At 40.3% G+C, this 44,308-nt stretch carries 43 protein-coding genes, 1 pseudogene and 1 riboswitch (1 of these 45 running past the window's edge); of the genes and pseudogenes, 15 read left to right on the plus strand and 29 right to left on the minus strand.

What is annotated here, in order from left to right:
* Positions 1–61, plus strand: partial view of a metalloregulator ArsR/SmtB family transcription factor gene (locus Q8G36_RS18815; protein WP_305161028.1) — the 3' end only. 527 nt of this gene lie to the left of the window's left edge; only the last 61 of its 588 coding nucleotides appear in the window; the start codon falls outside the window, past its left edge; the stop codon is at positions 59–61.
* A gap of 63 nt (positions 62–124) precedes the next feature.
* On the opposite strand, the gene Q8G36_RS18820 is transcribed toward Q8G36_RS18815, so the two are convergent.
* The 3 genes from Q8G36_RS18820 to Q8G36_RS18830 all read right to left on the minus strand — a co-directional run bounded on the left by Q8G36_RS18820 (position 125) and on the right by Q8G36_RS18830 (position 1,849).
* Complete coding sequence (locus tag Q8G36_RS18820) at positions 125–724, minus strand: cell wall hydrolase (protein WP_305161029.1); 600 nt, start codon at positions 722–724, stop codon at positions 125–127.
* 105 nt (positions 725–829) lie between these two features.
* Positions 830–1,405 (minus strand): GNAT family N-acetyltransferase, encoded by a 576-nt coding sequence (locus Q8G36_RS18825; protein ID WP_305161030.1) that lies wholly within the window; start codon positions 1,403–1,405, stop codon positions 830–832.
* 39 nt (positions 1,406–1,444) lie between these two features.
* Positions 1,445–1,849 (minus strand): secondary thiamine-phosphate synthase enzyme YjbQ, encoded by a 405-nt coding sequence (locus tag Q8G36_RS18830; protein WP_305161031.1) that lies wholly within the window; start codon positions 1,847–1,849, stop codon positions 1,445–1,447.
* A 185-nt stretch (positions 1,850–2,034) separates the two neighbouring features.
* Here Q8G36_RS18830 and Q8G36_RS18835 point away from each other — a divergent pair, with 185 nt between their 5' ends.
* Positions 2,035–2,403 carry a VOC family protein gene (locus Q8G36_RS18835; protein WP_305161032.1) on the plus strand — a complete coding sequence of 123 codons (369 nt, stop codon included), beginning with the start codon at positions 2,035–2,037 and terminating at the stop codon, positions 2,401–2,403.
* Positions 2,404–2,447: 44 nt separating this feature from the next.
* Here Q8G36_RS18835 and Q8G36_RS18840 read toward each other — a convergent pair whose 3' ends face one another.
* From Q8G36_RS18840 to Q8G36_RS18890, 11 genes are all read right to left on the minus strand, one after another.
* The gene (locus Q8G36_RS18840; RefSeq protein WP_305161033.1) at positions 2,448–4,337 is read right to left on the minus strand and encodes a PTS fructose transporter subunit IIABC; all 1,890 of its coding nucleotides are present in this window, start codon (positions 4,335–4,337) and stop codon (positions 2,448–2,450) included.
* Between the two features lie 4 nt (positions 4,338–4,341).
* On the minus strand, positions 4,342–5,262 hold the full coding sequence (gene pfkB / locus Q8G36_RS18845) for a 1-phosphofructokinase (protein ID WP_305161034.1): 921 nt from the start codon (positions 5,260–5,262) through the stop codon (positions 4,342–4,344).
* A complete protein-coding gene (locus tag Q8G36_RS18850; protein WP_305161035.1) occupies positions 5,262–6,014 on the minus strand; it encodes a DeoR/GlpR family DNA-binding transcription regulator in 753 nt (250 codons plus the stop codon). The genes pfkB and Q8G36_RS18850 overlap by 1 nt, the downstream gene beginning before the upstream one ends.
* Positions 6,015–6,212: 198 nt before the next feature.
* Positions 6,213–7,493 carry a 2-oxoglutarate dehydrogenase complex dihydrolipoyllysine-residue succinyltransferase gene (gene odhB / locus Q8G36_RS18855; RefSeq protein WP_305161036.1) on the minus strand — a complete coding sequence of 427 codons (1,281 nt, stop codon included), beginning with the start codon at positions 7,491–7,493 and terminating at the stop codon, positions 6,213–6,215.
* Between the two features lies 1 nt (position 7,494).
* The gene (locus tag Q8G36_RS18860) at positions 7,495–10,347 is read right to left on the minus strand and encodes a 2-oxoglutarate dehydrogenase E1 component (RefSeq protein WP_305161037.1); all 2,853 of its coding nucleotides are present in this window, start codon (positions 10,345–10,347) and stop codon (positions 7,495–7,497) included.
* A gap of 375 nt (positions 10,348–10,722) precedes the next feature.
* The gene (locus Q8G36_RS18865) at positions 10,723–11,493 is read right to left on the minus strand and encodes a dioxygenase (RefSeq protein ID WP_305161038.1); all 771 of its coding nucleotides are present in this window, start codon (positions 11,491–11,493) and stop codon (positions 10,723–10,725) included.
* Positions 11,494–11,568: 75 nt separating this feature from the next.
* Entirely contained in the window at positions 11,569–12,336 is a 768-nt protein-coding gene (locus Q8G36_RS18870; RefSeq protein WP_305161039.1) for a polysaccharide deacetylase family protein, read from the minus strand.
* A 103-nt stretch (positions 12,337–12,439) separates the two neighbouring features.
* Positions 12,440–15,889, minus strand: coding sequence for a methionine synthase (metH, locus tag Q8G36_RS18875; protein ID WP_305161040.1), 3,450 nt, complete (start codon positions 15,887–15,889; stop codon positions 12,440–12,442).
* Positions 15,882–17,729, minus strand: a complete 1,848-nt coding sequence (locus tag Q8G36_RS18880) for a bifunctional homocysteine S-methyltransferase/methylenetetrahydrofolate reductase (protein WP_305161041.1) — start codon at positions 17,727–17,729, stop codon at positions 15,882–15,884. Before Q8G36_RS18880 ends, metH begins: the two co-directional genes overlap by 8 nt.
* Before the next feature lie 103 nt (positions 17,730–17,832).
* A riboswitch (SAM riboswitch) is annotated at positions 17,833–17,931 on the minus strand.
* Positions 17,932–18,042: 111 nt separating this feature from the next.
* Entirely contained in the window at positions 18,043–18,693 is a 651-nt protein-coding gene (locus Q8G36_RS18885; RefSeq protein WP_305161042.1) for an MOSC domain-containing protein, read from the minus strand.
* Between the two features lie 506 nt (positions 18,694–19,199).
* On the minus strand, positions 19,200–20,042 hold the full coding sequence (locus tag Q8G36_RS18890) for a Ku protein (protein WP_305161043.1): 843 nt from the start codon (positions 20,040–20,042) through the stop codon (positions 19,200–19,202).
* Positions 20,043–20,193: 151 nt separating this feature from the next.
* Here Q8G36_RS18890 and ligD point away from each other — a divergent pair, with 151 nt between their 5' ends.
* Positions 20,194–22,041, plus strand: coding sequence for a DNA ligase D (gene ligD / locus Q8G36_RS18895; protein WP_305161044.1), 1,848 nt, complete (start codon positions 20,194–20,196; stop codon positions 22,039–22,041).
* A gap of 418 nt (positions 22,042–22,459) precedes the next feature.
* Here the strand turns inward: ligD and dapF are convergent, their stop codons facing one another.
* The 5 genes from dapF to Q8G36_RS18920 all read right to left on the minus strand — a co-directional run bounded on the left by dapF (position 22,460) and on the right by Q8G36_RS18920 (position 27,092).
* Positions 22,460–23,446 (minus strand): diaminopimelate epimerase, encoded by a 987-nt coding sequence (gene dapF, locus Q8G36_RS18900; RefSeq protein WP_305161045.1) that lies wholly within the window; start codon positions 23,444–23,446, stop codon positions 22,460–22,462.
* Between the two features lie 178 nt (positions 23,447–23,624).
* Positions 23,625–24,926: an NCS2 family permease gene (locus tag Q8G36_RS18905; protein WP_305161046.1), complete on the minus strand. Its 1,302-nt coding sequence runs from the start codon at positions 24,924–24,926 to the stop codon at positions 23,625–23,627.
* Between the two features lie 156 nt (positions 24,927–25,082).
* Entirely contained in the window at positions 25,083–25,655 is a 573-nt protein-coding gene (locus Q8G36_RS18910) for a beta-class carbonic anhydrase (RefSeq protein WP_305161047.1), read from the minus strand.
* An 88-nt stretch (positions 25,656–25,743) separates the two neighbouring features.
* Complete coding sequence (locus Q8G36_RS18915; protein WP_305161048.1) at positions 25,744–26,538, minus strand: hypothetical protein; 795 nt, start codon at positions 26,536–26,538, stop codon at positions 25,744–25,746.
* Between the two features lie 233 nt (positions 26,539–26,771).
* Positions 26,772–27,092, minus strand: coding sequence for a DUF4870 domain-containing protein (locus tag Q8G36_RS18920; protein ID WP_305161049.1), 321 nt, complete (start codon positions 27,090–27,092; stop codon positions 26,772–26,774).
* 226 nt (positions 27,093–27,318) lie between these two features.
* Here Q8G36_RS18920 and Q8G36_RS18925 point away from each other — a divergent pair, with 226 nt between their 5' ends.
* The 4 genes from Q8G36_RS18925 (at position 27,319) to Q8G36_RS18940 (ending at position 30,246) form a co-directional block, all read left to right on the plus strand.
* Positions 27,319–28,098, plus strand: a complete 780-nt coding sequence (locus tag Q8G36_RS18925) for an undecaprenyl-diphosphate phosphatase (protein ID WP_305161090.1) — start codon at positions 27,319–27,321, stop codon at positions 28,096–28,098.
* A 333-nt stretch (positions 28,099–28,431) separates the two neighbouring features.
* Positions 28,432–28,986: a GNAT family N-acetyltransferase gene (locus Q8G36_RS18930; RefSeq protein ID WP_305161050.1), complete on the plus strand. Its 555-nt coding sequence runs from the start codon at positions 28,432–28,434 to the stop codon at positions 28,984–28,986.
* A gap of 209 nt (positions 28,987–29,195) precedes the next feature.
* Positions 29,196–29,588 carry a CidA/LrgA family protein gene (locus Q8G36_RS18935; RefSeq protein WP_305161051.1) on the plus strand — a complete coding sequence of 131 codons (393 nt, stop codon included), beginning with the start codon at positions 29,196–29,198 and terminating at the stop codon, positions 29,586–29,588.
* A complete protein-coding gene (locus Q8G36_RS18940; protein WP_305161052.1) occupies positions 29,563–30,246 on the plus strand; it encodes an LrgB family protein in 684 nt (227 codons plus the stop codon). The genes Q8G36_RS18935 and Q8G36_RS18940 overlap by 26 nt, the downstream gene beginning before the upstream one ends.
* A 39-nt stretch (positions 30,247–30,285) precedes the next feature.
* On the opposite strand, the gene Q8G36_RS18945 is transcribed toward Q8G36_RS18940, so the two are convergent.
* Both Q8G36_RS18945 and Q8G36_RS18950 read right to left on the minus strand, forming a co-directional pair.
* A complete protein-coding gene (locus Q8G36_RS18945) occupies positions 30,286–30,429 on the minus strand; it encodes a DUF2639 domain-containing protein (RefSeq protein ID WP_192205140.1) in 144 nt (47 codons plus the stop codon).
* Between the two features lie 52 nt (positions 30,430–30,481).
* Entirely contained in the window at positions 30,482–31,570 is a 1,089-nt protein-coding gene (locus Q8G36_RS18950) for an undecaprenyldiphospho-muramoylpentapeptide beta-N-acetylglucosaminyltransferase (protein WP_305161053.1), read from the minus strand.
* A gap of 193 nt (positions 31,571–31,763) precedes the next feature.
* Between Q8G36_RS18950 and Q8G36_RS18955 the strand changes: the two genes are divergently transcribed.
* The 3 genes and pseudogenes from Q8G36_RS18955 to Q8G36_RS18965 all read left to right on the plus strand — a co-directional run bounded on the left by Q8G36_RS18955 (position 31,764) and on the right by Q8G36_RS18965 (position 35,198).
* Positions 31,764–32,876 (plus strand): mechanosensitive ion channel family protein, encoded by a 1,113-nt coding sequence (locus Q8G36_RS18955; RefSeq protein ID WP_305161054.1) that lies wholly within the window; start codon positions 31,764–31,766, stop codon positions 32,874–32,876.
* Positions 32,877–33,187: 311 nt separating this feature from the next.
* Positions 33,188–33,461 (plus strand): annotated as a pseudogene (locus Q8G36_RS18960) (transposase); the annotation flags it as partial.
* Positions 33,462–33,842: 381 nt separating this feature from the next.
* Positions 33,843–35,198, plus strand: a complete 1,356-nt coding sequence (locus tag Q8G36_RS18965; protein ID WP_305161056.1) for an MATE family efflux transporter — start codon at positions 33,843–33,845, stop codon at positions 35,196–35,198.
* A 65-nt stretch (positions 35,199–35,263) separates the two neighbouring features.
* Here Q8G36_RS18965 and Q8G36_RS18970 read toward each other — a convergent pair whose 3' ends face one another.
* A complete protein-coding gene (locus Q8G36_RS18970) occupies positions 35,264–36,037 on the minus strand; it encodes an SDR family oxidoreductase (RefSeq protein WP_305161057.1) in 774 nt (257 codons plus the stop codon).
* A gap of 158 nt (positions 36,038–36,195) precedes the next feature.
* Between Q8G36_RS18970 and Q8G36_RS18975 the strand changes: the two genes are divergently transcribed.
* Complete coding sequence (locus Q8G36_RS18975; protein WP_305161058.1) at positions 36,196–36,663, plus strand: Hsp20/alpha crystallin family protein; 468 nt, start codon at positions 36,196–36,198, stop codon at positions 36,661–36,663.
* 170 nt (positions 36,664–36,833) lie between these two features.
* Here Q8G36_RS18975 and Q8G36_RS18980 read toward each other — a convergent pair whose 3' ends face one another.
* The 6 genes from Q8G36_RS18980 to Q8G36_RS19005 form a co-directional block, all read right to left on the minus strand.
* Positions 36,834–37,595, minus strand: a complete 762-nt coding sequence (locus Q8G36_RS18980; protein WP_305161059.1) for a CAP domain-containing protein — start codon at positions 37,593–37,595, stop codon at positions 36,834–36,836.
* Between the two features lie 456 nt (positions 37,596–38,051).
* Positions 38,052–38,489 (minus strand): FixH family protein, encoded by a 438-nt coding sequence (locus Q8G36_RS18985; RefSeq protein ID WP_305161060.1) that lies wholly within the window; start codon positions 38,487–38,489, stop codon positions 38,052–38,054.
* Between the two features lie 19 nt (positions 38,490–38,508).
* Positions 38,509–39,924, minus strand: a complete 1,416-nt coding sequence (locus tag Q8G36_RS18990; RefSeq protein ID WP_305161061.1) for a sensor histidine kinase — start codon at positions 39,922–39,924, stop codon at positions 38,509–38,511.
* Positions 39,921–40,607, minus strand: a complete 687-nt coding sequence (locus Q8G36_RS18995) for a response regulator transcription factor (protein WP_305161062.1) — start codon at positions 40,605–40,607, stop codon at positions 39,921–39,923. Before Q8G36_RS18995 ends, Q8G36_RS18990 begins: the two co-directional genes overlap by 4 nt.
* A gap of 5 nt (positions 40,608–40,612) precedes the next feature.
* Positions 40,613–41,575, minus strand: a complete 963-nt coding sequence (locus Q8G36_RS19000) for a WD40 repeat domain-containing protein (protein ID WP_305161063.1) — start codon at positions 41,573–41,575, stop codon at positions 40,613–40,615.
* Positions 41,576–41,693: 118 nt separating this feature from the next.
* Positions 41,694–41,960 (minus strand): hypothetical protein, encoded by a 267-nt coding sequence (locus Q8G36_RS19005; RefSeq protein WP_305161064.1) that lies wholly within the window; start codon positions 41,958–41,960, stop codon positions 41,694–41,696.
* A gap of 109 nt (positions 41,961–42,069) precedes the next feature.
* On the opposite strand from Q8G36_RS19005, the gene Q8G36_RS19010 reads away from it, so the two are divergent.
* Positions 42,070–42,312: a DNA alkylation repair protein gene (locus Q8G36_RS19010; RefSeq protein ID WP_305161091.1), complete on the plus strand. Its 243-nt coding sequence runs from the start codon at positions 42,070–42,072 to the stop codon at positions 42,310–42,312.
* A gap of 583 nt (positions 42,313–42,895) precedes the next feature.
* Here the strand turns inward: Q8G36_RS19010 and Q8G36_RS19015 are convergent.
* Positions 42,896–43,042: a hypothetical protein gene (locus tag Q8G36_RS19015; protein WP_305161065.1), complete on the minus strand. Its 147-nt coding sequence runs from the start codon at positions 43,040–43,042 to the stop codon at positions 42,896–42,898.
* A gap of 181 nt (positions 43,043–43,223) precedes the next feature.
* On the opposite strand from Q8G36_RS19015, the gene Q8G36_RS19020 reads away from it, so the two are divergent.
* The 3 genes from Q8G36_RS19020 to Q8G36_RS19030 are packed head-to-tail and all read left to right on the plus strand — an operon-like array spanning position 43,224 to position 44,149.
* Positions 43,224–43,379 (plus strand): hypothetical protein, encoded by a 156-nt coding sequence (locus tag Q8G36_RS19020; protein ID WP_305161066.1) that lies wholly within the window; start codon positions 43,224–43,226, stop codon positions 43,377–43,379.
* Between the two features lie 30 nt (positions 43,380–43,409).
* The gene (locus Q8G36_RS19025) at positions 43,410–43,820 is read left to right on the plus strand and encodes a hypothetical protein (protein ID WP_305161067.1); all 411 of its coding nucleotides are present in this window, start codon (positions 43,410–43,412) and stop codon (positions 43,818–43,820) included.
* A gap of 17 nt (positions 43,821–43,837) precedes the next feature.
* Positions 43,838–44,149, plus strand: coding sequence for a hypothetical protein (locus Q8G36_RS19030; protein ID WP_305161068.1), 312 nt, complete (start codon positions 43,838–43,840; stop codon positions 44,147–44,149).
* Positions 44,150–44,308: the final 159 nt, after the last annotated feature.

Consider the following 44,308-nt stretch of genomic DNA (forward strand, 5'->3'; position numbering starts at 1 on the left):
GTACCGTGAAAACAGCATTTATGAATTGAATCCCCGCGAGATGTGGGCTGATATCGTTTAACGGAAGGTTTGAAAAAAGAAAAAACCGGCCTTCCATTTGGAAAGCCGGTTCTTGAGATGTAGTTTATATGGCAAAATGGTGGCCGCCGATAATTTTTATTACTTCTAATTGTTTCATCCATTCACTGTCCGAAATACTAGGATTCCAAAAATACAAGGCATCATTTGTGTAGCCATGAATCGCCAATGCTTCATTGACGGCTCTCTTGGCATCAGCACCTGCTGCTTTGTTTATACTGCCATCACCAACAGGCGAGAATTGGTTTTTTTGATAGATCACTTCCCGTACCGTATCAGGAAATTCATTACTATCCAGGCGATTTAAAACAACTCCTGCCACCTCTACCTTACCTCGGTATGGCTCCCCTTTGGCTTCTGCATGCACAAGCCTTGCTAATAATTCTTTATCTTTTTCATTCATTACATGTGGAATAATCAATGTCTTACCAGGCTCGGCAACATTATTTACATTATTATTGACTTCTTTCAACTTTCTGATTGGAACACCGTGCTGCTTCGCAATATCCCATATCGATTCACCTTGTTTAATGACATGTTTGGTTGCTCCATCAGAAGCTTTACTGGTCGTTCCCTTAGGAAAAGCTATCCCAAGTATGATGACACTTAGAGTCATTATCACGGTTATTAATACTGATAATTTCATCCTGTAACCTCCCCATTAAGCATCTTCCAAGGATAACAGACCATATGGGAGAAAACAGTGCTAAATTTTTTCCAAGGAAATGGAGGAAAAATTTTCACGGATCTATTAACTTCGAAATTTTAATGATTCCCATTCTTCCCGCAGCATTCCCATTCTGATTGAATCATAATAATAACCATCATGATAACGGCATTTTCTCATCCTTCCCTCTACTTGCATACCTACCTTTTCTCCAACTGCGATCATACGTTCATTACCTGACCATGTCGTCAGCCCAACCCGCTCAATCTCCATTTTTTCGAATAAATAGCCTATGAACAACATTAACGCTTCTGTTCCATAACCGCCATTCCAATACGTGGGCTCAAAAATCGTAATTCCGATTTCAAGCCAACGTGAAGGTTCATGTTCCCAGTAATATACAACAGAGCCTATTATTTGATCGTTTTTTTCCATTAATAGCTCAGAGTAAACCCCCATTTTCTCATCATAGGTTCTATGCTTCGTTTCTTTATCGATATACGTATGGAAATCAATGAGTTCAAGAGGATGATAAGGTGCATCCCACTTTTTCCATTCTGGATCGGCTTCTCCATATTTCAGGCTCCATAAACGTTTTAAATCGGCTTGTTTAACATTCCTCAATATTACTTTGCTTCCTTCAATCCAAACATCGTCCAATCCGCTTCCCCCACTTCATCCTTGCTGTATCCTTCCATTTTACCGGTCGACACATAATTTAATAAAATATTGCCTTTCTCTGGGACCATCGAATTCACAAAAATATACACCCTGCCAAGTACCAAGGATTAAGCTCCCTTTATGGATGATCACCTGTTGTGAAGAACCAACCGTACTTGATTTCAAATGGGCAGCCGTGTTTCCTTCCATATGTAAATCCAATGTATGATTCCATGGGTATTGCTCATCCAGTCTTCTTAGCATATCCTTTTTGACATCGGGATCAGCATTTTCATTAATCGTGATCCCTGCTGTCGTATGTGGACAATATATAAGAGCTATCCCTTCTTGAATCCCATTTTCCTTGATGAATGCCTGTACTTCTGTCGTAACATCAATCATATCATCCCTTTTCGTCGTTTTTAAGGTGTTTTTCTTCAGCATGTACGTTCACTCCCTTTGTTCATTTTAATACTCCTTTACCCATAAACATTACATTCATGCTTTCATAAACCATTCAAGATTAAAATATAAGAAAATCTTATCGATAACAATTAAAAAAAGAACCTATTCTTATTGATTATTTTAATTTAAAATTGGATATATAAGGAATTGGAAGGGGTGGCAAGATGAATTTCATTTTTAAATCAATCGACCATTACCAATTAGCATCTCCTAAAAATACCGAGGACCAATCAAGGAAGTTTTTCACTGAGATATTAATGTTCCGGGAAGTGAATAAGCCTCCATCATTAAGTTCCAATGGCGGGTTATGGTTCGAATCGGGACCAATCAAAATTCATGTCGGAACGGAGGATCCTTTCATTCCCGCGAGAAAAGCCCATCCCGCACTTGAAGTTGAAAATCTTAATGACTTTAAACAACATCTAATTACTAAGCATATTTCTTTTACAGAAGACGAGAGGTTGCCCGGGGCTAAGCGCATATATTTATCCGATCCCTTCGGCAACCGGATCGAAATGTTGGAATGGTTATAATAAAAAGCGGGTCCATTTATCGGACCCGCTTTTGTAGGTGTATATTATTTTTGTTTCTTTTTCCAGAATCCCAATATTAAAGCGGTAATGAGGGCTCCTATTAAAATCGCCAGCAAATAGCGGAAAGGATGGTTGACTAGGGGGATGACAAATATTCCCCCATGCGGCGCTGGCAAAGTTACACTAAAAGCCATTGACAGGGCTCCTGCCGTCGCTGCCCCAACAACACTGCTGACGATAACGCGCAATGGATCCGCGGCCGCAAAAGGAATGGCTCCCTCTGTAATGAACGAAGCACCCATGAAGTAATTAGTGAATCCGGATTTCCTTTCCATTTCACTGAATTTACTTTTAAAGAATGTAGTTGCAAATGCGATACCTAGTGGAGGAACCATTCCACCAGCCATTACTGCAGCATGTGGTCCGAAACTTGATGCCTCAATGGCTGCAATCCCAAAAGTGAATGCGGCTTTATTTAAAGGGCCGCCCATATCCACAGCCATCATACCCCCAAGAATCAAGCCAAGGAATATTGCGTTCGTGCCGGATAAGCCTTGCAGCCAATCTGTCAGGCCCGTGTTAATTGCGGTTACTGGTTCATTTATGAGAAATATCATGATAAACCCTGTAATTAACATCCCAAATACAGGATAGAGTAAAACCGGTTTAATGCCATCGAGTGTTTGTGGTAACTTGGAAAACAATTTTCTTAATAGTAAGACGACATAACCTGCAAGGAAACCGGCGATCAGTCCGCCAAGAAAACCGGCATTAGCCTGTGCTGCCAATAATCCCCCTACCATACCAGGGGCAAAACCTGGACGGTCGGCTATACTTGAAGCAATGAATCCAGCGAGTACAGGGATAAGCAAGAAGAAGGCACCATTTCCCCCGCCAATATCACTTAATGCTTTGGCAATGGGATTATAATTAGGATTCGCCGGATCGGCTGCCTCAATTCCAAAAAAGAAAGAAAGCGCAATCAAGATACCGCCCCCGACGACAAATGGAAGCATATTACTTACGCCATTCATTAAGTGCTTGTAAATCCCCAATCCTCCTTTTGCTGAATCACCTTCATCACTTTTATCATTTCCTGTTCCTTTGTAAACAGGGGCATCCTGATTCAAGGCTCTTGTTAACAGTTCCTCGGTCTTCCGGATCCCATGGGCAACAGGGACAATAATGACATGTTTTCCATTAAAACGATCCATTTCCACCTGCTTATCAGCTGCAACGATAATCGCATCCGCCTCATCAATTTCTGCAGCGGTTAAACCATTTTTGATTCCTGTGGAACCATTTGTTTCCACTTTGAAATCGATACCCATTTCCTTCGCCTTGGCCTTTAACGCATCGGCAGCCATATAAGTATGGGCGATTCCTGTTGGACAAGCTGTAACGGCAAGGATTTTACCTTTACTGTTACCACTGGCAGCATTACTTGTTTGCTCCTCTTCTCTTACTTCTTCATCGGCTTCCATTTCTTTTTGATTGATTATCTCTAACACTTCCTCACCAGAAGAAGCAGAAATCAATCGGGCTCTGAATTTATCATCCATCAGTAATGAAGAAAGCCGGGAAAGGGTTTCCAAGTGATCTGCATTCGCTCCTTCACTTGCTGCAATCATAAAGAACAAATGAGCTGGCTGCCCGTCAAGCGATTCATAATCCACACCACTTACCGATTTGCCGAAACAGATGGAAGGTATCCTTACTGCATTTGTTTTTGCGTGGGGAATGGCGATTCCTTCACCAATCCCTGTTGTGCTTTGCTCTTCACGTTTTGAGATGGCAGCTTTGAACCCCTCCAAATCGTTTAACCTGTCAGCCTCGGCTAACTTCCCTGATAGTTCATCAATGACTGCTTGCTTTGTAGAACTTTGCAGATTGATTATGATTGTATCCAATTTTAACAAGTCTGTAATTTTCATAGAGTCAGCCTCCTGTTAGATGATTGATAGCAATTTGCGGTAATAACTCTTCAATTTTATCCAATGTACCGAGATCAGATGAAAAGGCTGTAGCACTTCCTGCTGCAAGACTGAAGCGGAAAGCAGATAGAATATCCCCTGTCCTTTCATATGTCCCGATGAAACCTGCGACCATGGAATCACCGGCACCCACTGAGTTGATGACGTTCCCTTTTGGAACATTTGCGGAATATGACTCCCCGCCGGAGCATAGCACCGCCCCCTGTCCCGCCATTGAAACAATAACGTTTTGTGCTCCTGCTTCAACCAATTTAGCGCCATATTCTCTAGCATCATCAACCGTTTTTATTTCGGTGGAAAAAAGCTCACCCAGTTCATGGTGATTAGGCTTTATTAAAAATGGCCGGTGTGGAAGGACATTCAGTAATCCTTTGCCACTCGTATCCACCACCACTTTAATGCCGTTATCGGAACAAGTCCTTGCCATGGCTTCGTATACATCCGAAGGAACGCTTGGAGGGATGCTTCCTGACAAAATGAGGATATCATTATTATTCAGCTGTTCAATCTGACTAAATAATTGTTGATAATTCCCTTTTGAAATGACTGGCCCTTGGCTATTTATTTCGGTCTCCAGCCCTGTTTTCAATTTAATGTTTATTCTTGTATCTCCAGCTATCTCTGTAAAGTCCGTAATAATCTCTTCCTGTCTTAAAAACCTTTTTACAAATTCACCTGTTTGTCCACCGATGAATCCTAACGCTGTCGTACTATTTCCCAGCCTTTTAAGCACTCGGGAAACATTGATTCCTTTTCCTCCAGGGAATTTGGCATCATAACTGGTTCGATTCACCTTGCCCATTTGAAAGCTCTCCACCTCGACCAGATAATCGATGGATGGATTGAGTGTCACTGTATAAATCATTAAATGGTCACGACCTTTATCTTTGGATTTTTATGGAGTTGAGCAACAGCCTCTTCATCATTGCTGTCAGTAAGGATAATGGCATCGCTTACATCTGCCACCTTAGCGAAAGTAGCTTCATTAAGTTTGGAACTGTCTGCAAGCACGTAGGATTCGTTAGAGAGGCGTAATGCCATCTTCTTCAGTAGAGCTTCTTCCGGGTCGGGTGTTGTGAAACCCAGATCTTGATGAATGCCGTTCATTCCCAAGAAACATTTATCAAAACGGTATTCATTCAAAAACTGTACAGCATTACTTCCTATAACCGCATTTGTCGAGAATTTTATCGTTCCGCCCACTAACACTGTTTTGATTTCCAATTCGATGAGTTTTGGAATATGCATAAGACCATTTGTCAGCACCGTTATATTTTTATCCTTTAAATAAGGAATCATTTCCGCAGTTGTCGTGCCTGCATCAAGATATATACAATCATTTTTCTCTATGAATGAAGCCGCAAGCTTTGCTATAAGTTGTTTTTCAGCTCTTGCTTTGTTTTGCTTTTCCATAGTTGTGGGTTCAAGGCCTTTTCTTTGAAGTAAAGACGCCCCGCCATGCACGCGTTTCAAGAGCTTCATTTCTTCGAGTTGCACTAAATCTCTCCGAATGGTCGACTCCGAGGCTTGTAACTGATCTACAAGCTCCTGCAGCTTTACCGTTCCTTGTTCTTTAAGGATCGATAAGATGAACTGGTGCCTTTCAGTTGTCAACAATTCGCCCACCTCACTTTAATATCATCATCATATATGAAAACAAAGAAATAATCAATCAAAAACGTTTAAAAATACTCATATCCATTCAAAAATACCTTCAAAAACATTCATCTTGATTAGATTCTATGAAAATATACTTTCAGTCTCCATACAAAAAAACCCCCATGTCATGATGACAGGGGGGTTCGGATTATTTTATTAGCCTTGAAGTAAAAGTTGTTCTGGATCTTCCAGCATATCTTTGATAGCCACTAAGAAACCAACTGCTTCTTTTCCGTCTACGATACGGTGATCATAAGATAATGCAAGGTACATCATTGGTCTGTTTTCGATTTGATCGCCAACAGCGATTGGACGAGTCTTGATTGTATGCATACCCAAGATACCAACTTGAGGGGCATTCAAGATTGGTGTAGATAATAGGGAACCGAATGTCCCTCCGTTTGTGATGGTAAAAGTACCACCTGATAAATCTGAAAGTCCCAGTTTGTTGTTACGCGCTTTAACAGCTAAATCAGAAATGTTCTTCTCGATTTCAGCAAAGCTTTTGCGGTCAGCATCCCTTACTACCGGAACGACAAGACCTTCATCAGTGGATACAGCTACACCGATATCATAAAAGTTCTTTTTCAGGATATGGTCGCCTTGGATTTCAGCATTCAATAACGGATATTTTTTCAATGCGCCAATGACCGCTTTAGTGAAGAATGACATGAAACCAAGTTTAACATCATTTGTTTTCACGAAAGAATCCTTATGGCGGCTACGCAATTCCATGACTGCAGAAAGATCGACTTCGTTAAAAGTAGTAAGCATGGCTGCTTCGGATTGTACCTGAACTAGACGTTTGGCAATGGTTTGACGACGGCGTGTCATCTTAACCACTTCAATGCGGTCATCATTCACTTCAACAGGAGCGGCTGCTTGTTTAGCAGCAGGTGCTTGTTTTGGAGCTGCCGCTGGTGCTGCAGGTGTTGCAGCAGGTGCATTACTTGCTGCTTCTACGTCTTGTACTCGTACACGACCTAGTGGATCTGCTACAGGCACTTGAGTCAAGTCAATTCCTTTTTCACGAGCCAATTTCCTTGCAGCTGGTGATGCAATAACTTGTTGAGTGGATGATGCTTCTTTCGCTTCTGCTTTAGGAGCCTCTTTAGCAGGAGCCGCTTGTTCAGCCTTAGCTGGTTCTGCTTTAGCTTCTTCAACCTTAGGAGCTTCCGCTTTTGGAGCTGCTGCAGCTGATCCATTTTCATCAACGATGGCGATAGTCTGTCCAACTTGGACAGTATCGCCTTCTTCTGCTAAATGTTCCGAAAGTGTACCAGTATAATCTGAAATGATTTCTACGTTCACTTTATCCGTTTCAAGTTCAAGGACATATTCTCCTTTTTCAACGTGATCACCGGGTTGTTTTAACCATTGCGCAATAGATCCTTCAGAAATTGATTCTGCTAATTCAGGTACTTTTACTTCAGCCATTTTATTTCTCCCCCTCATTATTGCGTGTAATTGCTTGAGTCATAATCCGTTGTTGTTCATTTTTATGGACAAGTGGATCTCCCTCAGCCGGGCTTGATCTGCGCTTCCTTCCTATATATGTTACTGAAAGTTTGCCAGGAGCCGCTGCATTTAGGCGAGGTTCAACAAATGTCCAAGCACCCATGTTTTTAGGTTCTTCTTGAGCCCAGAAGATTTCTTTAAGATTTGTATATTTTTTCAGAGCTTCTTGAACTCCAGTGAATGGGAATGGATAAATTTCTTCAATACTGATGATTTGCAACCAATCCGTATTTTTTTCAGTTGCCGCTTTTTCACGAAGTTCAACCGCCAATTTACCTGATGCAAAAACAATGCGTTCAACTGATTTAGGTTTTTTGCCCAAAGCTTTGGTTTCTACGAATGATTCAAAAGAGCCTTCACTGAACTCTTCTGCTGTAGAAGCCATCACTTGATTACGAAGCATACTCTTCGGTGTCATGATGACAAGCGGACGTACCTGCTCTTGATCCAAAATCTTAGCTTGTCTTCTAAGGATATGGAAGTATTGAGCTGCCGAACTTAAGTTGGCAACTGTCCAGTTGTTTTCAGCCGCTAATTGAAGGAAGCGTTCCAGGCGTGCACTTGAGTGCTCTGGTCCTTGTCCTTCATAACCGTGTGGAAGCAGCATGACAAGACCTGATTTTTGACCCCATTTTGCACGGCCTGCCGCGATGAATTGGTCAAAGATCACTTGTGCTGTATTAGCGAAGTCACCGAATTGGCCTTCCCATAATACAAGTGTCTCAGGTGCAAATACATTATAACCATATTCATAAGCCAGAACTGCCGTTTCAGTAAGCGGGCTGTTATGAACAGCGAATGATGCTTTGGCAGTTTCAAGTGTGTGAAGTGGTGAATATGTTTTTCCATTAACACTATCATGTAACATGATATTACGTTGTGCAAATGTTCCACGCTCTGAATCTTGTCCTGTCAAACGGATTGGAGTGCCGTCACTCAAAATAGATGCAAATGCCAATGTCTCGGCATGAGCCCAATCAATTTTTCCGTCAGCACCAAAGGAATCCAAGCGACGTGATAAAATCTTTCCTAATTTTTTATTAGGAGTGAACCCTTCCGGCCACTTAACAAGTTCTTCGTTAATTGTAACAAGTTCTTGTTTCGGTACTGCCGTTTCAATGGCTGGAAGTCCTTTTTCAATAATCCCAGGAGGATTACACTCTTTAGAAGCTTCCGGTTTATTTCCGGAAATTTTCGCATATGCATCTGCAAGCCTTGTATCCACTTGCTCAGCAATCGCTTTAACTTCAGCTTCAGTGAACTCTCCAGATTGAATAAGTTTTTTTCCATAAAGCTCTTTAACAGTTGGGTGCTTATGAATTAATGCATACATTTCAGGTTGAGTCACCAATGGCTCATCCATTTCGTTATGGCCGAAACGTCTGTAACCGATCAGGTCGATCAAGAAATCCTTGTTGTATTTTTCACGATATAGGTTAGCAAGGTTCACAGCAGCCATACATGCTTCTGGATCATCTGCATTCACATGCACGATCGGCACTTCAAAGCCTTTTGCCAAATCACTAGCATATAAGGTTGAACGTGAATCTTCACTTTCCGTTGTAAAACCTATCATGTTATTGGCGATGATATGGATAGCGCCGCCAACTAGATAACCGCGTAAACGGCTTAAGTTAAACGTTTCAGGTACAATTCCTTCACCTGGGAATGCTGCATCACCATGAATCAGGATTGCAAGAGATTTGGAAATGTCTTGAACCGGGAATCCTTTTTCTGAACGGTCTTCTTGAGCCGCACGAGAATACCCTTCCACGATTGGACCGACTACTTCCAAGTGACTTGGGTTATTGGCAAGTGTTATTCTTGCTTTCTGTATATTAGCTTTAGTAATCTGTTTATCCAGACCTAAATGGTATTTAACGTCACCAGTCCATCCATTGTTAATGCCTGTTGAACCCTCGGAAGGAACCAAATCTTTATTCGGTGAATGTTGGAATTCAGAGAAAATGACCTCATAAGGCTTTCCTAATACATGTGCAAGCACATTCAAACGTCCTCGGTGAGCCATGGCAATATTCACATTCCCCGTTCCGTTTTGAACAGTTTGTGAAATCATTTCATCTAAAATCGGAACCAAAGCATCCAGTCCTTCAATAGAGAAACGTTTTTGCCCTACATATGTGCGATGAAGGAATTTCTCGAAACCTTCTACTTCATTCAATCGTTTAAGTAATAGTTCTTTTTTCTCTTTTGCCACTTCCGGGAACATGTTTCCGGATTCGACCATATCAGTAAGCCATTGCTTTTCATCCAAGTCATTAACATGGTGAAATTCAAAGGCTATCGTTTTTGTATAGAGTTGTTTTAGGTATTGTACGGCTTCGTATCCGTCTTTCACGTCTTCAGGTGATTCCGGACAAATAAAGTCAGCCGGTATTTTCCTTAAATCATCTGCAGTCAAGCCATATTTTTCAAAGTGAATTTGTTCAGTGTCTAGAGCTTCTTCTTTTAAAGGATAAATATTTGCAGCAAGATGTCCGTATGCACGGATATTTTCAGCTAACTTTACTGCAGACATAATTTTCTTCATTGGAAGAACTTCTCCAGCTTGTACAGTTGGTGCACTTCCAATCGTTGTTTCTGCCGATACATCGAATGAAGGAGGACCTGAGACTTCAAAAAAGTTTTTCAGTTCCGGATCTACTTCTTCCGGATTGGTTAGAAATAAATCGTATTGCTCCATGACATACCCAAGGTTTGGACCTGAAAAAGCTTTCCATTGGTCGTATGCCTTAGTATCATTGATGGTCATTTTGTAAACCCCCAAATTTTTCTCATAATTTTTTTCATTTCGTTTTATCCATCCCCAAATTTCTTTCTTCTAATTTTCCCCAATTATATGATATATATAAGATATATAATAAATAACTTTGGTCATTGAATAATAAATTTTTAAAGGATAAAACGTTTTCAGATGTTATATTAACATGTTTTTGTCGAAATATCCAAAGGTTAAAACACTTTATGCAACCTTTTTTAAACTATATTTCTGTTTAATTCGTCAAAATACGCTTTTAATTGACTTTTTTGCTCATTTAAGCCTTTTTTTCGCTAAAAAAAGATTTTTGTATTTTTGTATAATGATTATTTTTCAGGTAAATTTAACTAGTTTGAAAACCCTTTCAGCTCAATCAAACTTCCAAGCTGTTAAACTCAGATTGCCATATTGAAAGCTCCTGTGCAGGAGAGCTGCTTTTTTTTTGTCATCCCCTGACCCCATTGCGATGACCAATGGAATGAAATGCTCTTTGGAAGGCACAGCCTCTGTACTATAAGGGGCGATTTTTTCAAAATTAAACAAAGATTGCAAATCCCATTTCATGATTTTCTCTTCGACCCAGTTCTCAAACTCGATTGCCCATCCTTCTGCAACATGCATATCCTCCTGAATTTGGGTGAAATTATGGACAATTCCACCGCTTCCGATGACCAGAACATTACTTTCCTTTAATTCCCTCAATGTTTTCCCGATTTCATACTGCTTATCCAGTGACAGCGCAGGACTAATGGACATAGATACGGTCGGGATGTCAGCTTCGGGATACATGAGATGCAAAAGCCCCCATGCTCCATGATCCAGGGGTCGCCTTTCATCAAGTTCCCCCAATACACCTATCTTGGACAATAAGGTTAAAATTCGATCTGACAGCTCAAGGCATCCCGCAGCAGGATAAGTTATCTGAAATATTTCTTCAGGATACCCTGCAAAATCATAAATGACTTCATGTTTCCCTACTGCAGAAATCATTTGATCTTCACTTTCCCAATGTGCTGACAAAATAACGATAGCAGCAGGTTTCTTGATAGTTTGCATATAATCCTTCAAAAAAGAAGTGTAGCTATTCTTTTCCAAAGCTAATAGCGGTGTTCCATGTGATAAAAACAATGATGGCATCATAGAAACGATAAATCCTTTCGCATTGTAATCTCTTATCCCTTTACCTTAATTTACTATAGATAAACAATGTGTTCATCAATTAAATTGCATTTTTGGGGTTGTCTCATCAATAGTATCAAAGGTATACCCTTCTTTTTTAAGGAATTCAATGATATCAGGCAATGCTTCCACTGTATTTTTCATACTATTGATATCATGCAATAAGATATTAACATGCTTTTGATTTTTCGTCCCTTTTTGTACAGCAGTAATGATTTGTTGTTCCCTTATTGACGGACTGAAGCCATCTGTCGAGTCAATGGACCAATCAATGTAAATATACCCTTTTTCCTTTAGTTGTTGAAGGATACCATTGATGATGGGTTTCGTTGCAGCCTGATGCCGCAGACGATTATTCGAGCCGCCAGGAAGGCGCACAATACGGCTTTTTATCCCATACTCCTTTTGCAGCATGGTTTCAAGCCTATTCAAATCTTGAAAGAAACTCTCAGTCGATCGATAAACGATGGAATAATCATGTGTATAAGAATGAAGGGCAATCGCATGACCCCGGGAAATCATTTCCTGATAACATTCCTTTGCGTATGGTTCTTCGTTACCTTTAACGAAAAATGTGGCCTTAACATGATAGCGGTCCAATATATCCAATATCTCCATGGTATTCAAAGATGGTCCGTCATCGAAAGTCAAATAAGCGATTTTCTGATTTTCCTTACTTTTTAGGAGCGGTGTCATCTCTTCAGGAACCATTGCATGCACTTGAACGTTCTGCACATCCACACCAAACAAAATAATAATGAAAGAACCCGCCACGGAAAGAAATAATTTCAGCATATTCTTCATAGGTGTTGCATCCCCTTCCTTTTGACCATTAAGATGTACCAATTAAGGGGTTTCATGCGCAATAAGGCAGCGGTAAAAAATACCGCTGCCTTTATTAAATGATTTATCGATCGACATTAAAGTATCGAGCTTCAGGATGCGCAAAAACAATGGCTGAAACGGAAGCCTCTGGTTCCATCATGCATCCTTCAGTCAATTCCACGCCAATATCTTGCGGTTGTAACAGACGGAATAGCTTCTCCTGGTCTTCCAGATTAGGACAAGCAGGATAACCAAATGAAAACCTTTGCCCAGTGTACTTAGCTGCAAATCGCTCTTTCATGGACATTTCAATCGGATCGCTTATACCTAAATCATCCCTCATTAATTGATGAATTCTTTCCGCGAACCCTTCAGCTGTTTCGAGAGCAAGTGATTGAAGCGCGTGATTTTTCAAGAAATCACCTTCAAGCTTTAGTTTTTCTGCCCATTTTCTGATACCTTTTCCGGCAGTGACCAGGAAGAAACCAACATAATCCATTTGCCCGGAGGAGATCGGTTTCGCGAAGTCCGCTAAACAAAGATGCGGATTCGTATCTTGCCGGGGGAAGTCGAAAGTTTCCAAAACCTCATGATGATTGTCCGGGTTGTATACCAATAGCTTATCTCCTTCGCTTTGAGCAGGGAAAAATTGATAAACTGCGTTCAAGCCATAATCCGGTTCCGTCTTTAGGAATTCAATCAATTCATCAACGAGATCATTGAGCTGCACTGCTTTTTCATTCCCTTGCTTAAGCAATTCGGAAACCTTACCTTTTAACCCCAAATGATGACCAATCAGCATTTGCCTATTTATATATGGCTGGATGACATCCAATGGGTAGTTTTTCAGGACGTGACGCTTGATGTCACGCGGTTTTTGAACAGGAACATCGCTTAAAGGGGCAGCTGTGGACTGCTTACGAACAGGTTTTTCCATCGTGGCAGCAATGGCGGCATTCGCTTTCGATCTTTCTCGTTTCTCGACTAACTCTTCCAAGTACACCACTTTTTTGTCAGAGTCATGTAAAATATTCGTTACAGCCAAACCATCCATCGCATCTTTGGAATATAAAACCGGTCCTTCATATTCAGGTGATATTTTAAAATCGGTGAATTTACGGGATAATGCTGCCCCTCCCACTAAAATTGGGGTATCTATTCCCGCTTGCCTTAAATCCTGTGCGGTTAAAACCATTTGCTGTGCAGATTTGACAAGTAACCCAGATAGGCCAATGATGGTAGGCTCATGTTTTCGAACTTCTTCAATGATTTGTTGCGGTGCGACCTTTATTCCCAAATCAATGACTTCATAGCCATTATTGGATAGGATGATATCCACTAGGTTTTTCCCGATATCATGTACATCTCCCTTGACAGTCGCCAAAAGGATTTTCCCTTTCTTAGCGCTATCTTCAGAGTTTTCCATTAGTGGTTCAAGGTGAGATACAGCCGCCTTCATCGCTTCAGCACTCTGAAGCACCTCTGCGACAATAAGTTGGTTGTCATTAAATAACCGACCCACCTCACTCATGCCATCCATCAATGGTCCATTGATGATTTCCAATGGGCTATCACCGCGCTCAATTGCTTTATTTAAATCATCAACCAATCCTTCTTTCGTTCCTTCGATAATATAGTTACCTAAACGTTCATCCAATGGCAAAATCACACCATTATCCTTCTTCTCCGCTTTTTTTCCACGATAAAATTCGGTAAAAATCGCTAAAGTTTCAGTTGAAGTCTCAAACAGGAGTGCCTCAGCCAATTTCACTTCATCTTCCGGTATCAGGGCGAAACGTTCAAGTTTTTCTGTATTCACGATAGCATAATCGAGACCCGCTTTTGTACAATGGTAAAGGAAAACCGCATTTAATATTTCCCTTCCCCTCGCTGGCAGACCGAAAGAAACGTTAGAAATGCCAAGTATCGTTAGGCATTCCGGAAACTTTTCTTTAATCGCCTTTATTCCATTCACCGTTTCCAATGCAGATCCTATATATTGTTCATCCCCTGTGCCTACAGGAAATACAAGCGGATCAAAAATGATGTCACTTTTGTTTAGACCGTACTTATTAACGAGCAAATCCACAGACCGTGTAGCAACTTCCAATTTCCGTTCAGCATCGACTGCCATCCCAATTTCATCAATGGTTCCTACGACGACGGCAGCACCATATTGATGGACTAAGGGTACTATTTTTTCAAAGCGCTCTTCCCCATCTTCAAGGTTTATGGAATTAATGATCGATTTTCCTTGTGAATGTTTTAATGCTTGTTCTAGTACGACTTCATCCGTAGTATCGATGACCAATGGGACTTTCACTTTTTTGACGACCTCTTCTACAAATTCCTTCATATCGCCAAGCTCATCCCCATCAGGATCAGCAAGACAGATATCAATGACATGGGCGCCCTTTTTTACCTGGTTACGAGCAATTTCGGCAGCTGGCTCGTAATGCTTTCCACGTATCAGCTCCTTGAATTTTCGGGAACCGATAACATTCGTTCTTTCACCTACGAATAAAGGACGCATTGAATCATCATAAATTAGCGGCTCTATGCCTGATACGGCATGACCATGGGCTGTTTCCGTAATTGTACGGGGCTTCATGCCTTCGAGGACCCTGGTAAGTTCTTTAATATGCTCTGGTGTCGTACCACAACATCCGCCAATGATATTGACCCATCCCTTTTCGGCAAATTGCTTCATTTTCTCTGCCAGGGAAGTAGGTGACTCATGATAGTGGCCTTCTTCATCAGGGAGCCCGGCATTCGGATAACAACTGATGGCGCTATTTGATATATCCGCAAGTGTCCTGATATGGTCAATCATGAATTCCGGCCCTGTTGCACAATTCAGGCCGACGGCAACGGGCTTCATATGTTCAACCGATAAATAAAAAGCTTCTATGGATTGGCCAGCAAGTGTCGTGCCCATCGGTTCGATCGTACCTGATATGATGACAGGCACATCTTTTCCTGTTTTAGCGAAGGCTGCTTTGATTCCAGAAAAGGCTGCTTTGACATTAAGCATATCCTGACAGGTTTCCACCAATAGCAAGTCTACCCCGCCATCCAAGAGACCCAGGGCCTGTTCTTCATAAGAATCGGTTAAAATATCAAAAGTCGTTCCCCCTGTTACGGAAAGCGTTTTTGTAGTGGGACCCATCGAGCCAGCTACATACCTTGGCCATTCATCATTGGAATACTTTTCACAAGCTTTAACGGCAAGCTCAGCTGAAATTTTATTAAGCTTGTAGGCGATCGTGCTTATTTGGTATTCCTCAAGAACGATGCTGGTCGCTCCGAAGGTATTTGTTTCAATGATATCCGCACCCGCTGCTAAATATTTTTCATGGATGGATTGGATGATTTCCGGTTGCGTCAGTGATAAATATTCATTGCAGCCCTCGAATTGTTCCCCTCCAAAATCCTCTGCTGTCAAATTCTCAGCTTGGAGCATGGTTCCCATCGCTCCGTCAAGAAGGAGAATCTTAGAATTTAACTGATCTTGAATCGCTTTTTTATTCATGAACTGCCACCTCTGATGTATGTTTACTATCGACTTTTCTAATATATTTCGTAAGTTCCGCCGTCATTTCATAGCGTAGGAACGGAGTGATTAAATATATGCCCTTGAATTTTTCCCTTGCCGCGTCCACTAGCTCTCGTGCGATATTCACCCCTTCAATCCTTGACTTTACAGGGTCATCCCCCGCTAAAGCCATGGCCCTTCTAACATTATCAGGCAATTTGATTCCTGGGATCTCATTATGGATGAATTCGGCATTCCTTGTGCTTGTCAAAGGCATGATACCGATGAAAATCGGGGTCTCCAAATGTTTTGTAGCCTCATATACTTCTTCGATCTGCTCCACCGAATAAATTGGCTGTGTCAAAAAGGATTGAGCACCACAGGCAATCTTCTTTTCCATTCTCAGTACGGCTTTATCCAGATATTTCACATTGGGATTAAAAGCTGCCGCAATTTTAAAATTTGCCCTTTGGCCCAAACTTTGACCTGAATAGGAAAGACCTTCATTAAATTGTTTGACCATGCTTATTAGGTCAAAGGAAGATAAATCATAAACCGAAGTGGCACCCGGGAAGTCCCCAATTTTTGAAGGGTCTCCGGTGATGATCAATATTTCGTTCAGCCCCACCGTCTGCAGACCCATTAAATGTGACTGCAGGCCAATCAAATTTCGATCACGGCATGTTATATGCACCATCGGCTTTATATTCAATTGGTTCTTCAGTAAATTAGCCAGTGCATCATTCGATATCCTTGGTGAGGCAAGTGAATTATCCGCTAATGTAATGGAATCGACCCCTGCTTTTTTCAAAACCTCAGCACCGGTCATGAAGCTCTCTATTCCTAACTTTTTCGGTGGATCAAGTTCAACAAGAATCGTCCTTTCTGTTTTGACCTTTTCGTACAGGGGAAGTTCCAATTCTCTATCGTTCACTTCAATTATTTCTATTTCGCGGGATTTCGTGAATTTCTCTTTTACGGGAGGCAAACTTCCAATCGCATTCTTTACAGCTTGAATATGCAGTGGAGTCGTTCCACAGCACCCTCCTATGATCGCGGCACCTTGCTCACGAAGTTCTAGGGCACTTGAACCGAAATATTCAGGCACAGCTTTATAGACGAGCCTTCCATCCACATAATCCGGGAGGCTGGCATTAGGGTATATGGCAATCGATGCTTGCTTTGGCAAACTCACTTCTTCCAAGGCCCGAATCATATGATGTGGACCGAGACGGCAATTCACCCCAACAACATCGGCACCCAATTGCTCGAGTTTTTGAAAGGCTTCATTTAAGTGGATTCCATTTTGAAGATTACCCAGTTCATGCATCGATACATTGGCGATGATCGGCAGTCCAGTTTCATTTTTAGCGATTTGCAGGACAGTTTCCAGTTCTTCCAGGTCATAAAATGTTTCCAGGAGAATCCCATCAGGGTTTTCCATCAACAGACTGTATAGCTGTTCACGAAAACCCCGTTTTATCTCTTCCAAGCTTAAATCCGATTTCCTGATACTCCGCTGTGCCCCTATGGTACCGAAGACATATGCCTTTCCTTTTGCCGCTTTTTTAGCAAGAATGACTCCCTGGCGATTGATTCTGCTCACTTCATCTTCAAGTCCATACCGTTTCAATTTGTTGAAATTGGCTCCGTATGTATTCGATTGAAGGATATCTGCACCAGCTTCCAGATAGGCACGGTGGATGGACTCTATTTGATCTGGGTTCGTGCAGTTTAATTCCTCATAACATTGATCGATGCCATTAGAGTACAGTAAGGTCCCCATTGCCCCTTCCCCAACCAGCATTCTTTCTTTCACTTCTTTACGAAAATTCATCATTACACCCTCTCTCAAAAACAATCCTGTTTTTGTCGTATTCTAAGAGTATGAGAGAAAAGGAAAAAAACCTTCTCAAAGAAGAAGGTTTCTTGAAACATTCTCCTCATCTATCAAGCTCTGCTTGCTGGATTTAGCACCTTTGCCTAAGCTGGTTGCTGAGGTTTCTTCGGGCCAGTCCCTCCACCTCTCTCGATAAGATCCATTTATATAATTTTCACAAGATTTCAAAATTTGATTATTCTTAATTTACATTAATAATCTGTCAATTTCAATACCTGATCGACATTTTTTTCACTTTTGCAAAAATCAATCAATCTTTTGCAGCTTGAACCCTCTTCAAGATCCTTTGTTTCCAGTCTTCCGCTAACGAGTCTAGTGTAAGTAAAGCCTTTGCTCCTTCAAGTCCATCTCGTTTATGAAGGATTACCTCTGCTGCATAATGAACGGAAATTTTTTCTTGCAAACGATCTATTAGCACGATCTCGTTGTGTTTATTTATCGTTCCTTCTTGCAGTACTCTTGCAAAATAACCAGTGAAACTCGTCTTCAGCACGAGTTCCAAAAACTTAAGTTCTTGATTGAAGTGGGAAATGGTCGAACAGGGTATCCTCCCCTGGTTAATTTGAACTATCACTTCGCCTATTTGATAGATATCGCCGATATACGTTGTTTCTTCCCTCATCCCAGCTATGGTTAAATTTTCACCGAATGCAGGGATATCCAGCTTTTTAGAGAATTTTTCATTCCATAATGAATAATGCTCAAAGGGGTAAAAGCACAAAGCCCGATCAGGACCTCCATGGAACTTTACATTTCCTACCCCATCACCAATTATGCCTGATTTGGTTACTGTCACATTATCCTGAGCTTGTTTATCCATGGCTGAAAAGATATCGATATTCGAAAAAATTTCATATTTCGGCTTCCCGGCATGAAGTGATTTGATTTTTCCATTTTCCATTTTGCATCTTCCATTCCTATTTAATTTATATCATCCTATATGTATAAATTATACTAAAAACCCATTTTATTCAGTAGTTTTTATACGAATATGAAAATGCAAAAGCCACATGAGCGGTTAAGTGGGCGAAATATTATTGATTTCCAGAAAAATTCATAGGTTAGTTTTAGTAATTTTGTTGCTATTTCAGAATTAAATATGGTAGAATATGAACACAATATATAGTCGAAAACTACAACCGTTCGCCTATATGTTGATTTTCACGATTGAATTCCTCATTGTCGCTCTTTAGGGAGCGAATTTTTTTCGCCCTCATTTCCATCCATCATTTTCTTTTAATTCCATTAAGTTCCTTAATTCGTGACCCACTTACCTTTTTGTACTTTCCTTACCTATGTAATCCTTTCCCCGTTAAGTCACTTCATTACCTTATAAGAAGGCAAGTCCGCTTGCTAAAACAAGCAGAAAGCCGAGCGACATCATGCGTCTTCCGCTCAGCTTCCTGTTTAAGCTTGTTTCTTTTTTTTCGGTGCCGCTTTCTTTCGGGTCGTCTTTTTCTTTTCCGGTTCATCATGTTTCGTACGGTCAATGGATGCCTGTAATGCCTCCATTAAATCGGTTACATTGTTGGAAATTGGTTCTTTTGTTTTGGCTGTAATCGTCGTCTGTCCCGTTTTCTTTGATTCAATCAATTCAAGTAACGCGGTTCGATAGTCATCGGTGTATTTTGTCGGATCGAAAGTAGTCGTTAATTGATCTATCAATAATACGGCAGTATCGATTTCTTTTTTTACAATGGTATCATTGGCAGGGATATTCGGCACATCCGCTGTGGAGCGGACTTCATCCGGATAATGAATCGTTTCCATCACCAAGGTATTATCAACGACTCTGATTACCGCCATTTGTTCTTTAGACCGAATGATGATTTTCGCTAGCCCTACCTTATTCGATTCCTTGAGGGCCTGCCTTAAAAGGGAATACGCTTTTATCCCTCCGTCATTAGGGGACATGTAATAACTCCGGTTAAAATAAATGGGGTCTATTTCTTCAATTTTAACGAAATCCACGATTTCCACGGCTTTTTCTTCGTTTTGTTTTTTCAGTTGTTCTAGTTCATTGTCTTCCAATACAACAAACTTTCCCTTTGTATACTCAAAAGCGCGGACTATATCATCCTTCCCCACTTCTTTCTGGCATACCGGACAAACCTTTTCGTATTTAATCGGTGAATGGCATTCCTTATGCAACGTCCTCAAAGAAATATCCTTATCCTCCGTTGCAGCATGAAGTTTGATCGGAATGTTCACCAAACCGAATGATATGCTCCCCTTCCACATCGTATGCATATTCGTCACCTCATAACTTATTTTTAAAGAGAAGAACAATTTTATTATTCCCCTTTGTTAAAAAAAAAACGAAAAAACAATTGCCAACTCTAACACTTCGTTTTTTTGGCAAAATAATGTTAAACAATTATTTGCGGAGGTAAATACAAAAATGAAACCGATGCTGCCAACCTATTACCCCGAAGCCCCCAACTCCAAGGAATGGCGTTATGAAGTCAAATATGACGGCTTTAGGGCTATTTTAACGATAGACTCCGATACCATAAGCATTTCGAGTCGGAACGAGAAGGAATTATCACCACAATTCCCAGAAATCATGGCTTACATCAAAGATCTGGACCTGGAAGATTATCTCCCGCTTCAGTTAGATGGGGAATTGGTCTGGCTTACCAATCAGGCGAAAGCGGACTTTTTTCAAATTCAGTGGCGAGGACGCCTTGGGAAACAATCCTTAATTTCAGAAAAAGCCCGGTTTTCCCCATGCCGGTTTATTGCGTTTGACCTGCTTAGCATCAGCGGAAAAGACGTAACAGCTAAACCTATGAAAGAACGAAGGGAATTGATGTTGAATATGGGGGCAAAACTTGGCTTTCCCATGCCTCCTGATCCCAATGATAAGGCTTTGATACAATTAATAGAGAGTTTTGCCGTTTTGGATAAAGCCCTGAATAAGGTCACCCTATTAGATGGCGAAGGGGTTGTTGCCAAGGAAATTCGGGGTACTTGGCAAGAAGGAAAACGTTCTACATCTTGGATTAAGGTAAAAAATTGGAAGACCGTTTCTTGTTTCATTACAGCATTGCACAAAGAAAATGGTTACGTTTCCCTCGCAGTTTTCAAAGAAGGTGCCGTAACGAAAATCGGAAGTGTTAAAAATGGACTGAGTGCTCAAGATAAAAAGATATTGCATGAACTGATCAAGCAAAATGCATCAGACGAAGACGCACAATTTTTTTATATCCATCCATCCATTTGCATCGAAGTTCAATTCTTACACGTATATGAGGAAAATGAATTGCGCGAACCTCAGTTTTCGCAATGGCTTTTACAAACATCTCCCGACGAATGTACCTGGGAGAAATTCGTGCTAGGCCAATACACATTTCCAGATACTGTACAAATAACTTCCAGGGATAAACCGCTTTGGATAACAGGTGGTAAACAGGTGGTAAAAGTTGAATACCTTCATTATTTACGGGAGGTTTCTGCTTTCTTCTTACCCTTCTTGAAGGATAAGCTTCTTACGACGGTCCGCTATCCTCATGGCACTTTGGATAAAGAAAGATTTTTCCAGAAAAACAAACCTGATTATGCTCCGGCCTTTATTAAAACGTTCATGGATGAGGATATCGAATATATGCTGTGTAACGATATTGAAACTCTTCTTTGGTTCGGCAATCAACTTGCATTGGAATTCCATGCCCCATTTCAGAAAGCAGGCAAAACAAGACCCGACGAAATCGTCTTGGACTTAGATCCTCCTTCCATCGAATTTTTCTCCTTAGCGGTAAAGGCCGCACAGGAAATAAAAAAGGTGATGGATTCATTAAGGATAAAAGCTTTTGTAAAAACTTCAGGTAACAAAGGACTGCAAATTCACATCCCTCTGCCTGAAGACAGATTTACTTATCTGGAGACACGCATATTCACCGACTTTCTCGGTGACTACTTAACAAGTTCCAATCCTAATGATTTTACAACGGAAAGAATGAAAATAAATCGGCATAATCGACTTTACTTGGACTTTGTGCAGCATAGTGAAGGAAAAACCATCATTCTGCCTTATTCCCCACGGGGAAATTCTTTCGCTGGTGTGGCTACACCTTTGTTTTGGGAGGAAGTGGACGAAAGTCTCGAGTTAAAGGACTTTACGATTGAAACCATACCAAAAAGAATAAAAAGGGAAGGGTGTGCATTTATGGATTACAGACTCGTCGATAATGGACCAGCCTTTTTGGAAGTATTGTCGTTCCTAAAACAAAAAAAGACCAACAACTAATTTGTCTCAGAGAGGAAGTGTAAAATGGAACGTTGCCTCCAGGCACTCGCTTTCCGCGGGTGGTCCGCCCTCGGCGCTCTTTGCGCCTGTGGATCTCCCTTGGACGCGCTTTGCCCGCAAGAGTCCTGTACCTTCCGTTCCATCAAATGGAATGTTTTTTCAAGAAAAACTGCAGGCTGGTCTCATCCCGAACATTGATTACAATACTAGGATATACTTATGGTTTTTAATGTTTTATGAAAACTCACTGGATTGAAGAAATTTGCGAAAGTCTTGCCGAATAACCGGCTAGCCGAGACCCTGCTAGATGCTTGCGGTGAGGAGGCTTGGCAGATTGTCGGCGGAAAGGCTTTTTTTAATAAGAAAACTGCAGGCAAACTCGTTTTCTTTAGAGTTCGCCTGCAGTCTGGAAATTTCTTTATAATTTTGTTTTCAAATAACTTTGCACTTCATCCTGCAGCTTGGCATATAAGCTTGTTTCCAATTCAAAATCCACTTTTTCAAGCCTTTCAAATTTTTCAGGCTGATCTAAGTCTATTTCAATCAATACCTTGAATTCATAGGTTGCATTCCCGATTAAATCAATTGAATACTTTTGGCTTTCTTCATCATGGTGGACCACGCATTTAACTTTTCCGCCGTTATTGTAGACAGATATTTCACTTTCCAATGCGTTTAAACCAACAGAGCATGTTACTAGGCTTGAAGCCGACATCGCCGTTCCACATGCATTCGTGAAGCCTACCCCCCGTTCGAATGTCCGCACATAAATGCTCCCTGGTTCCAGCTCTTTCACAAAGCTGACATTGACACCATCAGGGAAAAGCTCATTCGGTTGATTGACCTTTGTTGAAAGTTCTTCCTGCAAATCACTTTGTAATACATCACGATCGACGAGCGTGATCAAATGTGGATTAGGAACCGCCAATGCCGAAAATAATAGGGTATCATGCAGTTCCGGCAATGATTCGTTTTGCAGCTGTTCTTTAGCCATTACAAGAGGTAGATCCTTCACATTGAAACTTACGGGGGAAATTTCCACCTTGAAAGTCGGAATGCCCTCATAAATATCTTCCGTTTTTTCAACTAGTAGATTTGCCTTCATGGTTTCCACGATCATTTTATCGAGCCCAAGAACGTCATTCGCGTAACGTGCAACACAGCGAAGTCCATTGCCGCACATCGAGGCTTCCGATCCATCCGCATTAAAGACACGCATCCGGCAATCAGCATGTTCACTTTTCATTACGAACAATATACCATCCGCTCCAAGCCTCTCCCTATTGCATAGTGCCTTCGCGAAATTTTTCCGCTCTTCTTCAGTAAACGTCAGGGTCGTAGTCAATTCATCAATGATTAAAAAATCATTCCCTGAACCATGACTTTTCAAACCTTCAATAATCATCCTGTCACATCCTCTAATTGCTTGTCATTTATCATTTTTTTAATATTCTATATCATAGCATTTTCAAGATGGATGTGTCATCGCGTAAATCACAATAAATCCATTTTTCCCGACGAAAAAACCAAAAAAAGAGCGGTTGGAATAAGAATTAACTCATTCCAACCGCTCTTTTGGATGATTAACCGATCATACCAATGATGAAATAGACGATAAACATTCCGGCACTCACATACATCGGGGCTGACACTTCTCTCGCTTTTCCGGTTACAAGCTTCAAGAACGGGTACAGGATGAAACCGAATGCCATTCCATCGGCAATACTGTAAGTGAAAGGAATGATCGTGATGATCATGATTGCAGGTATGCTCTCGGTTAAATCGCTGAAATCCAGCTTTTTTATATTTCCGAGCATCAAAATGCCAATGATAATCAAGATGGGGGCAATGGCGCTATCAGGGATCACTTTAATTACCGGTATGAATAGCAGTGATAGAATGAACAGCACGCCCGTAACCACTGAAGTTAAACCAGTTCTGCCTCCTGATGCGATTCCAGCTGCCGTTTCGACTGTAGCAACGGTAGGACTCGAACCGAATATGCCTGAAAACAGAACGGACACACTTGTCGCCTGCAGCGACTTTTTATAGGCATCCTGGCGGTTTATGCTGTCTACATGCCCGTGTACAAGACCGATATTTTCAAAAACAAGAACCATCGTCATCGCAAATACACTTATCCAGAATTCAATCCGGTTAGCTTCCAAGAACGATAATGAAAAGAAGAGATCGCCGTAGGAAGCTGTGTCTATGCCTGAAAAATGGATTTTTGACAATTGAACCGTCCCGAACCAATAAGCAATGAGGCTGCCTGCCAGGATGGTAATCATGAAATTACCGGGGACATTCTTGATGAACAGCGTGATTGCCAGTAAAAAGGTCAACACCGTTGCACACACAGCAGGATCACTTAAATCTCCCAGTGCGACGATAGATGATGAACCTCCCGTGATTATCCCGCCCTTTTCGAGACCGATTAGCATCAAGAATAAGCCAAGACCGACAGATATAGCTTCTTTTATTGAACTTGGTATCGAATCACTGATTAACTTAGAGTATTTTGTAAAAGCGATGACTACAAAAATAACCCCTGAGATAAACACAGCACCAAGAGCGGATTGCCAAGATAGACCCATTCCTTGAACCATGGTATAAGAAAATAGGGCATTTACGCCCATGCCTGGAACGAGGAGGATTGGGACATTCGCCCAAAGTCCTATCATGACACAGCTTAAAGCAGATAAAAGAATCGTCGCAATCACTGCACCATTAATCGGAATGCCCGCTTCCGATAAAATCAGGGAATTCACGATGAGAATATAGACTATTGTAAAATAGCCGACCACTCCAGCAAGGATTTCACGTTTTCCATTCGTTCCATAGTCGGAAAAATGAAAAAACGTTTCCAAGTTTAATTTCTTCATGTTGTATCCTTATTAAATTTGTCCCTCGCCCACCCGTTTGTATTAGTGACAAACTACACTTGGCGATTTTAACAAAAAAATGGATAAAAATAAAGAGAAAAGATCAAAATTTGAAAAAAACTGCCGGAAATGATCCCGGCAGCCTCGATCAATTTATTATTTTTGTTCTTCCGCATACCCGTCGACTACCAATTCAAGCTTCCCTGTATCGGGCGAAATGATAAGACCATGTACAGGAATATTTTTAGGGATCAAAGGGTGTCCTTTAATCACTTCCACACTTTTCTTAACACTTTCATATACATCATCAAATCCGCGAAGCCAACTGCGGATATCGATTCCTGCAGCTCCCAGTGTATCGATGGTGCTCTTTGGTATATCACGTTCGATCATCTTGTCCACTACAGAATCGGCATCGACTGATGCCATCCCGCAGTCATGGTGAGGTATGACCAATACTTCATCTGCCTTTAGCTCATAAACGGCGACAAGGATACTCCGCATGACACTTCCGAATGGATGGGAGACGATTGCCCCGGCAGTCTTCAGGATTTTGACATCGCCATTTTTGACATTCAAGGATTTTGGCAATAGTTCAACGAGTCGAGTGTCCATACAACTTATGATGACCATACGTTTCTCAGGAAATTTATCCGTTCTATACTTAACATATTCACCTTTTTCTACAAACTGTTCATTAAAATCAAGAATATCATTAAGTAAACTCATATTTACCACCTTTTTTAATGTATTTAATCTATGTATTCCACTATCATTATATCAAATATTAAAAAGATTTGCTAAAGGGTAACCCCAGTCAATTTGAACGATGATTCAGAGTGGCTGCACAGAACCCAAAGACGATGATTTTAGGAATTTCAGCAACATTTGATGAAAAAGAAAGTATGGGTGTATTTGTCTTGAATCGTTTCCCCCACTCCAAAGGCATCCAGCCTTCTTGGTATGAAACGATCTTTTTCCCGTCTTTTGTGACAATCTCGAAAGAATTCACGCTCCCCGGTGTTTCAATGGGCATCCATTCCGTACCGTCTTCCTTATAGATCATTCCATTGATTTTCACGAAAGACCGATTTTCTTGATACGATCCTATAATGCCGCCCTGATCATCCATGATCGTCATTTCATTGAAAAGCCCCCTTTTGATATGGTACTTGGCCAGCAAACGCCCCTCATGGTCCACCAGTTCATATCGCTTGGCCATGAGCATCGACAAGAAATTGGGTATCATCCACATGAACCACTTCATATTCAAATCCCGTATCTCGCCCATTAGTGACCCATCAGGTGCAAAAAGTAGCAGGCGCAATGTCGGTGCTGGCATAAAAGTCAATAAAACATGTTCATTTTTAAATAACCCAGCATTTGTCACGATGTGTTCATCAGGCAATTCCTTCATTCTATTTTCATATATACGATGACTGACAAATTGGGCAATGCTAAAGAAAATAAAGGGAGACGTTATCAATAAAATATTGCCAGGTATCATCGCAAAAATATGGCAAACGAAAAATGCAACGGCCAATAGAAGTGATATCCAAGATGCATGCAAATTTGAATTGCTCGTTTTCTGATAATATTCACGTATATTCATATCCTGCTCTGCTCCTCACTCCTTACAAGAAAGATTGCCGCCTTAATGGCGGCCATTGATTAGCAGTACCACAAGCCGCCCGGCATCCACTTCCTAAATGTGCATTGAACTAAATATCATAATACTTTATTCGCTTTAATGTGATCTATTCCCTTTTTTAATGAAGGGCAATTCCCGACATGGTTTATTTTAAAAAAAGGACTCCGAATTGAACGGAATCCTTTTACATCATTCTATAATATCCTGAAAATCAACGGGAACCTGTAATCCGTTCCTTCATAAGCCCTAACGGCAGCAATGATGGTGAATACGATTAAAGCTATTCCGATAACTGGCAATAGGAAGAATCCAACCAATACTATAGTGAGTATCCCTGCAACTATTGAATATACGGTGTAGGAAATGAAAAAATTCAGGTATTCCCTTCCGTGATAGTCCACAAATTGTGACGAGTCCTTCTTCAATAACCAAATCACCAAAGGACCGATAAATGCTGTAAAAAAGCTGATCACATAAATAAGGGCAGCAAACACTCTCTCATCTTTAGTAGGCATAGTGTCTTCTCCTCCTTTCTCATATGAATAATTACGAATCAAATTGAAAATAGTTTCATTTTCCCTCTCATAATATTCGAAAAAGGTAAAATTGGACTGCCTTTTCTTCATAAAACCCAATTGGCAATACATAAGGCAAAAAATCCGAATATGTTCATCCGTCTTGTGCATACAGTTTAAATAATGGATTGTCCTATACCTTCTAGAATGGAGTGATGTTTTTTTGCTGAACGAATTTCAAGCCTTCATCCTTGGCATCATTCAAGGCTTGACTGAGTTTTTACCTATTTCAAGCACTGGACATTTATATTTAGGACGGCATATTTTCCATCTTGACGAGGCCGGCATTTTTCTGGATACCATGCTCCATATCGGAACCTTGCTGGCGTTATTGGTCGTCTATAAGAATGACATTCTTTCCATTTTGAAAAACCCTTTCTCCAAAATGACTCTGCTTCTCATTGCTGGGACAATCCCTGCAGTGATTGCCGGCATTTTACTCGGGGATTGGTTTGATGGCCTTTCAAAAACAGGTGTGACCATAGGCTGGGAATTTTTAGCGACCGGACTGATTTTATGGGTAGCGGACGGAGTAAGAAAAGGCGGCAAATCCCTTAATGAAATTTCGATTAAAGATGCACTGATCATCGGTACCTTCCAAGCTGCTGCCATCATGCCTGCTCTTTCGCGTTCAGGCCTAACGATAGCCGCTGGCCTATTCTGCAGGCTGGATAGGGCCACTGCAGCCTATTTTTCCTTTTTGCTTTCAATTCCTGCCATTACCGGGGGCATTGTATTTCAGATGAAACCGATTTTTACAGGAGAAGTTGAACGGCTTCCACTCACTGCGCTTTTCGTCGGAACCCTGGCAGCAGCAATCTTTGGTTATATAGCCGTAGTATGGATGATCGATTTCTTAAAAAAGCGTTCACTGAAAATATTCTCCATTTATGTATGGACCCTCGGCGCAATCGTTTTATTCATGCAATTCACAGGCAAATTTTAAAGAAAAAAACGGTCGAAAAAGTCAGTTTTTCATTAGAAAATGCAGACGTTTGCCTACCAATTTCACCCTTCATGAAAAAGTTGAAATTTGACGAAAAAAAAAGGCAAAAAACCTATTCCCAAACCGTTTTTTTTTTAGTATTATACCTTCGTAAGGTTCTTTAGATTTGCATAATTTCTGACAATAAAAATAGGGAAGGCAAATGGTGCGCCACCGGTTTCCGGTTCTAGTGGGTTCGATTCCCACCCCGAAATTTTTTGATGAACGACTTAAAAAATTTCGAGGGTGGGCAGCGACTACGCATATGAACTGCCCTCAAACGGAGGGACGGAAATGTTAAAAAAGAGAGATTTTACAGATTGCTTTTCTCTTTATGAACAAATGACGCATCCAGATGTCTTCCCTTTCGTGCGCCATAAAGTAGATTCATATGAAGAATATGTTTTCATTACTAAGCAAACGATCGAAGCCGAAGATGCTGGGCAACTCATTTCACGAACAATCTTGGATGAATGGGAAAATCCCATCGGTTGTATTTCTTTATACGATATTGAAAATGGTGCAGGTTTCTTAGGCACATGGCTTGGCAAGTCTTATCATGGAAAAGGGTATAATGCCATTGCAAAAGACGCTTTCTTTAAAGAGCTTTTTTTCGAGCTCGGTTTGGAAACGGTCTTCATGCGCATTCGCAAAAAAAATATCCGCTCTATAAAAGCTGCAGAAAAGCTTCCCTATGCCGTCAATGCCAACGAAACAAGAAAATCCCTTTATGATCAGATCAATCATGAAGGAGATATCTACGATTTGTATGAAATCCCTAAAGATTTATACAACTTTCATATCCTTAGACAGCATGACGATGACGAACAGCAGTTACTTGAAGCATAAAGCGAAGAACATTTCAAATGGCTTTGTTTATCTTTTCATATAATGTAATGGCCGGAGCTTCCAAACCTGGAAAGCTCCTTTTTCCATTTTCACAGGATGTTTAGGATAGATTGCTGCAAATCCCTATTCTTTTTAGGGATATTTTTTTATAATGAATACAATTGACCCATTCAACAATCTATTCAAAGCGTCATTGAAAGGACTTAATCATGAAAAAAACATTTGCTTTTATCGTGCAGCTTATCTTTCTTCTCATCATTTGCAAGCTCGGCTATTACTTAGCCAATTTACTTCATTTACCAATACCAGGCAATGTCATCGGCATGATTCTGTTATTCGGTTTATTACAGACGAAGGTTATAAAAGTCGAATGGATTGAACTTACTTCAGGATTTTTGGTAAAGCACCTAGCCTTTTTCTTCATTCCCATTTCAATCAGTTTAATGACCATGGGATGGCTTTTCATTGAATTCGGTTTGCCATTGGCACTTACATTGGGAGTCAGCCTGATTTTAGGATTCATCGTTTCAGCTTGGACCGTTCAGAAGCTATCCCATAGAGGAGAGGTTAAGCAGCATGACAGCGTTCATCACAACTTATAGCATCTTGATAACCATCCTTGCCTATTTCATTGGAAGGAAAATATATGCTAAACATCCATCACCGTTTACGACGCCCGTATTTTTCAGTACGGTTACAATCATTCTCGTTCTGTTGATAAGCGGGTTGGACTTCGAAGATTATTCACCGGGAAAAGACATCATCACCTATTTCCTGGGACCAGCTACCGTTGCTTTGGCCGTACCACTTTATAAAAATAGAAAAATAATCGTTAAATATGCAATGCCGGCAATTAGCGGCATGATTTTTGGTCTTCTGGTCACATTGATCATTGCCATCACCATCGCTAAAGCATTTTCACTTCCGCAATTCATACTCCAAGGATTGGCGGTTAAATCCATTACAGTGCCCATCGCAGTTGAAATCACGGAACTTTATAGCGGAAATTCCAACATATCAGCAGCCTTCGTCATTTTGACTGGGGTGCTGGGTACGATGATCGCTCCAAAAATGATGGATAAACTAAACATTACGATGCCCTTCGCACGTGGTATCGCTTATGGTACGATCGCTCATGGTCTCGGAACGGCTCAAGCTGCCCAGGAAAGTGAGTTTACCGGAGCTGTCGCAGGTGCGGCAATGGCCATCGCAGGTATCCTTATTTCCTGTTTCTTTCCTTTTATAAGTAATTTCCTATAAAAAGAACCGCAACGTCAACGTTGCGGTTCTTTTTATGATTTATTTTTTTTGCAGATCGTCGTATAAACGCCTTAGAATATAAGTTTTATACAGCTCCAACTTTTTTTTCTCAATTGGATGATAGCTAATCCCTGCGGCTTTTAGCTGCTGAATGAACCATCCTTTTGAATATTCATAAGCCATTCTAGCCCCTCCTCTGTTCGAAAAAGATATGCTACATAGAGGGGAATGATACTTATTTTTTTGCAGCCATTACTTTAAGTAGTAATTCATACATTTCAACTGCCGTTTTGAATGGGCGTTTTTGACGCATTTTCTCCTGATATTCATCCGATTGTTTCACTAAATCCGCTAATGTAGCATTAAAAATCCGGTCATTTAGCTCTTCTTCTTGAATGACTTTGCAAAAACCCTGTTTTTCAAAGCTTGACGCATTCAGGATTTGATCTCCACGGGATGCATTGGCACTTAGAGGGATAAGCAACATCGGCTTTTGCAAACCAAGGAATTCAAAGATTGAATTTGAACCTGCCCTTGACACCACGACATCGGTAGCCGCCAATAGATCGAATAATTCTTCATGTACGAATTCAAAGGGAGCATATCCCCTTTGCTTCAATTCCGTTTTTACATTTCCCTTCCCGCAAATGTGAATAATCTGGTAATCCTTTAATAAGGCATCAAGGTTATCTGTAATCAAATTATTGATTTTAACGGCCCCAAGGCTGCCGCCCATAACGAGCAACACCGGTTTGTTATTCGTAAATCCACAAAATGCCTTTCCAGCAGAAGCATTTCCCGTAAAAATACCATCGCGCAATACAGCGCCAAGATACATGGCCTTCTCTTTCGGAAGATCTTTTTCCGTTTCCTGGAAGGTAGTGAAAATTTTCGATGCAAGTGGCATGGCAATTTTATTAGCCAGACCAGGCGTATAATCCGATTCATGTATCGCAATCGGTATTCTCAGCATCCTGCCTGCCAAAACGACTGGAACCGAAACGAATCCACCTTTAGAAAAAATGAAATCCGGCTTGGTCTTTTTTAAAATTTTTCGTGCATCAAAAATCCCTTTAATGACCCTGAAAGGGTCTTTCATATTTTCAACAGATAGATAACGTCGGAATTTCCCAACGGAAATCGTTTCATAACGGACCTCGGGAAATTCCGTTTCGATGATATTTTTTTCAATGCCTTTTTTTGAACCAATATAAGTAACATCCCAATCATGCTTTAAAAATTCCGGGATGATTGCTGCATTAACTGATACATGACCGGCTGAACCGCCTCCGGTAAATACTATTTTCTTAGTCAATATTTCCACCTTCCAAACTTAAAAAATCACTTTGCATCCATATTACCATATATCCATGCCATTAATAACTTGAAAAAGTATTCAGTGAACCGTAAAATCATCATGATGAATGTAATCATCGATTATTTTTCCTTTTTCAGCATGAATATATTATAATCTTAGTATTCTACAATACTACAAGATACATTGGAGGAGTAATACATTGCAAGAAGTTTCTGAATCACTCGATCAATTTGATGGAATCGAAGCCTGGACCAAATTAGGAATTTCAATAGGCATTTTTCTAATATTCCTTTTGCTTCGAAAAGTATTTACTACATATATATTCAAGTTCTTTCTACGAATTGCAGAAAAACGCAAAGTAGAATTTGCCGCCAACTTAATGCTCGCTTTAGAACAGCCGGTAAGATGGCTTATCGTTTTGATTGGTGTTGTTATATCACTGCACTATTTTCCGATTGACTCACCTTCGCTTGAATTAAGATCAAAAATATACAGATCATTTTTTGTCTTCTTAATAATTTGGACGATTTTCAATATCAGTTCGATCTTAACCATTCTATTTCCGAAATTGGTAAGTAAATTCGGACTTGAAGTAGATCAAATCGTCATGCCGTTCTTTACGAAAATCATAAAATTAATCATCATTGCTTTTGGTGCCTCCATCATTGCGGAAGAATGGGGATTTAATGTCGATGGATTTGTTGCAGGGCTTGGTTTGGGTGGTTTGGCTTTCGCTCTTGCCGCTAAAGATACGGTCAGCAATTTCTTTGGGGGTATCGTCATCGTTACCGAAAAACCTTTTACCATAGGAGATTGGGTCAAAACTCCAAGTGTGGAGGGAACCATTGAAGACATCACATTCCGAAGCACCAAAGTTCGGACTTTTGCCCAAGCTTTAGTTACAGTCCCAAATGCGACCCTTTCGAATGAACCGATCATCAACTGGTCCAAGATGGGCAAAAGACAGATTGCCTTCCATTTGGGTGTGAATGTCACGACACCAAAAGAAAAATTGGAAAATGTCATTAAAGACATAGAAAAAATGCTCATTGATCATCCAGAAGTACATCCGGAAACGATTTTGGTTAAATTTGATGAGTTCAGTCATTCCGGTTTCAACCTTTACCTTTATTTCTTTACGAAAGCGACGGACTTTGGAGGATATCTATCAATCAAAGAAGATGTGAACTTTAAAATAATGGAGATATTGGAACAGGAAGATGTACAAATCGCCATCCCTTCCCAGGCTTTCATTCTTCAAAAAGAATCAAATATGGAAGCCATGAATGATTTTGAATCCATGCGCGACTGACAAAAAGACTTGCCTAAAACGGCAAGTCTCAGACTGTAGACAACCTCGATGAAAATCGAGGTTGTCTACATTTTTTTATGGCTTGTACAAATTTTGACGTTGATTTCCACTCCAGGCACTCGCTTTCCGCGGGCGGTCCGGGAGCCTCCTCGGCGCCCTTGCGCCTGTGGGGTCTCCCCTGGACGCGCTTTTCCCGCAGGAGTCTCGCACCTTCCATTCCAATCAACTTTGTTTTAACTTTTAGATAGAACCCTTTTGCCTAAAGTCTTTATTGTTTTAAAATAGACTAATTAAAACTTGAGGTGATGAGGATGCTTTATAAACATGATTCTATTCAGCGAGATCAACTTGAAATGATTACTTTAGATCAACTGGTCCAGCAAACCATTTGGTTTGTAAAATGGAAGCTGCCATTGACTTCTCTTTCATTTAGATTTAGTGAAGATATGTATTCAGAGGTAGGACGCCCAAGTATTGATCCAGCTAAATATGTTAAACTGACCTTCATTCAATATACCTTCAGTATTCGTTCATGCGTAAAACAATTGAAAGAAGGTTGAAACAAATATGACTTACAGTTGGTTCTTTTGCTCAGCAGCTGTCATTAAGATACGATAGAAATCTGTTCAAACAAGTCTGTATCTTTAAAGCGTCGTTTAATTTTCCCCGAACATTGAGATATGAGGCACTTTATCATGGAAACCATATCGCACTGGCTTTCACATGTGTGGAATCCACGTATACTTGCTCTGCCTTATTAACTTAAATAAGCGAAAATTCAAAGGGAACTTCAAAAGGGGTTTGGAATTTTTTAATTCCGAACCCCTTTTGTCTACAAACTGAGACTTGCCTATAACGGCAAGTCTTTTTTAGCTTCAAATAAAAACTCTTAAAACATCACATGCTTGTGTGATATAATTCTTTCATTGTGTTGAAAATTCCAAATATTGATATTGAGGTACTTTGATGAATCAGACTTATACTAAATCACAAAAGATCCGCCTGTTATTCTATATTTTGATACCTATCCTGATCACCCAAATCAGTATGTATGCCATGACTTTTTTCGATGTGATGATGTCGGGCCAATACAGCACTCAGGACGTTGCTGGCGTCTCCATCGGCAGTTCGCTATGGACACCCGTGTACACAGGGCTGAGCGGGATATTGATTGCCTTAACGCCGGTGGTTTCACAGTTGGTAGGTTCCAGACAGTCTAAATCCGTTTCCTATTCCGTGATGCAGGCCATTTATTTAGCTGTAGCTTTAGCCTTGTTCATTTTAATCATTGGAGCGTTTTCTTTGAACCCCGTATTGAATGCCATGGACCTTGAAGATAGTGTTCACATGGTGGCTCATGATTATTTGATCGCCCTTTCACTCGGTATCATTCCTTTATTCATTTATAATGCGTTGAGGGCATTCATCGATGCTCTGGGGCAGACTAGGATTTCCATGATCATCACCTTATGTGCACTCCCGGTAAACGTCCTTTTTAATTACCTGTTAATATATGGGAAGTTCGGATTCCCTGAACTTGGCGGTGTCGGTTCCGGGTACGCCACTGCCATTACGTATTGGTTAATTGCCCTGGTGGCCATCCTTGTTGTGATAAAAATCAACCCATTTTCGACATATAAGGTTTTCAATGAATTTTTCCGGGTTTCCTGGAAAGAATGGAGGGCCTTATTATTGATTGGGGTACCCATCGGGCTTGCCATCTTTTTTGAAACAAGCATTTTCTCGGCCGTCACCCTTTTGATGAGTAAGTATGATACCGTGACAATTGCATCGCATCAGATTGCCATGAATTTTGCCTCACTGCTTTATATGATACCCCTAAGTATATCCATGGCATTGACGATCGTCATTGGATTTGAAATTGGGGCAGCCCGTTATAAAGATGCCAAAGAGTATAGCTGGATTGGCATTTCGATGGCATTGACGATGTCGCTTGTTTTATCGACCATCTTATTCCTCTTCCGCGAACCTGTGGCCTCTTTATACACTAAGGATCATGAGGTAATGATGCTGACATCACATTTTTTAATATATGCCATCTTCTTTCAGATATCGGATGCCCTGCAGGCACCTATTCAGGGTATTTTGCGTGGATATAAAGATGTTAATGTCACATTTGCGATGTCACTGGTCTCCTACTGGATTCTCGGGCTTCCCATTGGCTATTTCTTTGCAAAGTATACGGATATGGGAGCCTTTGGGTATTGGATCGGCTTAATTTCCGGCTTGGCTCTCGGAGCTATAGGCTTGGCGGCTCGCTTACGGTTCATACAGCAAGTAAAATATAAAAAAATGGCGTAAAAAAAGAGTGGGGCTGGATTACACCGGCCTCACCCTTTTTCATTCTGAATTCAAACCCTAAACCACTAGGCTTTATATATTTTCCCTAGAACATCCTTACCGCCAGTTACCGGTATGATGCTGCCGGTAATGAAATCTGATTTTTCATCACAAAGGAACGTGATGACCCTCGCTATATCTTCTCCTGTACCCGGTCTCCCGACTGGAACCGTATCATCCCTTTCTGCTCTGGCGACCCTAATTTCCTCCTCTTTCCAATCACCTACGATATCACCAGGACAGACCATATTCACGGTGATGCCATGTGTAGCTTCTTCGGCAGCTAAAGTTCTTGTCAAGGAGGTCAAGCCGCTCTTTGCAGCGGCAAAAGCAGAACGATAGATCCAACCTGGTGCAGTTTCACACCGTTCAAACCCTAATGTAATGACTCTACCCCAATTTCTACTGCGCATTTGTGGAATAAGTTCCTTCGCAAAATAGAAAAAACCATTTAAATTTCCGTCCAAGATGTACGTCCATTCATCACTGCCATATTCAGTCATGGGTTTACGATCATGCATATACGGCCCTGCGTTATGAATAAAGATATCAACATGGCCAAATGCCTCCGAAATCTTTTGCAAAATATTCCGGCAATCTTCCTCATTTGACGAGTCACCTTGAATCGCAATTGCCTTAACATGGTACTTTTCCTGTAATTCATCCACTAATGCTAAAGCTGCCTTTTTACTATTTCGATAAGTAATGATAATGGACATTCCATTATCCGCGAGTGAAAGTGCCATCCTTTTGCCGATTCCCGTTGCCCCGCCAGTAATAAAAGCTACTTTTTCATCCACAGGCTTACCCTCTTTATCAAATGGATTTTACTTAATTATACATAAGTTTATTCCATTTTCTATAATTTAGTAATTATATAAAAGAACCTATGGGCTTTAGCTGCATAAAATATAACAAATAAACCTGTCAGACCATAAGCAGGAGAGAGGAATTCAAAATGTTTCCCTGGAATTCACTTTTTTCTTTTAAGAATAACCCGAACCAAAAGGACTTCATGAAAAATATGCAGCAAAGTGATGTACAATCATTCATTGAAAAAGTATTTTCACAAGTCATCCCTGACAATATGCAAGGTATGATGAACCAAAATGATGGCGGCTTTCAAAAAGAAAATGCCAGATCTGAACATCCTTTACATGCCGATGTATTTGAAACCCACTTATATGTCTTTGTAAGAATTCCCATAGAAGATGAATCTTGGTTAAAGAAAATGAAACTTTACCATACTTCTAACCAATCCATCATCGAGGGGATTCCTGAAGAGTCAGATCGGCATGTCATAACACTCCCCGCACTTGTTAAGAAAAAAGGGGCATCAGCCCAATATAAAGAATCAACATTGGAAATACGTCTTCAGAAAAGTTTCAATACCCAGTATTCAGAAATCGACGTATCCGAGATTTAAGTTGCTTATCTGGGACCTCACTGATGATAAGGTGCGGTTCCAGTTATTTCTTGGTCCAATCTTTTTTAGATTTGGGTATATTATAGTAAACCTTTTATTCCATGGAATGATCCATTCTCGCAAAAAAAAGCGCACCCCATGTTAACGGGATGCACTTTTCTATTAATCTATTATTTTCCGATGAATTGTTGAGTCCAGTAGTTACCAGATTCTACGTAACCTACTCCAATATGAGTAAAGCTAGAATTCATGATGTTTTCACGGTGTCCTGGGCTATCCATCCAAGCTTGTACAACTTCTTCAGGTGTTTGTTGCCCTTGTGCGATGTTTTCGCCAGCTGTTTTATAGCTGATTCCGAATTGTTTCATCATATCGAAAGGTGAGCCGTATGTTGGGCTATTGTGGTCAAAGTAGTTTTTATCTTTCATGTCTTGAGACTTGATACGTGCAACTTTGCTCAACTCAGTGTCGATTTTAAGAGCTGCCAAACCTTGTTTTTCACGTTCTGCATTAGTTAATTGAACAACTTCTTGTTCAAAAGCACTTAATTCAGAGCTTGTCTCTGGTTTTTTATCAGTTGATTTATCAGGTGTTACTTCTGGTGCAGCAGGCTTTGCTGCAGGTTTTGCTGCAGGTTTTGCTTGGTTATTTGTTCCAGTTTCTTGCTGAACTGTTTTTTGAACTGGTTTTTGAACTGGTTTTTGAACCGGTTTTTGAACTGGTTTTTGTTGTGCCTGCGCTGCAGGTAAAGTGATATTGTATTTAGCTAGATATTGGTTAAGGACTTTTTGCATATCCTCTTTATTCGTAGATTTATAAGTTACTTGTTTCACTGTAGTATCACAGTTGGCTGCTTCAGCTTGGTTAGCTCCTACTCCTGTGAATATAATAGCTGCAGCCGCTGCTGCCGACATAATCATTTTCTTTTTCATTCGTATTTCCTCCTGTGATGTTCATTTTTTGTTGTGCTTTGCTTCTGGAATTATCATAACATGCATTTTTTGTAATAAAGGCTCCATCAATTTCCATCAAATTCACAGGATGCGAATGAATATATATTTATGATCCAAGTTTCAGAGAAATCGTGCAAAAATGCTTTACCTATCTATGTTTCTGCCAGTAGTATAAATACTTATATTTTTCCAGATATTCCTTGTCAATGGTAGTTACATAGTACTATTTCCATGGAATACTAATAAATTTTAATTGACATATCGTTTTCAACCAACTTATTATGACTTTCTTTACTGTTATGTTACAAATTTTTCGGTTTAACTTCGACATTTCGTCATTTTTATCATTTCTCCCCTATTGTCTTGAACATTTTTCCAAATAAAAAAACAATCCGGATTTAAACCCGGATTGTTTTGATTTGGATGGTACCTTCATCATTTCATTACTTCATCATTTATCTCGTCCATTTCCGTTTTTCCGCCATTTTGTTCGGGAGTGCTTGGTTTGCCTATGACGAATTCTTTCTTAGGCATGTTGTGCATATCCCTTGCCGTTACATGTGCATATACATAATAGGTTCCTTCTTCATCAAAAGTCTTTTCCAATTCATATATGCCGTTCCCTTTATGTTTTACCGCGATCTTGTCATGGTCATCGCTATTCGCAAGCCAAATTTCAAAACTGACATCATCCGCATCTTTCACGACTTCATCCCCATAGGTCACTTTTGCCTGAAATTTCACAGGCTCATTCACTTTACCCTGAATTGGATCGACAGCTAAATCGACATTTAACATTTTCGGAATTTCCTCTTCCTTGCCGCATCCAGCCAAGAAAATTAACGCCATGCAAAATAACATGATTTTTTTCATTTTTGAACGTATCCCCTTTTTATGAATTCCATTCTTCTTTTATAATCGGTAGGATGACCCTGACTTTCGTTCCCCTTTTTTCCTTGCTTTCTATTTCGATTTTACCATTTTGTAATTCCACCAATTTTTTGACAATGGACAGTCCAAGCCCTGACCCGCCATCAAAACGGCTGCGTGCTTTGTTCACTCGGTAAAAACGATTCATGATATATGGCAGATCCGCTTCCGGAATCCCGTTACCCGTGTCAGTAACCAGCAGTTCGCAATCATCTTTATGCTGAATTAGGGTAATATGGATGGACCCTCCAGTATCCGTGTACTGAATGGCATTATCAAAAATGTTATGTAGGATCTGTTCCATCCTTCCTTCATCCCCAAAAATAATCGGGTCTGGATCCAGATCTAGCTGCAAGCCCAATTGCTTTTCCTTTATTATCGGTTCATATTTCACAAGTACGTCTTCAATGAACTGCGCATAGGCAATCGGGGTTTTATTTAACATGAATGGATCACTATCCATTTTTGATAAGTCCATCAGATCTCCCACAAGCCGCTGCAGCCTAAGAGCCTCCCTTGAAATGAGTAGTAGGTATTTCCGTTGCTCTTCATCATTTTTCACGACACCATCCAATATAGCCTGCGTGTAGCCCTTTACGTAACTAAGCGGGGTTCTGAGCTCATGTGCAACATTTTCTAGAAATTCTTTTTTTCTTTCTTCCTCCAAATGGATGGAATTGGCCATATCATTAAAGGCTATTGCCAGTTTACCTATTTCATCATGACTCCTTACCTCGACCTGTATGTCATAATTCCCCTCTGAGACACGATGGGCTGCAGTCTCAATTTCCTTAATTGGACTGACTAGCTTCTTCAACCATTTCGTAGTAAACAAAATCGCGACAATCAAAAATAATAGAACCGCCGCCATCCATTTTGCGGCAAATTCCTTAAATAAGACCGTAATGGAATCTACAGGAATATATGTATAGATGATACCTTCGAGGCGATCTTCGTCAATCAGGGGTATGATCGCCGCTACGATGTTCTTTTCAAACCTTTTCTCATATCCCTCTTTTTCAACAGCTTTCCCATCTAAAAGCATTTGCCGTTCTTCTTCAGAAATAAGGGTGTCATAATTGATTTCAAAAGGCAGACAGGCACTCAATTCCCTGGGATTGTTGACGACAAAAACCTCGCTGTCATTCTTACTGTTAAACCATTCAACTTTTTCCTTGAAGTCTTCGCTGATTTCACCGCCGGAATAATCCGCCCCTAGCAATGACGCTTCATTGACTAAATCTGTTTTAAGCTTCTCCACATATAGATTTTTATAATAATATTGAGAAAGGGAGTAAGCGAACACCACGGATAGGATGATGGCGGTGATGATGGTAAGCCATAATTTAAAAGAGAGGGTTCGCCATTTATTGATCATTTCTTTTCCTCTATCTTATAACCGATTCCCCAGACGGTTTGAATGTAATCGGCCGCTCTTAATTTCATTCGCAACGTTTTGATATGGGTATCCACGGTACGTAAAGATCCTCCATACTCCCCGCTCCATACATGTTCAAGCAGTTGTTCACGGCTGAGTGCCTGGCTTTTATGACGCATGAGGAATAAGAGCAATTCGAATTCTTTCAAGGTTAAATTGATTGGCTTCCCTTCCACCGAAACCGTTCTGGATTGTAAGTTCAAGCTAATTTTACCGAACCGGACATGGTTTTGATTCTCTTCATTCAATGATGATTTCCCGGTCCTTCGCAATACCGCTTCGACCCTTGCGACCAATTCTCCTGGATTGAACGGTTTGACGATATAATCGTCGCCGCCAAGCTTCAGCCCTTTCACCTTATCCCATTCTTCACCTTTCGCACTGACAAATATCACAGGGATCTCCCAATTTTCACGAATTTCTTCACAAACGGAGAAACCGTCCATACCTGGCATCATGATATCCAATAAGATTAAATCCACTTCCTCTGTTTCAACCATACTAATAGCTTCTTTTCCATTCGCAGCTTGAAGGCATCGATAACCTGAGTTCAGCAAATACATTTCAACTAGATTTCGCATATCTTCTTCATCATCCACGACTAAAATGGTGTAAACATGCATGTCATCTACTCCCTCAACATCAATTGGAACGGACCTTCGCCGACTTTGATCGTTTTTTTAACATCGACTGTTTCAGCATCCATTACATACACTTCATCACTATCATATCCCGCCACGACCACATCTTCGTTAAAGTTCGCCATTTCAAAGGGGTTGACGCCGACCACTTTGTTTTTCACTACCTCATATCGATCATTCAATTTATATAAGGAGCTTGTACCGTGACTAAGGACAAATATGCCTTCAGCATTCTCCAGGAACTTTATCGGCATGGTGGGGGCCTTCAGCTTTTTCTTCAACTCTCCCGTTTTTGCCGAATAAATATATAGATCTTCTTCGACTTGGTCCCCATCCCCGTGTCCTCCGATCCATATTTCATCCTTTTCTTCCCTTAATAATGAGCCTGTGCTCGAACTATGTACGGGAAATTCGAAATCGACCTTTTTCGTTTCAAGATTTATCACTGAACATTTGGTATCACCAAAATTAATAACATACAAACGATTGGCTTCCTCTCCTTGAAGGACGGTCAAGGGGCTTTTACCAACCTTTACAATATCTTGTTCCTCCCCCTCAGCATTAAAAAAATGAATGGAGTGATTCGATTGATTGACCGCCACGATGCTTTTTCCATCACGCAACAACTGCATATTGACGATCCCTTTCCCAATTTTCCAACTGTTTATCAGTTTTCCTGCTGATAAAGAGTACACTTGGACTTTCTCCATCTCTTTTCCATAAAGCAGGATAGTATCTTTGTCTGCCAGGAGCAGGGCTCCGGTAAATGGTTCTGAAATATCCCATTTTGCAAATGGATGATAGTTTTCATCTATGAAAGTCAGTGAGGTATCCTTGATATTGATAGTCGCCAGGAAAGATTCACTTTTATTGATTTTAGTAAATGCATTACCGCTATTACACCCGGTAAGCAGTACGATGGCAAGAAAAAGCCCAATGCCCCACCTCATATTTTAAGCTCCTTATTCATTAAATATCTAATTTTATAAGATTTTAACAATGATTTGTGAAAAAAGTATGAAGCAGAAAAGAATATTTGCTAACAAGCATCCATATCACAACCGGAAATCATAATCTTTCCAATTCAGTGATATAGGCCATGACGATCGCATTTTTCATTTCTTCCGAAAGCGAAGATTCCATCACGCGTTTAATACAGAGATAAAACTTCTCCAGTACTGGTTTCCGGGCACGGGGATGTGAATTTTCATCCAATAGCTCACGGCGGATGAGTTCCGATAACACTTCCCTTCCACCTCCATCCGTCACCTTACGATTATTCCATATACTTAAATAAGCCTCCAATAATTCTTCTTGCCTGACATTTTCTTTCATATTATCCCTTCCATCCATTACTAATTTTTACATATTAATAATCAAGTTTGTAAAGACTACCTTAATAATACGATTACGCTTTTAAAAATTCAAAAAAGGAGTGAGTACAATTTCTCAAGTATACCGCTGTCCGAATTGCCGGACAAATAAATCTCGCTTCAATCTCATTCAGCAAGTAGCAACTCCCGTTAAAAAGGATCCGCAATCCGGTGAGATTGTTGAACAATATTCGAACGATTCCCTTCAGCCGTTCCATCTAGCATATAATGGTCCTGAAGTTCGGGTCCAATGTGCTGCTTGCGGATTAATTGAAGACGAAAAGACATTTGCCGCCTTTGGATTGCAACAATAAAAATGAAGCTGTCTTATAAGTTCCTAAAATAAAACAGGTGAAGAAAAACAATTCGTTTTTCTTCACCTGTTTTTCTATTTTTATAATTTTCCTGAAGGTAGTTAGCAAAAGCCGGCTAGAATATGGGCCATGGCTACGTTTGAACTTTCGTTAAACCCCGAAGCGAAAAGCGACGGAACGACCGATTGCCCTTGGTATGGCCAAAAAACACTCTCTACCTCGATTTTTCGTCGAGCGTAAATTTATGCATTTGATTCAGACCAAAGGTTCACTTTTGCTTTCGCTTTTAGTTCTTCGTAATTAGATTAAAATGCACCTGGTGATTTCACGACAGGAATATATAATTTTCTGAAGAAATCTTTGGATTGCTCATAAAAATCGTCCTTTCGTAAATGGTGTTTGGTAACTTCATTTTAAGGGCGATATTTTTGTGCATAAATTTTATAAAAGGGGGATTGCTTCTAAAAGTCATTTTCCTGACTTTTAGGACAGCCCCTCTACTTAAGAGTTCAAGTTCGTCGCAAATTATCTGGTTAGGTCATTTTTTTCTTTAAAAATCCTACAAAAAGATTGAGTTCCGAAATCAAATAACTTTTTTGCCAAGTAAAAACTTACTTATGATTTCTGATGATAAGGCTTTTTCTTCTGTGTATGCTTGGTTAAATAGTATTTTCCCTTTTTCAATTGAAGGGGATCTTTGAATAACAGTTAGTTTATCTTTCGGATTCAAATGAATCACCTCTTTTCTTTTTTATTACTCTTTAAAGCGAAGGAAATAAGATTTTTATAAACTCTTTTTTTTTATTTTTGTTTTGATTTACTTGTTAACGATCTAACCCACTTCTTTGTGTGAAAGGGCATTAGCGAAACAAAAAGCCCTTACCGAAAATAAGTGAAGGGAGTGACAAAATATGGCTGTAGATAACGAAAATGAAATTAAACCAACGGGCCAGCAAGGATGTCAAGGGAAAGAAACTTGGTGTTGTTCGGGGTTAAATTCAAAGTGTTCAAAAGAAGTAATTGTTATGCCTGACGGATCGATTAAATATACCGGAAAGTGTTGTTAATGAAACTTATAAAAGGGAGATGGATTTGTAATGTATTATTCAACTAAACAAAATGACTTTACAGATGCTAATATGAGTGCGTTAGAAAACTTATTAAAACAAGAAAATATTAAAGCCGCATTTGAATATGTTGGTGACAACGTTAAAATTAATGATCATTTCAAATTACAAACTAAAAACTATACTCGTAAATATTTTGCAGAGCAAGAAGATAATAAAAAAGAAGTAGGGCATACGATTACGCAAAATGTTACTTTTGTAAAATTAAGCATTTCTGCATATGCAACAATTGTTGATACTAAATCTGTTGATGGCCAAGGACGCACAACAGTCGATATCGTATTTTTACAAAATGATGAAAATGGCGTATCAAGAAAACATATCGTAGGATTTGCAGATGGAAAAAAGAAGTTGAAGCTAACAATCCAGATGATGGTTTAGAATTAGAATTGCCAGTCATGGAAACACAGGGAGATTACCAACCTAACAGCAGCATTCTATCTTGCTTTGATGGTGGCTGTTGTAAATTAGGTAGTCCAGCTGTTCAATATAAATGGTGTGGTTCTGGCTGTGGTTCAGGTACTCCAGTTAATGCTCTTGATACTTGCTGCCGGACACACGATTATTGCTACAGAAACTTTAAAGCTATGAAAGATCGTTGTGCTTGCGACAGGACTTTGATTTCTTGTGCTAAGAGTACCAGTATTGGTTCCCGTTATGATATTATCATTACTTTTGAAGCTAAGCTCCTTCGTTGTATTTTTGCTTAAGTATAAAAAAACACCCTCAATTTGAGGGTGTAAGACTGTAGACAAACTCGATGAAAATCGAGTTTGTCTATTTTTATGGCTTGTACAATTTGGACGTTGATTTCCACTCCAGGCACTCGCTTTCCGCGGGCGGTCGGGGAGCCTCCTCGGCTTTCGCCT

Origin of the sequence: Peribacillus frigoritolerans (assembly GCF_030676415.1) — a bacterium.
In the GTDB taxonomy this organism is placed as follows: domain Bacteria; phylum Bacillota; class Bacilli; order Bacillales; family DSM-1321; genus Peribacillus; species Peribacillus frigoritolerans_A.

Coding starts and splice junctions, on each gene's coding strand:
- Q8G36_RS18885 (WP_305161042.1), bottom strand. CDS start 18,693: ATGGAAAATGGAAAAATCAAATCACTTCATGCCGGGAAGCCGAAATAT.
- Q8G36_RS18910 (WP_305161047.1), bottom strand. CDS start 25,655: ATGAGTTTACTTAATGATATTCTTGATTTTAATGAACAGTTTGTAGAA.
- Q8G36_RS18840 (WP_305161033.1), bottom strand. CDS start 4,337: ATGAAAATTACAGACTTGTTAAAATTGGATACAATCATAATCAATCTG.
- Q8G36_RS19025 (WP_305161067.1), top strand. CDS start 43,410: ATGTATTATTCAACTAAACAAAATGACTTTACAGATGCTAATATGAGT.
- Q8G36_RS18890 (WP_305161043.1), bottom strand. CDS start 20,042: ATGCATACGATGTGGAAGGGGAGCATATCATTCGGTTTGGTGAACATT.
- Q8G36_RS18835 (WP_305161032.1), top strand. CDS start 2,035: ATGAATTTCATTTTTAAATCAATCGACCATTACCAATTAGCATCTCCT.
- Q8G36_RS18935 (WP_305161051.1), top strand. CDS start 29,196: ATGAAAAAAACATTTGCTTTTATCGTGCAGCTTATCTTTCTTCTCATC.
- Q8G36_RS18865 (WP_305161038.1), bottom strand. CDS start 11,493: ATGATGCCATCATTGTTTTTATCACATGGAACACCGCTATTAGCTTTG.
- Q8G36_RS18945 (WP_192205140.1), bottom strand. CDS start 30,429: ATGGCTTATGAATATTCAAAAGGATGGTTCATTCAGCAGCTAAAAGCC.
- Q8G36_RS18820 (WP_305161029.1), bottom strand. CDS start 724: ATGAAATTATCAGTATTAATAACCGTGATAATGACTCTAAGTGTCATC.
- odhB (WP_305161036.1), bottom strand. CDS start 7,493: ATGGCTGAAGTAAAAGTACCTGAATTAGCAGAATCAATTTCTGAAGGA.
- Q8G36_RS18995 (WP_305161062.1), bottom strand. CDS start 40,607: ATGCATGTTTACACCATTTTAGTCGTGGATGATGAAGAAGATATGCGA.
- Q8G36_RS18920 (WP_305161049.1), bottom strand. CDS start 27,092: ATGCCTACTAAAGATGAGAGAGTGTTTGCTGCCCTTATTTATGTGATC.
- Q8G36_RS19005 (WP_305161064.1), bottom strand. CDS start 41,960: ATGAAAGAAAATGTCAGGCAAGAAGAATTATTGGAGGCTTATTTAAGT.
- Q8G36_RS18830 (WP_305161031.1), bottom strand. CDS start 1,849: ATGCTGAAGAAAAACACCTTAAAAACGACGAAAAGGGATGATATGATT.
- Q8G36_RS19020 (WP_305161066.1), top strand. CDS start 43,224: ATGGCTGTAGATAACGAAAATGAAATTAAACCAACGGGCCAGCAAGGA.
- Q8G36_RS18990 (WP_305161061.1), bottom strand. CDS start 39,924: ATGATCAATAAATGGCGAACCCTCTCTTTTAAATTATGGCTTACCATC.
- Q8G36_RS18860 (WP_305161037.1), bottom strand. CDS start 10,347: ATGACCATCAATGATACTAAGGCATACGACCAATGGAAAGCTTTTTCA.
- Q8G36_RS19030 (WP_305161068.1), top strand. CDS start 43,838: ATGGAAACACAGGGAGATTACCAACCTAACAGCAGCATTCTATCTTGC.
- Q8G36_RS18975 (WP_305161058.1), top strand. CDS start 36,196: ATGTTTCCCTGGAATTCACTTTTTTCTTTTAAGAATAACCCGAACCAA.
- Q8G36_RS18940 (WP_305161052.1), top strand. CDS start 29,563: ATGACAGCGTTCATCACAACTTATAGCATCTTGATAACCATCCTTGCC.
- pfkB (WP_305161034.1), bottom strand. CDS start 5,262: ATGATTTATACAGTGACACTCAATCCATCCATCGATTATCTGGTCGAG.
- ligD (WP_305161044.1), top strand. CDS start 20,194: ATGAAACCGATGCTGCCAACCTATTACCCCGAAGCCCCCAACTCCAAG.
- Q8G36_RS18965 (WP_305161056.1), top strand. CDS start 33,843: ATGAATCAGACTTATACTAAATCACAAAAGATCCGCCTGTTATTCTAT.
- metH (WP_305161040.1), bottom strand. CDS start 15,889: ATGAATAAAAAAGCGATTCAAGATCAGTTAAATTCTAAGATTCTCCTT.
- Q8G36_RS18930 (WP_305161050.1), top strand. CDS start 28,432: ATGTTAAAAAAGAGAGATTTTACAGATTGCTTTTCTCTTTATGAACAA.
- Q8G36_RS19000 (WP_305161063.1), bottom strand. CDS start 41,575: ATGAGGTGGGGCATTGGGCTTTTTCTTGCCATCGTACTGCTTACCGGG.
- Q8G36_RS18880 (WP_305161041.1), bottom strand. CDS start 17,729: ATGAATTTTCGTAAAGAAGTGAAAGAAAGAATGCTGGTTGGGGAAGGG.
- Q8G36_RS18985 (WP_305161060.1), bottom strand. CDS start 38,489: ATGAAAAAAATCATGTTATTTTGCATGGCGTTAATTTTCTTGGCTGGA.
- Q8G36_RS18915 (WP_305161048.1), bottom strand. CDS start 26,538: ATGAATATACGTGAATATTATCAGAAAACGAGCAATTCAAATTTGCAT.
- Q8G36_RS18980 (WP_305161059.1), bottom strand. CDS start 37,595: ATGAAAAAGAAAATGATTATGTCGGCAGCAGCGGCTGCAGCTATTATA.
- Q8G36_RS18905 (WP_305161046.1), bottom strand. CDS start 24,926: ATGAAGAAATTAAACTTGGAAACGTTTTTTCATTTTTCCGACTATGGA.
- dapF (WP_305161045.1), bottom strand. CDS start 23,446: ATGATTATTGAAGGTTTGAAAAGTCATGGTTCAGGGAATGATTTTTTA.
- Q8G36_RS18870 (WP_305161039.1), bottom strand. CDS start 12,336: ATGAAGAATATGCTGAAATTATTTCTTTCCGTGGCGGGTTCTTTCATT.